We start from the raw sequence: 57,671 nt of genomic DNA on the forward strand, positions 1-57,671 counted from the left end.
AATAATCTTGTTGAACAGCTCTAACAGTACATCTTTCACACCGCCAGCGTTGAATACCAAACCGACAGCAATCAAGGCAACTACTAAGAAGCCGATAAGTTTGGAAAACTCACGCTTGAACCCTAAGTAGATACCGATAACCACAATCGCCATAAGCACTAAGCTCTGTGCGTTTGATAAAAACCATTGATATAAATTTTGTCCGAAATTCATTTAATTGTCCTCACTTTCTTTTAATTGTTTCATTTCACAGTCAGCTTCTTTGCCGACATTCAAAATACACATCAAGACTACGCCGATACCCATTCCCATAGATACCAGCAGGAAGTCTTTTAATAATACCCACATTTTTTATCACTCCTAACTTTCTATCAAATCTTTTGCAGGGGTCGTCTGCTGTTTGATTATCATTTCATGCTTCTCTGTAAGCTTTGCCTGCTGTTCGATTGTTTCCATGTAGTCTGTCCCATTTCCTTTATCAATCTTTTTCAGCATTTTCAAGGTCGGTGCTACCTGCCTTTGTACCCAACGTAATGTACGGTCTAAGGTGTAAGGCTCTGGCTTTGTCGTCAGCTTCAAGCTCTGTCTGTTATCGCCGATAAACCAAGCCCAGCGGTCATTGAGTTTCCAGTCATTTTTTCGCTTGTCGGGTTCTTCATCAACAAACCGCACATACTGGTTGATGATAGAAAAGGCGGTCTGCTCTGCGTCATAATAGGTCAGCAAATCTCGTACTGCATAATAGGCACGTTCATTTCTAAGCCGTATCTCAAAACGGTTGATAATGTCGGCTTCTTCCAGAGGTGTCCCTAACTTGACATACTGCTCATAGTCCTTTTCATAGATACAAAAATACACATCTGATTTCAGCGACCCAAGATAAAGGGTACGTCCCATATATTCTCTGTCGTCCTCTCTGTGCTTGATAAGCTCGCCCGACTGGTAAAACTTATAGCTTCTGGACTTTCCGATATATTCCCGTTTCCTGCATTTTTCCGCAAGCTCTGGAATATCCAAAATGCCCGTATGGTCGTTGATAGCAAGGTCGATACGCTTCATCACGCCACCGTCTACCAATGCGTCCATGAGGAAGTCATACCAGCTTCGTTGCTGTGCCAGCAGGTAACTTTCAAACTGTCGGCAACCACGCCCCTTTAACTCTAAAAGGACACCTTTTTCTTCGTCAGCCGACGTATAGATAAAGATGTCCCCTAAAGAATAATGCTCCGTATAACTGTAATGTCCGTAATCTTCATGGAGCATATAATTGATATTCAGTTTTAATATATCTTTGATGATGTGCTGTATATCCAGCGTGGGAAAACGAATTTTCACATAATCAAACAGCATGGTAAGCGGTGCTTCTGGATTGAACCTTGCCACTTCCTTGTGCAGAGTTTCCAGAAGCTCCTTTGACGGCTTCATTTTTCCGCTTTCTATCTTGTTGAGATATTCTCTTGTGATACCAGAAGCCACCGCCAGCCTGCCTTGTGAGATACCGTAAGCAATCCGTTTCTCCCGTAATTCTTTTATCCATTGTTCTTCATTCAGAACCATACCCCCAATCTGTAAAGTGTGAAGTTTTTTAAGGCGACTTCACAACTGATTTTTGCTAGAAAACCATGCCAGAAGCCTTATGTTTCCTATGTTTTTTGTCTATTGTCTATTTGCAAACGTACCCCTCTGTTAGATACCGAGGGGTTTTACCTGCTGGCGTGGCTAACGCCACACCAGCAACGGCTAGTCCGTGCCGTCGCCTTTCGCTTCGCACGTCGCCGTCCCGTCCTGCCTTGCTTGTGCAAGAGAGCCGATAGTCTGCAAAAAATCATGTCCTTTCGGGACTAAAGGCGTGTAAAACTCACTGATAACGCTTGTTCCCACATCACAATATCCACGCCCCTTGATACGCTTCTGAAAAAACTGCTTTTTCACATCTGAACCAAACAGCATACCGTAACCTAATTCGCTGATACGCCCAAGTCCCACACGGAAATTGAAGTTATCTCTGATACCGTCCGAGAAATACTTTGCGTCTGGACGCTGGCAGGCAACGATAAGGAAATAACCTGCTTGTCGCCCTAACATAACGATTTTCTTTAGCTGGCTAAGTAAGCTCACGCTTTCTTTCGTCCCCAGCATTTCAAAAAACGCCACATATTCATCAAAGATAAGAAAGCAAGGTGGCAGTCCCAGATAGGCGTAGTTTTCGCCTGTCTTATAGTTCGGGTGTCGCTTCATTTCCTCGCTTCGCTGTACCATGCCCTCATAAAAGGCATTGACGCAGTCTATCATTTCTTCTTTGGTATGGTAGACGTTTGGCATGACCGTTCCTAAGTCCGCAAGGTCGCTATTCTTCGGGTCTAATATGTAAAGGACAGCGTTGGTATGCAGTAAGGCTTCAATGAGCGTCAGCAGAAAATAAGTTTTACCGCCACCAGTTCCACCAGCAATCAGAGCGTGGGGGAGTGCGTCATATTCCCAGACAAGATTTTTCATCAATCTAAGACAGCCGTTTTCTGCCCGTACTTCATCAATGGTAATGCGGTTCGCTATCATATCATAAAGCAGGATATATTCGATATAGCCGTCATGCATAGTCTTGTCGGTCAGTTCGCAATATAAGCCACTTTCTAATTTATCCTCTAACCGTAAAAGCTGGTCTTGATATTTTCCTAATGTGATTTCACAGCGGATATGAAGCAGTCCCTTTTCCATTTGATAATAAATCTTCGGAAACCAGACGATTTTTTCCCTTGATCTGCTTTGCAGGTCAGTAAAAAAACCGCTGTCTTGTACGGTATCGGCTTCATACCACTTATTTTCCAGTATCATTCTTGCCAGCTTTTGACGGTGCAGGAGCTTCTTGAAACTGTCGTAACAGAAGCGATAATACAGAAAAGCGACCAATGCACAAACACCAGTCGCTATCAGTATGGTTATGAAGTTGTAAGGGGAGAGCGTCAAGCTGTTCTCTAACAAGCTGAAATGCTCCCAATCGGTACGCATAAGCTGTTTCATATTCAGTAGCAGAAGAACCGCTACAAATACAAACAGAAGCGTTCCTATGGAAAAGTGGTAGACAAGGTGCTTGTCGCTGGCTCTGATACGGTGTCCTTTGTTACAAATCTTACGCATAAATCAATCACTCCTTTCTGGATATGAAAAAAGCAGTCAATCCTAAGACTAACTGCTTTAAACTGTCTTTATTCAAAAATAAATATATCTTCTATCGGAGCTTTTACAGCTCTTGAAATATCTATTGCCAATTTAAGTGACGGATTATATTGTGCTTTTTCTAATCTCATAATAGTTTCACGACGAACACCTACAATGTCAGCGAGTTGTTCTTGTGTTAATTCTTGTGCTACACGATATTTTTTTAAATTACATACAAACTTTGCTTCCATAATTTATTCCCTTTTTTCATAACGATATAATAAATAGTTGCTAAGAAAAAGAACAAGAGCATAGATAAGTGAAACAGAAATCAGCATAAATATTGCACACCACTCAACATTACGGGAAAACATACCTATTGCCATAAGCCAGATAACTACAAATAATAGTTTAAAACCTATCTTGTAGGCTTCTAATTGTGCCTTACGTTTATTTTCTTGAAAAAGCTCATCTTCTAAGATATGAGAAAGTTTACCTTCAAAGAAAAAACTGAAAAAACCAAAAAATATGAAAAAAGCAAAAGGAAATATTTCTCCAAATTTATAGTATGTCCAAAATCCGCCAAACCCCAGAAAACCAAACATTCCACAAAATCCCCAGTAAGGAGAAATTGTTCTTGAATATCGTTTTTCCCTGCTGTTTTTTGAAAAGACATTTTTAAAGCAGATAATTACTATATAGATAGCATATAGTGCTATTAAAGCTCCAATTACTAACATAGGAATATCCTTGTAAGAAAATACATATTCCGACATATCCATATTTTTGACCCAGCGTCCATCATTGTATAATAGGGAGTAGATTGTACCAACAATAAGCAATAAAGCACACCCTACCCCCATAAAAATAATTTTTTTAATTTGTTTCTTTGACATATTTATCTCTCCTTTCAAATGAGATGTTTTTGTATCTTTATGAGATAAATATATCACTCCGCATTGTTCGTGTCAATCAAAATTAAGACAAATACATCACTTTTATTTCTTCGGCTGTCCCTGCGGTGTAGGGTTCTGTGGGCTACCTGCGTTCTGGTTGCCTTTATTCTTCAACACAATATCCTCTGCCTTTACATACCAGTCCACATCTGCACCCGTATAGGTTTTTCTTGATACCGTATCGGCTACTGGATTGACAAGCTCCACAACTGCATTGTAAGGAAATTCCCTTAACGGTACTTCTGGCGGTACAGACACGGGGATAATTCCACCGTGCAGACTGCACTTCAAATCATAGATACGCTTTTTAAGCTGGGTACTCGGTGTCCCGTCCTCATTCTGCAAGAACACATCACGTACCGCTGTAAACTTTAATTCTCCAAATGTTTTCTCTTTGTCAATAACAAACCCGTTTGATAATCTCATAAATTCTTCACTCCTTTACTTTTCTTCAACTGCTACAATATCATCAGCAACTAATACATAATCGGTATGTCCCATATCCCCGATTGCGTAACCTCTGCCGTATAACTTCGGATTGACAAGTTTTACTTTCTGTTCATACTTGAAATGCTTTTCGCCAGCCTGCACAGGAATTTCCACCACAACATTTTCGCCTTTCTGTATGTCAGAATAAAGGTTATAGCTTCGTCTGGCTAAGACCCTGCGGTTATTTTTATCTCTTTCAAAGACTGGCTCGCTTTCGCCTGCAAATTCAAGAGTTCCAAAAGACTGTGTCATATCTGGCACGACATATTTCATTTCCATATTGTTTTACCTCGTTTCTTTCTATATTTGATAAGTTTTTTAATTGTGATTTCTTATTCTGGCGGTTTGGGAAGTACCAGCAATCCCCCAGATAGTAAAGGGTAAAATCAATGCTTACGCACCCTTGACTATCCGTGTTCTTGCAGGTTGTAGGCAGACAAGCCAGAATAAGCAAAAATCTGCCGTTTGACAGCTTCGGCGGAGAGCGTGATTTTTCTTTCCTCATACCGTTACCGCCTTATGATTTCTTCATTTTACGGCGTTTGTAAAGATATGTTCCAGCCAGTCCACCAGCAGACGCAAGCAACATCACGATAAATGCCATTACATTTGTACTGTCGCCCGTTTTGGGACTGTCGCTAGGTCTGCTAGGCTTTTCTGGTGTCGGTGGTGTTTCGGGTTTCTCTGGTTCTTCTGGCTTTTCCTTAAAGGTAATCGTCTGTCCCTTATCCTCAATATTCTTATGTTCGGTAACTTTCTTCGGTTCGTCTGGATTGCTTAAATCGTACAATTCCTCAAAAGTTACAAGCTGTTTGCTGTCAAGAGAAGTAGCGTCAAAGGTAAAGGCAACTTCCACTTTCATAGCTTCGCTGTCAGCGGTAAAGGTATAATCACTTTCCACACGCTTTCCATTGATAAGAAGTTCTGCATTTTCTTCTTTCAACATCTGCCAGCCCACAAGTTTGTACTGTGTACCGATTTCTAAGCCCTCTAAGGTTACGGTATCAATGATTGTTACCTCTTTTTCAGCTTCAAGCTCTTTGTTGCCGTCTTTATCGGTAGCGGTTGTATGTATCTTGATGATACGCTCTGTGATAAGTACGGTCTGCCCGTCGTCCTTAATGTCTTTATGCTCCGCAACTTTTACGGGTTCGTCTGAATTGCTCAAATCGTATAATTCCTCGAATGTTACCAGATTTTTACCGCCAAGCTCGGACGCATTGAATGTATATGTAATTTCTATTTTCATTTCCTCATCATCAGCGACAAAGGTATAGTCATTTTCTACACGCTTTCCGTCAATGACAAGCTCGGCGTTTTCTTCCTTTAACATCTGCCAACCTTTGAGCTGATATTTTGAGCCTTTTGTAAGTCCGTCTAATTTGACCGTATCAACGATTGTTACCTCTTTTCCTGCAAGGATAGTCTTTTCGCCGTCCTTGCTGGTCGCTGTGGTATGGATAGAGATTTCTTTTTCGTATTCATCAGTCAGCGTCCCTAAATCAATCACAAGGTTATTTCTTGATACCACGATTTCAAAAGGTGGGATAAGTTCAAAGCCTTTGTTACTATCACAACGCATTTCTTCAATGATGTAGGTATCATAAGGTAATGCACCCTTGCTGTCGTCTGGTTCAGAAGTTCCAAACCACACACCGTCCTCGCTGGTCTTTCCTGCGTTGGTATTGTGCTTATGAGAAGCCCATTCAGCAGAAGTGGAGAATTGCCCGTTATCATCAGTTACCACGACGTGATTTTCGCCCGTTGTCTTGCTTGTGATCCTAAAAGGAACATCAGCAAGACGCTTGTGTGTGCCTGCACCGATTTTTACACCCTCAATATCTCCACGCTTAATCTGATTATAGATAGAATGGGCTTTTTCGGTTAAGTCCACGATTTTTCCATTTTCTGTGATTGTAAAATCAATCGGCTTTGCACCGTCAGTTAAGTAACCGTTGGGAGCTTCACTCTCAACGATACGGAATTTTCCATAAGGTAAGAGGTCAGAAGAAGTAGAAGCGACACCCTCAATATCTGTACGAATTGTCTTTACCACTTCATTTTTCTTGTATAACTTGCCCTCAACCAATACTGCATTATCATTTAAGGAAATGATGTCAAAGGCAGTATCTTTCAAAGTGGCACTTCCTTGTGGCTTTGTATCGCCCGTTTCTAAATCTCGTTTCTGAATTTTGACACCGCCACGGATAACCTTGTCTGATACGGAAAACTGGTTACTTCCAGATAATACGGCAAGGTCGCCGTCCTCGGTAATCTGTGTTACATATAAGCCTTTTATCTGTTCGGACTTATCGCCAGCCTGCATATATGCACCCTCTAACAAGTAGCCGTTTGGAGCTTTTGTTTCTTCTACGGTTAGTGTTCCAAGTGGAAGAACCGCCTTGCCGTCCTGCATATAGAAGCTGTCGCCAGATACTTTGCATGTGTCCGCTAATTTTGTGATGTAGTGGGTTGTCCCGTCGCTGTCTGTTTCAGCGATTGTCTTTGTAACCCATGTACGAGTAGCTTCGGCAGGGAGATTGTCTTTATTGTAGAAGCCAGCATAATACTTCCATGTAAATTCCGCACCTGCTAAAGAAGCGTTCCCTTGCGGATTGTCTTTCTGTGTTTCCATATCAATCTTGAAAAGCTCAATCAAAGTGTCCGTTACTTTTGGCGTATCTGATACTTTCAAAATTGCTGTCTTTCCAACTTCAACCTTTAAGGAATATACAGTTTTATCCACTTTATATCCTGCTGGTGCGTATAATTCCTTGATATAGACTGTGCCTGCTTTTACCTCTGCAATATCTGTGTTTCCGTTTTCATCAGTCGTAAGGGTGGCAAGCTGTTTTGTGCAGTCTTTATCAGAAAAGACACCGTATGTTGCACCAGCGATTGAGTAATTCCCGTTACCGTCTGTGATGCTGGCATTACTGGAAACCTTTTGCAGTTTCGTATTTCCGACATTCAGTTTCGCCCAGAATTGTCCCAATTCCTGCCCCTCGCCAGAGTAGATATAACCGCCACATTCATAGCGTCCTTTATTTTCTTTGACAAAGGCTTTCGCACCAGAGAAAACTTCGTCCTGCGTAGCCTTTGGAATTTCATCATAAGAAGCTCGCACGTTATCACATTGCCAGCCAAGATGTACGCTCAATCTCTGCCAGACTACAAGCTGTCTTAAAAGATAAGCGTGATTTTTGCTTATTCCGCTGTGGCTGTCTGTGTACTGTTTTACATATTCGATAGATAAGGCAACGTCGCTTATCTGGTCGGCACTCATACGGGTGCTTACGTCAGCTCTGGTCTTGTAACCATTCTTAAAGTCTGTGTTGATGTCAATACAGTAAGCGTCCTCGCCCTCAACGGTCAAATGTCCCTCATTAAAGGTAGAACCAATTGAACCGTCATTCATTACTTTTTCAACGATACCGACACGCTCTTTTGACTCCGTCCAGTATTGCTTACTTTCTGCATGAACGGGTGTAGTCGGCAAAGCAGTAACGACAGTTGCAAGAGCTAAGAAGCCCGTACACAATCGTTTCCATGTCTTTTTCATAAATCTAATGCTCCTTTCATTTTGGGTAATAAAATAGCCGTCCAATAAGAACGGCTGGAAATAGAAAAGGAACGTCATGTTAGGCGTTCCATAGTCTATGAAATATTCAATTTTTTATACTGATGTGTTACTCATCAAAATCTCAAATCAAGGTTATTTGACACCAATTTTGACACCAAATTTTTGTATATTGACGATTTTTGATGAAATGTGATAAATTCATAAAACCCGTGAAAAGCCTGTAAATAGGCACTTTACGGCACTCTATGAACTAAAACAAAAGCTACGCTGTAATAACAAGAGGTGAGTGCTAATTTTTTGTGAAGATTTTGTGAACGCTACGAGCCATGCAAAATGGTGAAAAAAGACGCCCTGCTAGTTTACTTGCAAAGGCGTCTTTTTTTGCTATTTTATAGGGCGACAGCCCTACAGCGAGGGAATTCTTTCCCGAGCTGTGCATGGCGTAACATTCTCTTTCGCACTCGATTTTCTTGATTTGACCACATTTTTACGACAAATTCTTGGAAAAATATATTCGTCTGATTTTCTTACCACATTTTACGACAACGGCTTATGGTTTATACCACAGCAGGTACAGTTTCCGGCAGATTCATTTTAGACATCTCATTTTCCACGTGAGACTTCTCTGCAATATGATTGTAGACATTCATTGTAATCTGTGCATCTGAATGTTCTTCGCTCCGCTACGGTCGGTGCTAAACGGATGTCCACTGGACATCCAGCACCCCATCACATACTGCATAACTTTGGGATTGACATTGTTCTCACCCAATCTGGTACATCCCGTATGACGAAGAGTATGCGATGAAATAGAAGGCATCAGGTTCAGCTCTCTCTGTTTACGGAACGCATCATATACCATCTGTGTCATAGGAATGTCTCTGATTCCTGCATCCGTTTTGGTTTCTGAATCATGGAAACAATATCCTTCATCACCTTCATAATACACAAGCTGTCCACCTACATGGATCTCCCGATTCTTCATATTCTCCACCAGGTAATCTACAATCTCCATATCCCGGACACCTTTCACATTCCCTTTTGCATCAAATAAGTGAAAACGGCTCAGTTCCGGTTCTTCTTTTGGATTTCGCTCAAACCGAAGAATATACTGTTCCAGTAATTTCTCAACTTCTTTCTGATTATCCAGTTTGCCAAGATACTCTTTCTCTTTGAACAACTGCCAGCCTGCTTTTCCATCAAGACCAGCGTCTTTGAAAAATGTCAGTAACTTATCATTTACCCACTTCACTGAACAGGAAGCCACATAATGATAGGCACACTGGCAACTTCCAGTAAACTGAATAGCTCTCATTTCTTCTATAAAGGAATCTGCACTGAAATAATATCCGTCATCTTCCTGCACCAGACAAAGTGCCTGATAACCTGACATCACAATGTTCAGTGCGATATCCTGATTGTCCACCAGAAAGATATAGGTCTGTGCTGTCCCTTCTGGATTGGTTTCCATATAATGCTTCAAAAACTTCTTGTTCAAACTTATCACTTCCTTTCAGGCAAAGAAAAAGACGCAAGCCATATTTCTATGACTCACGCCTTTCTCTACTCATATTTTATAAATCTTTATTTTCTTTGTCTTCTTCTTTCTGTAGATAATAAAATCTCTTCTGAATTTCAATCTCTTCTCGAAGCTGTTCTTCTGATGGAAGGCAAGTTTTATATTTAGATGCAAATAATTGTTCGTGCCCATGCAATATAGAATATTTTGCAATATCTTCGTCTGTATCAGAACATAAAATAATGCCTAATGTTGGATTATCCCCTTCATTTCGCTTCATTTCATCATACATACGAATATACATATCCATCTGTCCCACATCCTGATGTGTGATTTTCGACGTTTTTAAATCAATCAATACAAAACACTTCAAAATGTAATTGTAAAAAACAAGATCAATGTAATAATCTTCTTTTTCAGTTCGAATATGCTGTTGTCTCGCTACAAATGCATATCCTTTCCCCAACTCCATGAGAAATTTTTGAATATGCGTGATAATTCTCTGCTCCAATTCACTTTCTGTAAAGTCTGTATTAGAAGATAGTCCAAGAAATTCTGCTATTACTGGATTTTTGATAAATTCCAGCTTATCAGCCTGATAAGTAGCTGTTAGTTCTTTCATTTCTTTTTCTACAGGTTCTGTATTTTGAGACATGAGCATGCGGTAATAATACTGTGAAGAAATATTCCGTTGCAAAGTCCGAACGGACCATGCTTGCTCCTGTGCCTCTTTTGCATACCATACTCGTGCCTCTGGTGATGTTTCCTGAAGCAAAATTCTATAATGCGTCCATGACAAGGGACGCCCAGACTTTGGACGCAGTGAGTCCAAAATTTGAGGAAATTCCTGATGAAATTTCATATATTTATAAAGACTACTAAAGTCAAAGCCTTTGCCATATTTTTCTTTTAATTCTGATGATAGCTTTTTCATAGTTTTTTTGCCATAGTCCGCTTTTCCATTTTCATTCAGACACTCTATAGCAATTCGTTTTCCCAACAACCAGTTCCTTTGAACCAGAATTGTATCGACAGCCGCATACGCAATACTTTGTGCACTCTCCACGATTTCACATGTATCAGCAAATAAATCTCCTGTTTCATGGTAAGCAATCATACTTTTATTTAATTTTGGACTCGGTGAATCCAAACTTGTTTTTTCTTTTTCAGAATGTTTTTTTTCCATCAAAGCAACCTCCTTTTCGATAATTGTTGCGACACTGTCGCAACTTTTCCATTTTGAAGTTCCAGATTGATACCTCAAAACGATTTCTTTAAATCTCCAAAATCTATGTTCTTATTTTACCCCAACTCTTTCATTCTGCCTACTGCTATTTCATGTTCACATATAATAATGAGGTCGCAATCCACGACCTCATCCCCTTCATTTAAACATAAATTAATTTCCTGAGAATAATCTCTTTCGCAATTGCTCTGTGCTGATTAGCAGCACTTACCCATGCCATTTGATCTGCTTCTTTATCCCGCAGTGGTTCTTTTTCTTCCAACTGTTTCAGAATTACCTCTTCCCGTTCTCTGGCTGCCTTATCTACTTCCAGAAGATGCTCTCCAATGGTGTCCTGCAGAAGCATCACCTGATAAGTTTAATTTCGATGGTTCTTCAGATAATCTCTGCGAAGAAAACCATACTTGCCAAGTTGCTTCGCTGCCTGCGTTCATTTTATTAGCACTCTCCATTTCTCATCATTTTTTGACCACAAATTTACGACATTTACGACAAATCTGACACTGCTTTACAATACCAGACAAAATGACTGATGCCCCGGAAAGCCTGTAAAACAGGCACTTCCGGGATACACAAGACAGGACAAAAATCAACTTCCATTATCAAGTGATGAGTGCTAATTAATTTGCATTGTTCAGTCTACAATCCCCAATAACCAGTCTCTGGCATTAATACGTCGAATTCCCTCATATTGTTCTTCTGGTTCTTCATCCATTGTTAAGATAATCTTTGGATAATGATCTCGTATCGCCTGTAATGGTCTTAATTCTCTCAAAAGTGTATTTTCATCTCGTACAGTCAGTGCCACCTGGAAATATACCGTTCCCTTTTTATTCTGTGCCACAAAATCCACTTCATATGAATCGATTTTTCCAACATACACATCATATCCTCGACGTAACAATTCCAGATAGACTATATTTTCCAGAACATGTCCTGCATCTGCCTGCCTCGAACCTAAAAGCATATACCTCATTCCAATATCAACTATATAATATTTTTCAAGAGTTTTTAAATATTGTTTTCCCTTTATATTATAACGTTTTGCCTGATATATAATATAGCTCTCGCTAAAAGCCTCCAGATATTTTTCCACCGTTTTTGTATCAATTTTTCGCCCTTCTGAGGTCATCGTATCTGCAATTTTTTTTGATGACAATGGATTTCCTATATTATCAAATACAAATCTTAAGACACTCTTAAGCATCATAGTATCTGTGATTTTTTTCCTGTTTATAATATCCTTTACAACAATCGTATTATAGATTCCCTCCAGATAATCTCTGATCTCATCTGGCTGATTTTTTAATTCCAGTGTAAACGGAAATGAACTATTCTGCAAATACTCAGCATATTTGATTCCTCTGTCATTCATACTGCCAGTACTCTTCATATATTCCTTAAAAGACAACGGCAACATTTCAATCTGAATATATCTTCCTGAAATCATAGTTGCAATCTCACTGGACAACATATATGCATTGGAACCAGTCACATAAATATCTATGTTTTTTTTAATATAAAGACTGTCCAGCACTTTCGGAAAATCTGTTACATTCTGAATTTCATCAAGGAAAATATATGTCATTTTTCCATCAATCAGACGTTCCTTTAAATATTTATATAATTTCCTGTAATCTGTCAGTTCTTCATAATCAAGATCTTCAAAATTAATAGAAATAATCTGTTCTTCCTCAATCCCATGCTCTTTTAAATAATTGCGATAAATTTCCAGAAGCATAGATTTTCCACAACGTCGTACACCTGTAACAATTTTAATCAACTGCTTATCTTTCCAGGCTATCAGTTTTTCTAAATATTCTTTTCTTTCTATAATCATAATAATGCTCCCTTCTTTTTTACTAATTATATTCCAAAATAGATATAAAAATAAATAGTTTTAGGATTTCAATCCTAAGACTATTGATTTTTATATTTTTATCGGAACAAGAGTCAACTTACTATCTGTTTCTGCGTGAATCAATATTTTTTTACTGTATGATTCGCCTCCACATAGCTATCATTTTCCCCTGAGATATCGTTTTAATAAGAACGTACAGAAATATGGGAATGTGTAAATCCCGTCTTCTATTCCAACATTGCTGTCTGCAAGTTTTATTCCCCAGTGAATATCTCCATAAGAATCACCGGATATCAATTGCCTCAATGACTTAGATCGGTTCCTGTTCGCCTTCACTTCTACCGGAACCAGCTCATCCTTTGTTCTTACAAAAAAATCTTCTTCCAAGGTAGCATTTTCTTTTTTATAGTAATATAGTCCAAGCCCCTGTTTCACAAACGCCTCTGCTACAAAATTTTCATATAAAGCCCCTTTGTATACTCCAAGATTTTTATTCGCCCGAAGATCTTCTTGTGCTTCCTCATCTAATGAAGCAATCAACAATCCTGTATCTGGATAATAGATTTTGAATTTTGAGTCATCATAGTTTCCCTTTAATGGAAGCTCCGGATACTGCAGACAATAACATACAGAAATCACACCTGCATCTTCGAGCCAGGTTATACATCCCATATATTCCCGACTTCTGGCTTTTTTGTCTATTTTACTTAATTGAAATTTTTTATTTTCTTTTGCAAGCTGTACAGGTACGTTCCGATAGACACTTACAATTTTAGTCTGATCCAGACCTTCAGCGTATTTTCTGATATCCTCTTCATAATCCATCTGGATCTGTCTCTGGATTTCCAGAGTATCTGTAAAAAGATTTTTTTCAATATATACTTTTACTACTGCAGGCATACCGCCAAGTACACAATATTCCAAAAACAATTTTTTATAGACTGATAATTCGGTTTCTGAAAATGGAGTTCCTGTCTGCATATGTTTCAGGATATCTTCAATGTGCTTCTCTGAGTATCCTTTTGCCCACAGAAATTCTTCAAAATCCATCGAAAACATTTCATAATCTGTTTTATATCCCACACTGTTACTATGAATTTTTCTGTAATTGATTCCAAGCAAAGAACCACTGCATATGACATCAAATCTTCCATCTATCCTGAATGACTTCAGAGCAGTTGCAATATCCGGAAACTCCTGTAATTCATCAAAAATAATCACAGTGTCACCTGCTATAAATTTTTTTGATGTATCTATCATAGAAATATTTTTTATAATATCTTCAACAGCATATCCGTCACTTAATATTGTTTTATATTTAGGTTCCAGAACAAAATTAATACTCACAATATTACTGTAATTTTGTTCTGCAAAATGATTAATAGATTCCGTTTTTCCAATCTGCCTTGCACCTTTTATAATTAACGGAAGTCTTTCTTCATTTTTTTTCCACTCTAACAGATACTCATCTATCTTTCTTTTTAAATACATAGAACTGCCCCCTTTCTTCAAAGCTATCACGTTTTATGAGTATTTGTCAATTTATTTTTCACGTTTTATGAGCCTTTATTCATAATATTTTCACGTTTTTAACTCAATTTCTCATCTTCTCACTACATCATAGACATTCCATCTCCACATACAGAAAAATGTCCCAGGTTAGCTACCAAGGACATTTTTCGTGTTTTTATACTTACAATATACAATTTTTTAGTCATACCGTTAGAGTTCACTTGAAACAATACTATTAACTCACCTCACGTAATAGCTTCAAATTCTCTTTATTTATCCTCTGAATGCAATGCTGCAAAATCTCCATTATAAAGTCGACTGTCTTTATACTTATAAAACGGTGCATGGAAAAAATGAACCTTTTCAACTTTTGCCTGTAATTCACCAGATAAAATCATTTCCCCACATGTCAGTGTTTCTTCTGCTTTTTCAATTGGAATCAGACAATGCCCACCGCCACAGATGTCAAATGAATCTTTTCTTGCAAAAATTCTTTTTCCAGCCTCATACCATTCCTTCAGTAAAGCCTCTCGATCCTTGGCCGGAGCACAGATCAGTTCCAAATCATTTACACTGTCACCGGAAAACAAAATTCTATCCTCTTCATCCAGAATACATACAGATCCAGCCGTATGTCCTGTCATCTCATATATAACCAGCTTTTTATCTCCAAGGTCAAAAATGTCCCCTTCTTTCATAAAACGAAACTCTGGTTTCTTATCATTTTTTAGTTCTTCCGCAATACTCAAGCTTCCAGGTGCAACAGCACCGGCACTTTCCATATTCTTTAAATATCTTTCTCGATCTTCTACCTTTATATTCAACGCAGCCTGATAATCTCTTTCATTAATATAAGCCTCTATAAACTGACCACATCCGCCAGCATGGTCTACATGTCCATGAGTAATCAGCACAACATAGGGATTGTCTACCAAAGACTCTACCAGCCCCTTAAAATCACCGATTCCAGTTCCTGCATCAATTACTGCAGACATTTTACTACCCTTTACTACATACATGGCATTCAATCCACTCTCATCAACATGCCAAACACCTTTTTTTATTTCATTTACAGTCCAACACATATTTTCTATCTCCTTTTTCCGTATTAACCGTCACTATTCATCACAGCCAGTAAAACTTAACCTTTCACCGCTCCCTCAGTTACACCTTTAATAATGTGCTTCTGACAAAGAACATAAAAAATAATTACCGGAATAATTGCCATAACAAGCGCCGCAGAACCAAGATTCCATTTCTTTGTGTAAGCACCAAAGAACAGATAAGTCCGAAGAGGAAGAGTTTGCGTTCCACTTCGGTTGATTGTCAACGATGGGAGTAAATAATCATTCCAAAGAGACATAACATTCAAGATTGCAACAGTTACTGCAATTCCCTTAATCAGGGGCAACACAATTGTAAAGAATATTCTTGGCTGGCTGGCACCATCAATTGACGCAGCCTCTTCCAACTCTACCGGAACATTTTTCATAAATCCATGGAACAAAATGATCGACATAGAAGAACCAAATCCAAGATTTACAAGCATCAGTCCTGGCATATTAATCATATTTAATTTTCCCATTTCTGCCAGTAATGGAAGCATAACACACTGAAATGGAACAAGCACTGCAACAGAAAAAATGGTAAATATCAGTTTGCTTGTTTTTGTCTTATATCGTACCAGTACCCACGCTGCCATAGAACAGCAGATCACGTTTGCAACCGTTACCGTACAGGTTATGATCAGGGAATTTTTGATGGCATTCAGGTAATCCAGTTCTTTGAACGCTGAAATATAATTGTCCAAATTCAGTGTCTTAGGAAGCTGGAGAACACTAATATAAATTTCTTTTAAAGATTTAAATGAGTTAATAAACAATAATAAAATCGGGAAGATAAAAAATGCTGCCAGTATAATACAACACAAGATAATCACTGTTTTAGAGATTATTTTTTTCCTCTGCATTACATCTCCACCTCCTTAGATTTGGTAAACATCAGTTGGCTTACTGTAATAAGTGCAACTACAACAAGGAAGATAATTCCTTTTGCCTGTGCCATTCCATACATGTTTCTTGAAAATGCTGTATTACAAATATCCATAGTAAGCATTTCTGTAGATTTCGCCGGGCCACCTCCAGTTAAAGTCAGATTCTGGTCATACAGTTTGAAACAATTTGTAAGAGTAAGGAAAAGTCCAATAGTAAAAGCAGGCATCATCAATGGAAGCTTAATTTTCCAGAAACACTGAAAAGAACTTGCACCATCAATTCTCGCAGACTCCAACAGATTTTCCGGAATATTCTGTATCTGTGCAATGTAGATCAGCATCATATATCCGCTCATCTGCCATACAACAAGAATAACCAAACCCCAAAAACCTGTAGACTTAGTAGAAAGCCAATCACAAAGCCAGTTAATTCCAAGAAGCTCTCCAATACTGTCAAATACATCACAAAAAATAAACTGCCATGCAAATCCTACCAGCACACCACCTACCAGATTAGGCATAAAGAAAATACTTCTAAATAGATTTTTTCCCTTTATATTCTGAGTTACCAACATAGCAGTTGCAAATGCAACCGCATTTACCGCTATCACTGTTATAATTACAAATTTAAAAGTAAAAACAAAAGCATTTTGAAAGTAAATATCATGAAATGCACTGATGTAATTGTCCAGAAAAACAAAATCACAATTTGAATGGAGTCCGTCCCAGTCTGTAAAAGAATAATAAATACCTGTTATTGTAGGAATTACAACAGCAATACAAAAAGTAATCAAACAGGGAGCAAGAAAAAGCCAGAATATTTTTTTCGATTTACGCATATCGTTTCCTCCATAAAAGGACAGCCAGAGTGTTTTCCGGCTGTCCTGAAACTTTTCTTTATCTCATTTCTGCCCAGTTTGCTTTTGCTTCTTCAACAACAGCATCCCACTCTTTTTCCCCGGCAATATAGCTCTGGATTCCAGCGCCTAATAAATCAGACCAACCATCTGGATAACCACCAAATACTAATGAGAACGTATTTCCTTCTTTTGCATATGGTTCACATGCAAGACTGATTACGTTTTCAGATGGAAAATCTGCAAAATTATCAAATGGAAGACTGATATTAGAAGTAATTAATGCTTTTCCTTCATCAGACATAAGCAGCCAATTTACAAAATCTTTTGCAGCAGCTTTTTTTGCATCATCTGAATTCTTGTTGACAACAAAATAGGAAGCAATACCATAACAGATATTATCTTCATCCACTCCCTTTAAAGGCATTGGAAGAACGCCAATGTTCTCACGAAGTTCCGGATCAATTTCATCGATTACAGGAGCAACCCACTGTCCCATCTGAATAACAGCTGTTTTTCCAATACAGAAGGAACCGCCCATTGCACTATCATAATCAACTCCAACCAATGCTTCTGGTTTGTCTGCATCAGGAGAATATTTTACCATCAGATCAATATAGTCCTTTAATGCATCTGCATATTTAAAATCAAGAGACTTCGCTTCATAAGTTTCAAATGCAGTTCCAAACTCTGCCTGAATTGCCGGATTTGCACCATGATTTGCAAGTACCCATGATTCTGCCGCCGGAAGTGAAACAACCGCTTCAAGATCTGGGAACTGATCTGCAAGTTCTCCTGCATCAATAGCATCCTGAACTTTGCCAAAAGCTGCATCAATATCATCGTAACTCTTTAATGTAGAACCATCAATGCCACAGGCCTCAAAAACAGCTTTGTTATACAGCAGACCATAGCACACTACACCTGATGGTGCACCAACTATTGCATCCCCAACTTTACAGTCACTGACATTGTTTTCATATATATGCTCCACCCATGGCTGGTCACTAAGATCTTCAATCATATCGCCAAATGTATCAAAATCTGATGCACCTTCCATAACCACAAGATCCGGTGCCTGACCACTTGAAATTTCAGCCTTTAATGTAGAACGCCAGTCTGTACCGCCGCCAACAAGTTCAAGATTAATTTTCACGTTCGGATGAACTTCATTGTAAGCAGCGATTTCCTTCTCATACAGTTCTTTTCCTTCTACAGAATAATTATAATATGTAATCTCGGCATCCTCAAGCTCTTGATATTCATAATCTCCGGATGACTTTCCTTCTGCGTACACTGCAGATACATTTCCGGCAAATAAACCTGCTGTTGTTGCCATTGCCAACAAGGTACTGATTACTCTCTTTCTCATAAATAAAAACCTCCTGTTCTTTGATGTCTTTATTATATTCTCATTTATAGTGTTTTTCGATTCCAGAATAATGACATCCTATACCAAATTTTTTACCACCTCTTTTTTTCCGAATCTCATATGTTATAATAAAAAAGCAGAATAATTTGATACATTTATAAGAAAGAGGTTTGTATGAAACAAAAAATAACTCGCCCCATCAGTATTCGAATCAAATACACACGTTATGTGATTCCTATCTTACTAATCACATTTCTCTCCATCGGAGCAATTGATACCATATTTTATTTTCATTCTGTGAAGGAATCCTCCGAACATGAACAAACAGCCTACTCTAATACGGCGCTCACATCACTGGAATCCTATTTTTCTCAGTTTACCTCCGATTCCAGTATCTTTTTCTATAAAAATGCAACACAGAACAATCTTATAAATATAACACAGGATGATGGGCTGGAATTCCAACAGCTTTTATTAAACGATGCTCCCTATTATCCTTCTTTAAGCATGAACTATTCAGATAATGTATTTTTTATCACTAACAACGGAAAGCTGATTTCAACAACCAACTACTCATCACAGTTGGTATCCGATCTTTCTCCCTCTTACATTACAGAGATTCTGAAAAAAGGTGATGATTTTCACGGATTACCTTTTCTCTTTGGGAGTACTGATGATTCAGATAAATTGTACATATGTAGAAATATTTATCAATGGACTGGAAAAACTGAAACTACAGGAAAGAATCGTCTTGGTACACTAATCGTAGAACCCAAGGCTACTGTTTTTGACAAAATCTTTTCCCTTAATAGTAACGTGTACCAATTTGTTTTAATTGATAATAATCATCATATTTTTAGAAATACTACTGAACTTTCAGAACAGAACATTTTTGAGCTCGTAGAAAATAAACGTCTGAATACACAGACGTATAAATATACAGCATCTTCTTTTTCCACCAGCATAAATAATCTGCAATTATTGCTGATAACTAATCAGTCATTAGTTTATAAAAATGCCCGGATGTTTGTAATCCTGTTGCTTTTCCCCTCTATTCTTGCTCTGATTGCAATCATCGGAGCAACACGCTTTATCTCCCGGAGCATAGCAGATGAATTTGACTATTTTATGGAAAAACTGAATAAAACAAAAGCGATCAATAATGATGCATTTATCCATATGGAGAGTTCCATTGAATTTTCCCAGTTATCCAATGTATACAATCAGACTCTTTCACGTATCCATACATTATCTGAAAAGATCCATGAACAGGAAATTCTTACAAAAAACATTGAAATTGAGAGCCTCCAGGCACAGATCAATCCTCACTTTCTTTACAATACTTTAAATTGTATTTCCGGCCTGGTAGATATGGATAGAAAAGAAGAATGTCATCATGCTCTGACTGCACTTGCAGATATTGAACGCATGTCCCTGAAAGGCAAGCCATTCAGCACCATAGAAGAGGCTTTGTATTATGTAAAAGAATATACCTATATACAGAAGCTCCGTTTCGGAGATAATCTGTCCATTTTAATTGATATTCCCAAATCACTATACCATTACTATATTCCCAAACTGATCATCCAGCCTCTAATCGAAAATGCAGTGATCCACGGAACATCAAAAATCTCTGACAAAGGTATCATTGCCATTCTTGGAAGTACCGATGGTACCAACCTTCAGATTTGTGTAAAAGATAATGGTCCAGGTTTTTCCCGGGAATTTCTTGAAGATTTTTCCAAAAGTTTTCAGCAAAAGCCAGCCACCTCTTATGGCATTTACAATATTGATAAACGACTAAAGCTCTATTACGGCGAAGATCATGGACTGATCCTACAGAATAATGAAAACAGCGGAGCATGTATCATAGTCCGCCTTCCTTTGAAACTAGTGGAAAAACCAATTGAGAAAGCAGGAAATTTGAAATGAAAATATTACTTGTTGACGATGAATCAATTGCACTTCAGACCATGGAAAATATAATCCGGCAGTCTGACTTTAAATCCCATACCATCCTGACAGCTTCTAATGCAGCAGATGCCTGGACCATCATTCAGACAGAGAATCCAGATATTCTGTTTTCGGACATTCAAATGCCCTGTGAAAACGGAATTAGTCTTCTTCAGAAAATATCCGAATCACAGCTAAAACTGCTGGTCATCTTTGTCTCCGGATACTCTGAATTTTCTTATGCACAGGCAGCTTTGAAATATGATGCTTTTGATTACCTTCTCAAGCCACTGAACAGTGAGGTATTTCTTTCCTGTCTAAAGAAAGCCATAAATGCAATTCAGGAACAGGAAAATATGGAAAAGCAGAAAAAAATGCTTTCCAAATTTTTTAAGGAAAATCAAAGTCTTTTGAAAAAACAGTTTATAGAAACTTTGCTGATTAATCCTGTTACCAGTTTTTCACCAGAACAGCTCCGACAATGTCTCTCACTTGGTCTAAACCCGGATCTATTTTATTTAATTGGGGTTAAGTGTAACACTACGAACAGGATGAACATCCTCCAGAATCAGGAATACTATATTTCTTATTCTCTGTCTAAGAAGATCAATAAAGATTATGAGGGCATTGCATCCTGTTATATTGGAAACATTGTATATATTCTCATGCCTGTTACATCTGCTGATCCTATTGCTGAAGCCAAAAGTCTGGCCCATTCACTTGTCTGCTATACCAGGGAAAAACTTTTTTCTTCTATCACAATCGGAATCAGTGAACTTGGCAATTCTATTCAACAGTTTCCAAAGCTCAATAAACAGATACAGTATTGCTTTTCCTATAAAGCTTCCGATATTGTTTCACTAGAAGACAGCATTTTATTTTTTGCAGAAATAAATGATTACAATTCCAGTATTATTGAGATTAACGAGATCATTTCCAATCTGATCAATGCCATTCAGACACGTAATCTTTGTGATGCGCTGGAAATCGGAGATGCTTTTTTTTCACTGATACAGAATGAAAATCTGCTCAATCAGCAGGATGCTATCAAACTAGTAGAATTAAACCTCCATATCCAGCTTAAAAATTTCCTAGATGACTCTAAAGATAGTAATTACCTTACTACTCCGATCACACGCTATTGTATGGAACAACCTTGCAGCGAACACAGCAGAACTGTTTTTTCCAACTGTATTAAAAACATCATCCAGGAGCTGTCCAGTGTCACCACACGAAACACAGGGATAATCGTCAATGCTGTTATAGAATACATACATAAAAACTACGAAAAACAAATTGGATTAAATGATGCCGCAGAATTTATAAACCGTAATAGCTCCTATATTTCCCGATTACTCAAGAAAGAACTTTCCATGGGCTTTTCACAACTTCTCACAGAACGCCGAATGGAAGCCGCTAAGGATCTTCTTGCCCATACTACCATGAAAGTATCTGATATTTCAGAAAAAGTAGGCTATACTTCTACCAAGTATTTTAACCAGGTTTTTTATGCTAATTTCCAGATGACGCCTACAGACTATCGTTTTATCATGAAACAGTTGTAATATTCTTTCAAAGACCGCCCACCAGAAATATATCCTAAGAGACTGTCTGACAAACAAAAGGTGCTGACCTGGTTCTGATTCCTACTGTCCCCCAGGCAGCACCTTTTAAAATGTTTAATGTTAATGCTTTTACTTTCCACAGCACTCCACAATGGCTTTTTCCACGTCTTCTATCTGGAAAGGTTTTGCCAGATGTGCATTCATGCCGGCTGCAAGACATCTTTTTGCATCTTCCTCAAATGCATTTGCAGTCATTGCAATGATCGGAATTATTTTTGCATCTGCCCTGTCCATGGCACGTATAGCTTTTGTTGCTGCAATACCATCCATAACAGGCATCATAACATCCATCAATATGGCATCAAAGGTTCCCGGAGGATTACTTTCGAAGTGCTCCACTGCCTGTCTGCCATTTTTTACAACTGTAACCTTCGCACCGTCATCTGTCAGCAGTATTTCTACGATTTCTGCATTAAGCTCATTATCCTCGGCTGCCAGCAGATGCAATCCACGAATATCATATTTCTCAGCAATTTCCTTATCCTTTTTCTGTTCCTGGGCAATTTCAAAGGGAATAGTAATGACAAACACAGACCCAACTCCCACCTGACTTGTCACTTCAATACTTCCATTCATCTGCTCAATCAATCCCCTGGCAATCGCCATTCCCAGACCGGTTCCCTGATAAACACTCCGGGCATCTGTTTTTTCCTGTGAAAACGGATCAAAAATATGGCTCAGGAACTCCGGACTCATCCCTATACCTGTATCAGAAATCGTCCATCTGTATGTACAGATTCCATCATGTACATCTGCTGCCTCCATTACCGTAGTAATCTTTCCTCCCGGCCGGTTATACTTAATACAGTTTCCATAGATATTCAGAAAAATCTGACGAAGATGCAGTGAGCTTCCATAGACATACGGATAAGGAATATCCTCCTTATTTTTCTCATAAATCCACTGAATATCCTCACCTGCTGCCCTGTGAGTGATAATACTCTCAATCTCATAGACCAGATCTTTAAGATAGATATATTCATGAGTCAGAACAATATGACCTTCCTCTATTTTACTCATCTGCAAAACATCATTGATAAGGGAAAGCAGGTAATCCGCTGCTATCTTCATCTTTTTATGATTTTCCCGTATCAGTGCCTTATCCTCAAAATGAGTCTCATCAATCTTTAACAGACCAATAATACCATTCAAAGGTGTCCTGATATCATGGCTCATACGGCTGAGGAAATTCGTTTTCGCCCTGCTCTCGGCACGCATCTCATTGAATGCGGCCTGAAGGCGCGCCTGTTCCTGTTCATCCCGTTCATGCCTCTGTGTGGTATCCTGCAACAGAATGATTGCATAGATCATGGGTACCTCAGCAAGGATTTCTGTATCAAACACTACCACTCTGGTCATAAGAACTGTTTTCTGTACCCATCGGATACTTCCATCATCTTCGCGGGCACAATATTCCACAGACATATTTGTTTCTCCGTTTTCAAACCTCTTACGAAGCTTTTCACAATTATCTGTCATGCAGTAACCGGCAATTGTTTCCTGGGTGATTTTTTTCTCATATTCCCAACAGTAATCCTGATAAGAACATGGAAGCGGATAGTCCATAAAAAGCTCCCGACTCTTCTGTTCTTTTCCATTCAGTACGATCCTTCTTTCCAAAACATCCTTTGTCAGATTTACTGTATAGATCACATCTGACAATTCCAGAAGTGCATCCACATAGCTGTCATTTTCCAGGATAGACTGTTTCAGCTGTTCATAATAAAGCTGCAGCTGCTCTTTTGCCCCTGTCTGGCCTTCAGAAGTCTTTCGGATGGTTTCAAATGCCAGAAGAAAATGATGCAGCTTTTTGTCCTCATCCCAGTCCACCGGAATCAGTGTCAGGCGGTTATATGCCCCCTGTTTTCCGATATTATACTCATATTCCAGCACATCTTCCTTCGTATGCATCTTCTTTTGAAGCTCCGAAATCTCCAGCCCTTCACGGATATCTGCCTGACAGGACTTTTCAATCTGTTCCTCTATGATCTGTTCCACAGCACCGGAATATGCACCATCAGAAGCCAGGAAAAAATTCTCGCTGGAACGAATCGCCCGATAGGTATCCATCCTGGCATCACAGTACAGACAGTCTGAGAAATTACTGCCGTGCTGATTAAGCAGCTTTAACAGCTGATATCCCTGATTCTTTTCTGCTGCGGCCTCTTCCCTTTTTACATGATTCTTATTAATATACATGTTTTTGTCTGCGCAATTAAACAGCTCTCTCATTGTACTTCCGGGAAAATCGCCGGCCAGTGCAAATCCCACCGCATAGCTTAAAGGAGTATCCGGATACACTCTGGATTCCTCTGTCATATCCCTGCGCACCTTTTCAAGACACTGTGTCATCTGTTCTCTGTCCAGTCCGTGGGTAACTGCAAGAAATTCATCTCCACCTGCTCTTCCCACAAACTGCTCAGCCGGCATGGAATCCCGCAGGCAGATAGCAAATCTACGGATATAGGCATCACCGGCTTCATGTCCTCTGCTGTCATTAATACGCCGGAGATTATTAAGATCAAAACTACAGACACCGATATCTGCATCCGGTTCTTCCTCATTCAGCAATTCTTCACATTTATTTTTGTTCGGAAGTCCCGTCGCATCATCCAGATATACCTTTCGCTGCAGTAAACGGTTCATTGCCGCATATTGTATTGCTTTTATAAATTCATATCCAATCAGCAGCATCAGCACAACAATATCTGCTGTGATATATTTTTCAAGCAATGATAAGGATGTGGCTTTTTTCTGTGAATATTTTTCGGCCAGACCTGTTGCTTCATCACAGATCACAAAAAACTCTTCACTTTCCGGAATAATATCTGTGTTCTTGGCCCCTTTGAACCTCACAAGATGAATTTTCTTATACAGGTCAGAGAATTTATCATCCAGTTCCTGCATTTTATTCTGAAAATCAACATCATCAAGACGCACAAGATTTAATTCATCATTTCCATTTCGCAAACCATCAATAAAAGTTCTTATCTCATGGATCATCTCATTTTCCTGCTGCGTGGAAAGCTCCAGTTTTATGAGTCTCTGTGTCTCTCCCCTGACTAAACCGGTATAATTTACAATACGGGCCGTTCCCTGAATATCTGAGACAATTCCCATCATTATGATAATAAGGATAGCCAGAATAACTGCCAGAACACCGATACTGATCTGAATAATACTTGATTTCTTTTTCTTATTCTTTATTTCGGACATGGCCCTCCCCCTTCTTATTTTATTCTGGAAAAGTACTTTCTGTACTCTATCTATTTTACCGTACTTTTTTCATTATGCCTACTCAAATTTGAATGTATTTATTTATAAACAGGCAAAAACACCCGGCAAAATTACTTTTCGTAATCTGCCGGGTGTTCTCTTTCTCAGGTTTTTTATTTGACTGCTCCGGTAATACCTTCTGCAAACTGTTTCTGTAATACAAAGAATACGATCATTGTAGGAATGGAACAGAACAATACACCGCACATCAGCATACCATAATCTGTCACATAACCTGTGATCAGATTGGCGATCAGCATTGGCATGGTCATTGCCTTGTTGTCTGTCATGATTACCTTTGGCCACAGATAAGAGTTCCATGCATTCATAAAGGTAATAACAGCAGCTGCCGCATATGTAGATTTCATTGTAGGAATGAACATCTGGAAGAAAATCCTCACTTCGCTGAGTCCGTCAATACGTGCAGCTTCAATAATATCAACCGGGAATGATCTGGCATTCTGACGGAACATCATGATCATAAACGGTGTGGAAATAATCGGAAGGATAAAACCTACTGCTGTATTCAGAAGTCCCGCCTTGGAGAACATTTTGAATAACGGAACCATAGTTGCAACCTGCGGAACCATCATAGCCAGAAGCAGGATTGAAAATACTCTGTCTTTCCACTTATCATGGTAAACTTCAAATCCGTAACCTGCAATAGAGCAGACCAGAAGACAGATCACTGTAGTAAGGATTGCATAAAAGAAAGAGTTTCCAAGTGCTCTCCACAGTGGCTGCTGGGCTGTAAGATTACGGAAGTTTTCCATAAAATGGCTTCCCGGAATGATTCGTCCACGTGACACATCTGTGGATGTATTAGTTGCGGCTGAGATCATCCAGTATAACGGGAATACTGAAATAAATGACACGATGATCAGAAAAATATAGGTTGGGATCAATCTTCTCTGAATGGCTGATTTGTTTTTCTTAGTCACGTGTATCACCTACTTTCAAATTAATAAATGCAAGTACAGCTACCATAATGAATATGATAAATGACATTGCTGCTGCATATCCAAAGTTTGGTACGTTAATAAAACATGTATTGTAAATATAGTGGGACATTGTGATTGTTGAGTTTGCCGGTCCACCCTTTGTCAGGTTGACAGACTCATCGAACAACTGCAGTGTACCATTAATTGACATGATGAATGTCATGATAATTGTCGGTTTCAGAAGCGGAACTGTAATCTTCCAGAAAGTCTTCCAGCCATTGGCACCGTCAATCTTGGCTGCTTCATATACAGAATATTCGATATTCTGAAGTCCTGCCAGATAGAACACCATATTATATCCGGTCCATCTCCAGATCAGCGCAAGGATAATTACAATCTTGGCACTGGCGGAATTTCCCAGGAAGTTATAGCCGGTAGATAAGATTCCAAGTTTGATCAGAATACTGTTGATCAGACCATCTGTAGCAAACATGGAACGGAAGATCAATGAATAGGATACCAGAGATGTCGCACATGGAAGAAATACACAGGTACGGAAAAATCCCTTAAATTTCAAATCTTTGTTATTCAGAAGCTGTGCCAGAAGAATTGCCAGTATCAGCATGATTGGCACCTGAATGATCAGATACAGGAATGTATTTGCAATAGACTGCTGAAATACCTTGTCTGCCAGAATACGTTTATAGTTGCTGAAGATCGGATCTGCAAATCTCATATTTGCTCCGGCTCCGGTCTGCAGGGAAATGATAAATGCACGTATCATTGGATAAAAGCTCATGATCGCGATCATGATAGTTGCAGGGGCCAGAAACATCCATCCTGCAGCTCTCTGCTTGCCAAGCAGAGACATACCTTTTTTCTTGGAATTCACGTGAACTCCTCCTTTCAAAAAACTCTGTAACTGTTCAGCATTTTGCCGGACAATTACCAACTCTTTGCAGTAAAAGGGGGACTGCTGGCAGTCCCCCGCACTTACCTGTTTTCATTCACTTAATTACTGTCTACAGATTGCTTCACAGTTTCACTGTTCCCGCAATCCTGACATCATCTGATCCTACGATCAGAATTTATTCAGTCATCTTGAATGCCAGAGTATCCTGAGCTTCCTGAAGAGCATCTTCTACAGATGTACCGTTTACAATATTTACAACTGCTGTGTTGACACATTCTCTTGCTTCATAGTGATACGGTGTTTTTGTGAACTCCGGAATATGAGAAGAGTATTCTACAATTGTTGAGAAGATTGACTGTCCACCGAAAAATTCATTTGGCTCGTTGTAAACCTCAGATTCACCTGCCGGCAGATAACAGGAGATTGCACCTGCTTCCGGAAGGATTGCATCATAGAACTCTGTACTGGAACCAAATGTGCTTGCAAGGAAATCTTCTGCGAGTTCTACATTCTGGCAGTTGGATGTAATATACCAGGAAGATCCACCATTGTTTGCATAGTTTGTGGCTGTATCAACATCATCTACTTTAGGCATTGTTGTAATCTGCCACAGACCCTTCTGGTCTTCTGTAGACATCAGAGTAGCTGTGATCCAGTTACCATTTACGATACCTGCTGCCTCACCGCCTGTAATAGTAGCGATATATTCATCCCAGTTATTTACAAGTTTAACAACGTCATTCTTAACCAGATCTACATAAAGATTGATACATTTCTCTGCCACTTCATTGCCTACGATGTAAGCTTCGCCATCTTCGTTTACGAAGTTAGCTCCGCAGGACTGCATCATCATCATCAGAGTATCGCCGCCTGTAGCTTCACTTGTAAGAAGATATTTGCCTGTTTTTTCATGAACATCTTTACCGATTTCCATGAATTTGGACCATGTGATATCTGTCAGATCATCAATTGTATATCCTGCTTCATCAAGGATATCTGTACGATAGCATGCAATAACAGCACCGTTATCAAACGGAACACCATAGTGTGTATCATCTACCATGGAATAGGACTGTTTCAGTTTACCAAAATCATCCCAGTTAATGTTGATATCTTTCAGATCTGTGAACGCATCCGGATAGCTCTTCAGATATTTCTGATAGCTGTTGTCCTGCATAAGAACGATATCAGGAAGTGTGCTGTAATCGCCTGCATTTGCTGCTGTTGTCAGTTTAGTCTGGCAGTCATCAGAAGATGTCTCTATAATATCTACAGAAAATCCCTCATGATCTTTTGCATACTGATCTGCTGCGATCTGCATGGATTTGATATTGAAGTTCTGATCCCATGCCCATACGGTTAACTTGTTGTCATCATCAGATTTCGCTGAAACAACTGTAGCTGATCCTGCAAAGGATGCTACCATAGCACCGGTCATTAATACTGCGAGTAATTTTTTTCTCATATTTATGTCCTCCTTTATTAAGCTTATTCTTTCTTCCGAATCGCTTGTAAGCTAATTATAGCATCCGATTTTCAGGTATAGTTTGCATAACCGTACACATAATGTGCAATTTCGACCATTTTATGTATTTTGCACTATTTGAAATGCCAAAAAATCCGTTTTTTGTTCACTTTCTCATTTGCACCGCTTTTGCCATGTCATTTTAATGATAAAAGCCACTTTCATGGACAAAAAATTATATTTTTTTGTCTTTGAAAATGACCTTTGTTCTTATTTCATAAATTTTTTATTAAATTTTTGTACATATTTTACAATTTTTAATTCATTTTATGCAAAATAGACTTTACCAGGACATTGTGTCTTCATCGCATGAAGCAGTTCCTCATTAAGATCAAGAAGCAGTTTTATCTTGTGCCCGTCTTCCCGGATAATCATTGTGTAGTAAGGAGTATCATCATCATAAGAGGTATAATCGTACTTTTTCAGTTTCTCCGTTCCGCCATTCCTTTTGTACCTTGCAACACTTTCATGCCAGTGCGGTGCCACTGTCTCCAGACTGCTCAACTCCAATATATGAGCTGTTTTGCGATACTTCTTGCCATAGATCACATCTATTTCAAACTGACCGTTTTCCATCGTGTATTCATAATCCTTCTGACTGAATATATCAAAGACAAAATACAGCCCTGCAAGCAGAAATCCCGGAAGCATAAATGCCTGGGAAATCGTGATTCCCATAACCACAAAAAGCACTGCAAAAACAATCATTACCACACGCAGGACTCCGGACATACTCTTTTTCTTTCTTGATACCTGCTCCACAATCTTATAGTTCATAACTTTTTACCATCCTTCCTCTGAATGAATATCGAAATCCAAAAGCTGCTGTTCATAATTCTCCGGCCGCTTTCTCCATTCAACCGGCGTCACTCCCATTATCTGTCTGAAGTTCCGGTTAAACGTTGAATTGGTCGTGAAACCACATTTGTGCGCAATATCTGCCACCGGTATATCTGTTGTCTGCAAAAATTCACAGGCAGTATGAATCCGCACAGAATTAATATACTCCAGAGGACTTACCTTCATATGCGATGTAAATACTCTTCTGAAATGAGTTTCACTGATGTGACAGATCTTCGCCAGATCCTCAATCCGAATGTCTTCCATATAGTGATAAGAAACAAAATCCAGTACGCGGGTGATCATATTTGTAAGTTTTCCTGTTTCCTCTTCCACCTTGTCTTCCGATGAGGCCCGGTTCAGTCTGGCAATTTCTACAAGTAATGCCGCAAGAACTCCACTGGATTCTTCAATATAAAATTCTTCTCCTTCACGCATAATATTCATGATCTTAAGAATTTTTTCAGCTATGGAGGGAGACTCATTCTCTTTCAGAAATAAAGCCTTAGAATATATTCTCTGGATCATTTTTTCAGCCTTTACCGGATTGTTCAGAAATTTTTTCATAAAACCTTCCACATCTATGAAAAGATACTCCCATTTACTAACCGTACCCAGATCACTGTTAGTCGTATGAGCATAATTGGGTGGAATCACCGTAAATTCTCTTCCCGAAAACCGCATTTCAGCCTCACCAAACGCCATAAATCCATCCCCTTCATAGCAGAAACCAATCTCCAGGTAATTGTGAAAATGAAGATAATCCACATCATTTCCATAATTCTGAACCCACTTCTGCCCCAGAAGAGCCAGAATCGGACTTCCGGCAGGCATCTGGTAATAGCGGAATTCCATCTTCGGTTTTCTTCTCTTCTTTGCCATACAGTCACCTCATTTTCTGTTCTGCATTTTCACAATATGATTTTACCAGTTTTTTATATATTTTTCGATATTTTTATACATTTTCCAACAAAAATATACAAAAACACCTGACAGACTACTTTTATAATCTGTCAGGTGTCCCTTTTCCATATCTGTTATTATCAATCTTTTTATTCATAGTCTCATGGCTGAACCCGAATAATTTTGACTGATGACAGTTCTATACATGCCTCTGATATCATTTTATTTTCTTCATGATTGTGGTTTTCTCTTGATTCCACACTGGATTGCATTTGTCGGACAGGCTTTGCGGCATCTTCCACAGCGGATACATTCCGGACTGTTGGAGTTTTCCACAGGGTCTACGATCATCTGGCATGCTTTTGCACATTTTCCGCATTTTATACACTTATCTTTATCCACTCTGTATTTATACAGAGAGACAGGATTAAAGACAGAATAAAGTGCTCCCAGGGGACAGATATATTTGCAGAACGGACGGTAGATCATAATGGAGAGAATGATCGTTATGACAAGGATCACATTCTTCCATATGTACAGCCAGCCCAGTGCACTGCGCATGGATTTATTCAAAAGCACCAGTGGCAGTCCGCCCTCCAGTGTTCCTGCCGGGCAGATCAGTTTGCAGAAATAGGGTGCCCCCTGTCCCATAATATCCACAAGGAACAATGGAAGCAGGATCACAAACACTGCAAAAATCACATATTTCAGCTTACGAAGCAGTTGATCTCCCTTGAATGTACGGATTTTCTTAGGAAATGGGATCTTATTCAGCAGATCCTGGATCAGTCCAAAAGGACAGAGAAAACCGCAGATCAGCCTTCCTACCATAGCCCCGATGAAGATGAGAAATCCTACCACATAATAAGCCATCTTGAAATTCCAGCTCCCTATCACTGCCTGAAGGGAACCGATAGGACAGGCACCAACAGCACCTGGACAGGAATAACAGTTCAGGCCCGGAACACAGGCATTTTTCAATTTGCCTGTGTAAATTTTGCCTGTGACAAAACCGGTAACATGACTGTTTGTAATGAACGCCCACAGTGCCTGAATTCCGTGGCGTGGCCACTCATTAATCTTCATATTTTTTGTATTTTGTTTCTTATTACTTTTGTTATCGCTGTTCTTTTTGTTACTCATGATAATTTATTTTCTTTCCATTCATATCTTATACACAGACTTATCTTATGACAATGTTTCAGTCAGGCGGATATTTGCAGCCTCCGAAGAGGAACCTGCCTGATTCGGTTAAATCATCCAATTCCCACACATTCCATACAGATGTTAATGGCTTTTGTAAACACCACCGCCAGCTCTCCGCGGGAAATTCCATATCCCATAAAGCAGGCTCCCACAAGCATAAGAATCACAGCCGGCCATTTACTGTTCCATATTTTGCTGGTTTTTAATTTATTCATTTATTTTTCCTCTGTTACATTCGCCAGCTCTTTTTCCACAATTTCTTTCCACTCGTCCAGGCTGTGGCTTCCGGAGTAAGTCTCGCCTACAATATTTCCATTTTTGTCAACAAAGAATGTTTCCGGGAAAGCGGAGATTCCATTGAGACGTCCGTTCATCATTCCGGAATCCGGGATCAGGAATGGATAGGATGCCTTTGTTTTCTCCTGAATTACCTGAGCCTTTTTCACTGCTTCCTCATCCTGTTTTCCACCACTGCCTATTGTATCCCGTGTAACGCCTACTACTCCCACACCTTTATCCTTCATCTCCTGATAAAGCTTCTCCAGATCAGGAATCTCATTAATACATGGAGAACACCAGGTAGTAAAAACATTTACCATAGTCAGATCGTATTTGCTGAAGATATCCTGTGTATAGGTTTTTCCGTCAACTCCTGTTGTTTCAAATTTGCCTACATTTGTTCCTTCAGCTGCATCTGTACTGTCAGAAGTATCCTGCGGCTGGTCAAATGCAGAAAGCATCTGGAACGGGGTCATTTCTGTAAGTGTTACTTCAATCCCCTCCACATCCTTTAGCAGGTCTGCATCTGCATCCTTGTTTGTGCTGAGATAATATTTATATTTGCCGTCACTGCTGGTGCCCAGTTCTTTATGCTCTGTGCATCCGGTAATCGTATCCAGATCTTTCTGGGATTCCTCGTCATACATTCCGATCACACCTACTCTGCTGAGACTTTTCAGCCAGTCGTCATATCCGGTGCCCATCTTGTCCACCTCTGCATCCTTCTGCTCGTCTGTCAGGGTACACCAGCTGGCTGTGGCATATGTGACTGCCTCTGCATTGTCATCCCATCTCTCATCTGTAAACATGGAAATATTCTTCTTCTCCATCTGCTCTTTCAGGTCTTTGGAAATCCCTAATTTCATTCCAAGGAATGGATATTCATAAGTATCCTGTGCAGGCTGAGCAATCTCTGAGGGTTTGAAGGATTCAGCAATCAGACCCTCGGAAGCTGCCACACTGCCATCTTCTGCTGCCTGAACATCCTTACCATCCGTCTGGACTACACCTGCTTCATCTGCTGGCACTGCAAGAGCCTCCCCTGCATGTACAGTTACAATACCTCCCATAGATGTCACACTTAATACACTTGCTGCAAAAATCGCCATTAATCTCATTCTTCTGTTTTTCATTGTAAGTAAACTCCCTTCATTTTTTACTGTTATGATTTTTATATTACCTTTAATTACTTCTCTGTATCTGTCCGCAAATCTGGATTTCATCCCCACATGACAGACACTTTTTTATTGATATGCACACATTATAGCATCTGAGAAATAAAATCTGTGTTAAGAAAATAACTTTTTTTCGAATTTTATTTTGTAATCAATCCCAAACAAATCTGAAACGTAGTCAGGCAGATATTTTAATATGAAATCGTTTTCTTTTTTACACGAATTTTATGCTTAATGTGCTATGATAAAATTGATAATATATCAGAGTCAAAAATTTTATCGTACAAACACTGACAATCTTCTGGCTTTTGGACTTTGGACTTTGATATTATAAAACTATGAAACCGGAAATTCAAAAAGGAGACTATCATGCACATTTTAATTATAGAAGACGAAGAACAGCTTTGCCGTTCCATGGCAGAGGGGCTCCGCATGGACGGATATGAAACAGATACCTGCTTTGACGGGGAAGAGGGACTGGAATTATGTATGACAGAGAATTACGATCTGATTCTTTTGGATCTGAACCTGCCTGGAATTGACGGTCTGGACATTCTGCGTCAGTTCCGTACTTTCAATACCAACACTCCTGTTCTCATACTCTCCGCAAGAGTACAGATCCAGGATAAGGTGGAGGGTCTGGATCTGGGAGCCAACGATTACCTCACCAAACCATTTCATTTCGAGGAACTGGAAGCCCGTATCCGCAGCCTTACCCGCCGTAAATTTATCCAGGAGGATGTCTGCCTGAGATGCAGCCGCATTACCTTTGACACACGCACAAGAGAAGCCAGTGTAGATGGTACACCACTGGCTCTCACCAGGAAAGAAAGCGCACTTCTGGAATACTTTCTGCTTCACCGCAACCGGATCATCAGCCCTGAGGAAATGATTGAGCATCTCTGGGATGGCAGCGTAAACAGCTTCAGCAATTCCATCCGGGTACACATTTCTTCCTTGAGAAAAAAACTGAGAACTGCCCTTGGATATGATCCTATACAAAATAAAATCGGACAGGGATATATTCTGGAAGAATAAAAATCATTCATATCTGTACAATAAATATTTTCAGATGTAAAGCGGACATTCGCAATCCGCTTCGCTACTTGCTCATGAACGCAGTCGCTTCGCGATCTGCGTCCAAATACTACTATGTCATTATAACGAAAGGATTTATCTATGAAATTTTATTCAGAAAAACTTTCCCCTCGCAGGCTCTCCCTCCAGTGGCGGCTCACATTGCTGATTTCCGGACTGGTTATCACAGCCTGTGCACTGATGTATTTCTTTATCAGCCGTTCTGCTGTGACCGGTCTGGAAGGGATTTCCGACTATGTGGTTCTGGTCACCCCTGACAATTCAAACCCGATCTCTATCAATGTAGATCCCAAAATCCTCATCCCTGATCTGGAAAACCAGATCCAGAATACCAAAAATAAATTTCTGTTCCAGAGCATGATTGCCACAGGTATCATTATTCTTCTCAGCAGTATCTGTACCTGGTTTGTCACCAGAAGAGCCCTGACCCCCCTGCGCAGATTCAGCGACAGGATCAGCCAGGTACAGGCTCAGAATCTGTCTGAACCGCTGGAAGTCCCACTCTCAGAGGATGAGATCTCACGTCTGACCAGATCCTTTAATGACATGCTTACCCGCCTGGACAATGCATTCTCTGCACAGAAGCAGTTTGTGGCAAGTGCAGCACATGAGCTTCGCACACCCTTAGCTGTAATGCAGACAAATCTGGAAGTTTTTTACAAGAAGCCGGAACACACACACCAGGAATACGACAGGCTTTTCACCATGCTTCAGGAACAGACCGGACGGCTTTCCCACCTTGCGGAAATCCTGCTGGACATGACAGGCCTTCAGACTGTAGAGCGTTCTGATACCATTTCCCTTGCAGCACTCACAGAAGAAGTTTTCTGCGATCTGGACCCGGTTGCAGAAAAGCATCAGATCCGGCTTATTCAGACAGAAGGTGACTGTACTGTTACAGGCAGCTATATCCTTCTGTACCGGGCAGTCTATAATCTGGTTGAAAATGCAATCAAATATAACCGTCCTTCTGGTTCCGTCACTGTAAGCATTCACACTGCAGAGTCTGCAGTCCTGGAGGTAACCGACACAGGCATCGGTATCTCCCCTGAAAATCAGGAAAAAATCTTTGATCCTTTCTACCGTGTGGACAAATCCCGCAGCCGTGCCATGGGCGGTGCAGGTCTGGGGCTTGCTCTTGTAAGCGAGATTGCCAGACAGCACAACGGCCAGGTAAAAGTAACCCAGAGCAGCAAAAAAGGCAGCACCATTGCTCTGATACTGCCTGTAACAATCCTTTAAATCAACTGACCACTGATTTTGAATAACTGCGCGTCACATTCCCGTTACTTCAATGATGAGTTAGACGCGCAGTTATTCAAGTTCCATTCCATTATGAATTTTCCAATCCATTTTTTAACAAATGAGTCATCGTTCTACATATTTTGTGATGACAGATGTTATAATCTCCATATCAACCGGCTTCGCCACATGATCATCCATTCCGGCATTCAAAGCAGCCTGCACATCCTCTGCAAATGCATTTGCCGTCATTGCAATAATAGGTATTTTCTTTCCATCCGGACGGTCCGACAGATTTCTGATGGCTTTTGTCTGCCAGCATATCCAGACACTCTTTAAATGAGCCATAGACATATTCATACTTCCAGCCGGTTATATAAGAAATCTTCTGGAGATACTCATAGCCTGCTCCCTGCTTGTGTTCCCCATAGCCGCCTTCCTGAAAATTGGCATATGGGAAATACCCAACTCTCACTGTTTTATTCTCTTCCTCTATTACCTGAGTTGTTTTCCCATCACTTTTAATTTCTGACGCATAAGCAGAAAGCGGCACCAAAAGTAACACGATAAGTATTAAAATGCTCAAACATAATCTTTTTTTCTTGCCTTTTTTTCTTATCCGTTTTTCTATCTTTCTGTTCATTCATTTCCTCTTTATTATCCATTCATGCCGACTGTCAGAAAACAAATCTGTTTTTCACCGGGCTGTGTAATAAAATCGTATCGCATCTATCACTTTCTCCATCTGAAGCGGTTTTGAAAAATGTTCGTTCATTCCTGCTGCTTTACTCTGTGCAATATCATCAAGAAAGGCATTAGCTGTCATAGCAAAGATGGGGATGGTTTTCGCATCCCTTCGATCCAGCTTTCTGATTCTGCGGGTAGCTTCCAGACCTCCCATTTGTGGCATCATCAGATCCATCAGAATCACATCAAAGTATCCGGGCTCTGAATTCTCAAATATTTCTACAGCTTCCCGTCCATTCCATGCCTTTGTCACTATCATTTTTTCTTCTTTCAGCAGGAACTCAGCAATTTCCATATTCAGCTCATTGTCTTCCACCAGCAGAACCTGAATTCCTTCCACTGAACAGTTCTGATACATCTGGGATCTCTTTTCCGATTCCTCAGCAGAGATTTCAAAAGAAATATGAAGAATAAATTTAGTTCCCTTTCCCTGTATACTCTCAAAGGAAAGGGTTCCACCCTGCAGCTCTATCAGCTTTCTGGCAATGGCAAGTCCCAGACCGGTACCTGCATAATTTGTTCTGGCTGACTGCCCTTCCTGGGCAAAAGGCTCAAATGCCTTTTTCTGAAATTCCTCACTCATGCCGATTCCGGTATCTGTACAGGTCAGTTCATATTCCGCAGTGGTATCCGTATAGGAAACCTCACGACAGGTAACTGTCACAGAACCACCATCATAATTATATTTTACTGCATTGCTGCCGATATTCATCAATATCTGCTGGAAATGCACCGGACTTCCTATCAGCTGTGTATGGATGATTTCTCCATCTTCTACATAATAATTAATGCCGGATTCATTTGCCTGCATCCTGGTGATTTCATTCGTGTTATGCAAAAGTTCCAGCAGATTAAAGTGCTTTCTCTCCAGCTGTATATTGCCGGATTCCAGCTTATTCATATCCAGCACATCATTGACAAGGTTTAAAAGATAACCGGAAGCAGTCCTGATTTTGGTACGTGCTTCCTGCTGAAGCTCCAGATCATCGGGATAACGGTCTGCAATATCCACACATCCCTGAATCCCGTTGATCGGTGTGCGGATATCATGACTCATTCTCCTAAGGAAATCTATCTTTGCCAGATTGGCTTTCTCAGCCTCCTGGGCAGTTCTTCTCAGTTCTTCCCGGCTCTCCAGCTCAGATATTTTCTGGTCATTAATATCTCTCGTCACATAGAGAACATTGGTCACTTCCCCTGCTTCGTTTCGCAGTTTCACAATAAATCTGGCCTGGTGCCAGACTCCGGTTATGGCTCTGTATTCTGTGGAAATCTCCTCTCTGTTCTTCAGACGTTCTGCCAGCGTGGAAACATCCAGGAATTCTCTCATTCTTTCCTGAAATTCGGGAGCTACGATTTTCTCTCTGGCTTTTGTAAACTGAACAGAAATCTTTCCACTTCTGCCGGTCAGACGGTGCATGGATTCCTTGCTGGAAATCTCCTCATAGGTATCATGGATCAGATCCATCCGGTAGATGATCCAGTACATTTTGCTGATTGCAGAGATAATCTCATTATTCATTTTCAGATCAGCCATAGTCTCTTCCATCTGCTGCTTCTTTTTCATATCCTCCTGCACAATATCATCAATATAGCGAAATCCCATAATGATCTTATAATCATCTCTGTTGCCTGTCTCCAGACGGATCACCTGCAATTCAAAATACTCATGCCCGGCATGGTTTTTCACTGACTGATAACGATATGCAAAACGTTTGTGATTCCGCAGATACTCTATGAGAGCGTGACGTTCCATCTTCCGGAGAAAATCCGGTGCTGATTCCCGGATTACATAATGATCATAATAATATCTGATTCCAGAGGTATAACTGGATTTCAGCTCCGGCATCTCATCAATCTCTGCCCAATTGGAATGTATGCTCTGTTTGATCATTTCCAGAGTATCATTTGCCAGATCACATAAATAAAATGAGGTATAATCTACGCAGAGAGCTTCCAGGATATGCTTCTCCTTCTGAAGTTCCTCCAGATTGCTCTCCAGTGTTTTCTGTTTTTCCTCAAGCATCCTGAACATACGCAGATTATTCAGTGTACTGGCAAGATGTCCGCCTGCATTGGAAAGAAGCGATATGTAAACACCGGGATTAACCAGCTCCGGATTATCCAGACCGATAAAACCGCTCAACTGCGTATTTGCAAACAAAGGTAAAACCAGCAGAGAATGAATGTCCTGAACCTTCAGGATATCATATTCCGAAGGCATGGTTTCGCGTATTTTCTCCAGATCATGAATAATTATGGTTTCTCCACGAAGAAATTTCTCATGCCACACCGGCATACTATCTACAGAAATACGAATCAGATTGTCAATCTGTGGGATGATCCCTTCTCTGCACCATTCGAAGGTATTGCTGTAATAATCCTGCTTTTCAGACATCAGTTCAAAAATATATACTCTGTCTGCATCTGTATATTCACCGGTGTATTGAAGCAATGCAGGAATACAGTCCTTCACTTCTTTCTCATCCGACGCCTGATTGATGTCTGATATCAGAGACAGAATCTGATTCAGCAGTTCCAGCTTTTTGTTAAATTGTCTGTAGTTAATCTCATGTTCTTCACTCTTATTATCATTTGCCTTAAACTTTTTCATATAATCTCCCAACATCATCATATAGAAAATATCACCTATCATATCACATTTGCCGTCATTGCAATGATAGGTATGCATGTTTTATCCTTATCTGGCAGATACCTGTTTGCCTGCGTTGCTTTATAACTGTTCATTTTGGACATCGGGAGGATTCTGATGAAGCATTCTACGTTTTCCTGTATCCTCAAAACAAGCTGATTCATTTTTCTTACTTGAAAGAACAATGTTTATCACTTTAACACAAAACTCACTTTAGGTTATTCTGTAATGTATTGATCAATTCTTCAATAACTATCGGCTTGGATAAAAATCCATTCATACCACATGCCAGTGCTTTCTTTCTGTCTTCGTCAAAAGCATTGGCAGTCATGGCAAGGATCGTGATTCCCGCCAGTGAAGGATCATCCAGTGAACGGATCTGCTCAGTAGCCTCATATCCATTCATTACAGGCATCTGCACATCCATAAGCACCAGGTCATAATCACCTTGTGTTGAATTCTTAACTTTCTCCACAGCCTCTGCTCCATCTTCCGCTGTATCAACCCGAAAACCATATTCACTAAGGAGCGCTACTGCAATTTCACTGTTCAGTTCATTATCTTCCACAAGCAGTATGCGCCTGCCTCTGAAATCTGAATCTGCTGCCGGAAGGATATTATCCTCTGCCTCAGCCTGCTTCTGGCCGATAGCAGCCATCAGAGTCTCTCTGATATCTGACATAAACATAGGTTTGGCACAGAATGCAGTCACCCCTGCTGCCCTGGCTTCCACTTCAATATCTGACCAGTCATAAGCAGTCAGGATAATGATCGGCGTATCGTCACCAAGACTGCGGATCTGACGGGTAACTTCAATGCCGTTCATATCCGGAAGACGCCAGTCAATGATATAAGCATGGAATGCATCACCCATTTCCACAGACTGTCGTGCGCGGAGAACAGCCTCCTTACCGGAAAGTGTCCATTCCGAACGCATTCCAACCTTCACAAGCATCTTAGTCACACTGTCACAGGTATTGAAATCATCGTCTACGACCAATGCCTTCAGACCTTCCAGCTCTGCGATTTTCTCTATACGGTGGTTCTCAGGCTGAATCCGCAATGGCAGACGGATAATAAATTCAGTACCTTTGCCCTGTTCTGTCTGAACCTCAATGGTTCCGCCCATCATATCCACGATGTTCTTGGTAATGGCCATGCCCAGTCCTGTACCCTGAGTCCTGCTTACAGTGGAAGTCCGCTCTCTCTCAAAAGGAGAAAAGATCTTCTGTACAAATTTCTGACTCATGCCGATTCCGTTATCCTTTACCCGGATTTCGTACAATTCACAGCCTCTCTGTGTACCCGGATACTCTCTCAGCCGGACAGAAACGGTTCCGCCTGCAGGAGTAAACTTGATCGCATTGGACAAAAGATTCAGGAGCACCTGATTCAGCCTCGTCTTGTCACAATAAACATCCTCATTGGTAACATCCATGACATCCATGTAAAGCTCCAGCTGTTTCGCATAGATCTGTCCGCTGATAATGGTTTTCAGATCATGAAGAACCTCTGACAGACTGACTTCCGTTTCTTCCAGATGAATCTTTCCGCTCTCAATACGGCTCATATCCAGGATATCATTGATCAGTGAGAGCAGATGATTACTGGAGGAAAGAATCTTACCCAGATAATCCCGTACCCTTTCTTTATCATCAATGTTGCTTACAGCCAGTGTGGTAAAACCAATGATCGCATTCATTGGTGTCCGGATATCGTGAGACATATTGGAAAGGAAGGTGCTCTTTGCCTTGTTTGCAGTCTCCGCAGCGCGGACCGCCTCAGAAAGCGCCTGATTCATTTTTCTGTCAGAGGTACGATCTGACATAACCAGGATATATTTCTTTTTCCCGTTTACCTCGCTGCCCATTGCAACATTATGAAACCAGCGGTGTTCTCCTGTTTTCTGATGAACATATTCAAAATCCCATTCCTGCTGCTCATGAACCTGGATTTCTTCCAGATAATTCTTCTCCGGATCTTCAACATCCCCGGGATGCAGTTTTCCCAGGACACAAATATCTTTACGGATCTGTTCTACTGTAATACCCAGCATTTTTTCCACATTGGGACTGACGTAATCTGCTTTATATGTTTTGGCATCCAGCATCAGGAAAACATCATCCACACTCATTGACAGCTTTTGAAACAGCTCGTCCCTGTAAAGGATCTCCGTATCCTTTCTCTTCAGGTTTACCCTGTTTTTCCAGAGAATAATTCCAATAAAAAGACCGGCAATACACACTGCTACTGCACTTACAAGCAGCATAGTGCTACGCTGCAGAACATTCATACTGGCATTAACGATATCAGCCTGGACAAGTCCCAGAAAGATCCAGTCCTGAGGTTTGGATTTCTCATAGACCAGATAGTAATCCTTTCCATCCAGATTTATCAGCATTGCATCTGTATGTCCTTCCTTAAACTCTTCTGAAAGTTTAAGGATCTCTTTTTCAGACATATTGGAATGCTCTCTCAGAATCCCAAAGAAATTATACACCTCTCCCCATGACTCAGAGGAATGATCCACAACAACACGACCATCCGGATGAACCACATAACTCTGGGCATTTCCATTAAAAGCAGAAATATTCAGCACATTTACGATATCGGAGTTTTCATAGGCAATGGCAATTGCATCATATTCAAAGCCCTGATAACTTCCATGAGGCTTGGGAGTGGCAAAAACAAGGAGCTGGGATTTTCCGGGAACTGTTGCATTGGTTATCACATCATTTCCCTGCCGGATCTCATCTTCAATATTTTCCTGTAATCCCAGATAGCCGGTTTCACCTGTTACCATCTTATAGTTCCCGTCCGCTGACAGGAAATAAAAATCTAAAAAGCCTGCATCTTCCTGTGCTTTCTCTATATACTCACGAATTTCACTTTCATCGGAAGTATTCTGCAGATATTCCCCCCATATATGGAGATAAGTCAGATTCTTATTTGTCAGCTCACTTAGCATATTATCAGACTGATGAAAAATTTCTGTCAGGTGAGAAACACTTTCCTCATAAACAGTCTTCGATACAAACTCCAAATATCGGAAAACAGTCAAAAGGATTCCAATGAATAGAACAATAAGAACTGCTGTATTCCATCGTTTTCTCACAACCCGTTTCTTTCTGTTTGTATTATGATTCTTAACATCCATTCTTCTCACCTCAGAGTAATATAGTCTTCAGGCTCTGCAAGAATGGCATTACCATCTGAAACATATGTTGTCCAGGTATCTTCCACAGAGGTATCCCCTCCATCAAATGCAATATTTTCCTCTGCCGCATAAGCTTCCATATATTGTGGTTCTGCAAGGCAGGTCACAGTAAAAGTATCCTTGTCCTGAATCTGTTTTCCATTCTTTGTAACTTTACTCAATGTATAACCATCATCCGTTTCCTTAATTTCTACAGAAATACCACTGAACACAGGCAGAGAGCCTCGATTAAAGGGGATAAAGCCTCCCTGGCAGCCTTCTACGAAGTTTCTGACCGTTTCCTTCAGTTCTGCCCCACTTATTTCGCTGCTATAAGCGGAAAGCTCGTTTGGCATGATCATGTCGCCCGCCATTTTTTCTGTATAACCGGCCTTCAGTACATTTCCTGTAAAGCTGTTTCCTGTTGCAATCAGCACATCCGTCCCATAAATACCGCGCAAAGTGTTTGCCATAACAGAATAGGCTTCATTGCCTCCGCTGGTATGGAAGCGATTGGAATAAGTTTTCTTTGAATCCAGCACAATATCCTCAGAAGTGGATTTTTCCTCAAGAAGCTGGGTGTTAAATGACTGATAAGCCTGCTCTGCATTATATTCTCCTGAAATCATCTTAGACACCACATCCCTGGAAATGGAGAAAAAGTCATTTGACGCAATACGGATATACATATGGTTTTCTTCAATCACAGGTTTCACATCCTTCAGATATTCTGTAAGCTTGAGACCCACATCCTGGCTGTAGCTTAACAGATCCTGTCCATCATAAATGATCCGGTTCTGCGCATCCTCTGAAAGCATTGTGTTCAGTACCTTCATTGCTTTCTGCCGGCGTGTTTCATCCTTTGTCAGGTCACGGTTTAAAGCTATCTGGAAATATGGTGTAGTCATCAGCCACTTTTCGCCGTTCTGCTGAAAGAATGGCAGGAATGTTGTGTTAATCCCCTGATCCTGGAACATTTTTACGCCGGAAGAACTGCCGAAGTACATGGCAAGCTTACCACTTTTGTACATCTCAACCACATCATCATAATTCATATCCAGATCATCCTGGCTCAGCCCTGTATCCTGAATAAACTGCTCCATACGTTCAAAAGCCTCCGGCCAGACGGTACTGTCCAGACCTTCTCTCTTTGTATTATCCGGGTCACTGTAGGTGGTACGCCACTTACGTCCATCCACAGAAGACAGCTCTGATGCAGACAGACCCTGCAGTGTTTCCATACAGGTATAATCATAGTAATAGTCTGCAGTAAACCCACGGATACCCACCTCATCAAATGCCTGGCAGGCAGAAACGAAGCTTTCATAATCCGTTGGAAGAGGAATATCATACTTTTCAAAAAGGTCTTTGTTCACTACAAAGCCATGGGTATCTGCACACACAGGAAGCCAGTTTACGCTGCCATCCTGATTTCTGAAACTGTTAAGGTATGTATCATAGACAGCACCTGCCTCATTGGTTGTGGAAAGATCCATCAGGCTGTCCTTCAGGGGACTTGCATCATGGAGGGAAAACCTGCAGCAGGTTATAATATCCGGTAATCCGCCGTTTTCATCCAGAAAACGATAGAAATCCAGATTATTATTGCCTACTACAAATTCAATGTTGATATCCGGGAGCTGTTCCTGGATGTATGATGCATATTTTTCATACAGACTTGTGGTCCATAAATACACTGTGATGGTTTCTGCGTCTTCTTTTTCCGCACTTTTCCCGCCACAGCCAGACAGAAGTGACATAACCGTCACCATCACCAAAAGTACAGAAACTAACTTGTTCCATTTTTTCTTTTTCATTATAACTGCTCCCTCTGATTGTGTTTTACTAACTCATTGATTACTTTTACTAATAATTTCCTATCAACAGGCTTGGCAATATGTTCATCCATTCCCGCTTCCTTTGCTCTCATTCTGTCCTCAATGAACGCATTTGCTGTCATTGCAATGATCGGTATCACTTTTGCATCCTCTCTGTCCAGAGAGCGGATCATCTTTGCTGCTTCATATCCATTCATGACAGGCATCATAATATCCATAAGAATGACATCAAATTCTCCAGGACTGCTTTTTCTGAATATGTCAACAGCCTCCTGCCCATTCCATGCTTTGGTCACCACAGTGCCTTCATTCTGAAGCACAAATTCTGCAATCTCCATATTCAGCTCATTATCCTCTGTCAGAAGAACATGGAGCCCCTGGATAGATGTTTCCGTTTTTTCTTCCGTTTCAGTCCTGTCCTTCCTATCTGTGTCAATCCGGAATGGAATCCGGATCACAAATGTAGTCCCTGTGCCTTCTTTACTTTCAAAGGAAATGGTTCCGCCCATTTTCTCTACCAGTTTTTTTGTGATTGGCATTCCCAGTCCTGTTCCGGCGAATTTTGTGCGGCTTCCTGCATGTTCCTGTGCAAATGGTTCAAAAATGCGTTTCTGGAATGCCTCTGTCATTCCGATCCCGGTATCTCTACAGACAAATTCCAATGTGGTCATTGCTGTCTGTTTCGATGGGATTTCCCGACAGCTGATATAGACATATCCGTTTTCTTTGTTATATTTCACCGCATTGGACAGAATATTCATCAGGATCCGTTTCACATGCACCGGACTTCCAATAAGATTCCAGTGTGTAACTTCTTTTTCTTCCCAAAGGATCCGGATATTCTGCTCTGCAGCCATCTGTTCGATCACACCCAGTATTTCCTCAGAAATACTGTTCAGATTAAATGGGATTTCTTCCAGAATCACTTCATCTGACTCCAGTTTGCTCATGTCCAGAACCTCGTTTATCAGTTCCAGCAACAGATGGGATGCCTCTTTGATCTTTGCCCTGCATTCCGTCTGTTTCTTCATATCCTCTGCATAATGGTCTGCCACATCGATCATGCCGCAGATTCCATTGATCGGTGTCCGGATATCATGGCTCATTCGCTGTAGAAACTCGGTTTTTGCCTCATTGGCTGCTTCTGCTTTTTTTGCTGCTCTCAGAAGTTCTGCTTTATATTTTTCATCTTTTTCCTGTTCATGTTTCCGGTGTACCAGATCCGCTCTGTATCCCCAGAAGCAGAATATACCGAATATGAGTAAATAAAGAAAAACGACAGCTGTTACACTTAGCGGCAGGTTACGGAATACTTCTGTATCCGGAAGATATGCGTAGATATAATAATCACGCTGCTTCAGCATGATTCCATAACATCCGGTTCCTTCCTTCCTCAAATGATAGATATGCTGACTGTCTGTATGCTTTTTCATTGCCTGAACAACTTCGTTGTCGGCTGTATTCTGCCCCAGCAGACTCTCATCATTGCTGGCAACAACAATCCCATCGTCTGCAACAATAACCGTTCCATCTTTCTGGATACTATAACCATTTAAAAGCCCTTGTATCGTCAGTGTATAGTTTCTGGCAAATTCAGGAGGTGTGTAATAGTAGATTGCCACAATACCCGGTGCATCTTTTCTGGCACAGGCTGCAATATCAATATAGGATCCGTCTTCCCTGGTAAACCGTTCCGAATAAGATCTTTCTTCATATCCGGCAAAATCCATGATAATGTCCTTTTGCAGATATGCCGTAATCTCACCGGTCAGAGACTCATCCATGCTGTATTCGCAGTCCGTCTTTCCAACTGCATCCAGCACAAGGATACCATCCACCCAGAGAGTCTGAAGATTTTCTTTTAGGAACTCCTGGCTCAGATGACCGCCGTTTTCTATTTCCATATCGATATTCGTACTCATCTGTCTGGCACTTTCAATCGCACGGAGGAGACTTTTGGATTCCGAAGATTCATTATAATGGGTGTAGGTGGAACACTGCACTTTGACATAATTTACAATCTCTACCATTCTTTTCTCTGCTTCCGCTTTCTCCGCATGAAAGAAATAAAACAGAGAAACTAATGCCACACAGATTCCAATCAGACCACCGAACAGCTGGATTCGTTTTTCTTTTTTCTTTCTCTTAATATCCAAGATCATCCACCTCCAGATACTTCTGGGGATCATCCAGATATTTTTTAATAATTTTCAGGGAGGTGCCATCCTGACGCATTTCTTCCAGCGTCTGATCCATCTGCTCACAGATTCCCCTGTCATCATCTTTTGCAAAAGCGACACCTATTCCGGTGATCATCAGAGGCTCTTCCAGGATACGGAAACTTGCATCATAATCCTTCATATACTGAACGATAGATTCCTCGTGTGCTGCAACTGCATCTACATATCCTTTCCCAAGAAACGTATAGATCAGCTCCCTGTGTCCAAGACTGATCAGATTGCCCAGTTTGGGGATTCTCTCATCCGTCCGGTTCAGAAAGATGCCTTCCGGTTTGGTTGTGGACTGAACAGCCAGGTTCTTTTCCTCCAGATCACTCAGTTTATAGATATCACTGTTCTCATTTACAGCAACCACCTGACGGCTTGCTATGTACGGTCCCGCCCAGCGGTAATCATCAAGACGCCCTTCCATGGAAAAACAGCCCATGATACAGTCAATCTCTCCGCTCTCCACCAGTTCTTTTTTCTTCTCCCAGTTGATCTGGACAACCTCCAACTGATATCCCATTCTTTTGAAAGCTTCCGTAGCCAGTTCTACATCGATTCCCGTCGATACACCATCCTCATTCAGATAATTGTATGGTGGATAGTTGTCGCTGCCGAGGGTAATAACAGGCTTTTCGTTTTCTTCTTTCGTGTTATCTGTGTTTTTACACCCTGCCAGGGTGACCGCTAAAATTCCCGCAAGCAGAATGCCTGCAATCATTCTTTTTCCTTTCATTTTCTATCTATCCCTAACTATCCTTTTCGATTCTTTTATGTCTGGTTACTTTCCATTTGTCACTGTACAGTGACCTGCGGTTCGATACCCCCCCCCACCAGATTTTATGCTTCTGATCGTCTTTTCCAGCACCTTCATCTCAACCGGTTTTGAAACATGTGCATTCATACCGGCTGCCAGGGAATGCTGAATGTCTTCTGAGAATGCATTGGCAGTCATGGCAATAATCGGAATCGTCTTTGCCAGTTTATGGGAACTTCTGCGGATTGCCTTCGTTGCCTCATAGCCATTCATAACAGGCATCTGCACATCCATCAGAATCATGTCATAATCACCTGGAGCAGACTGTTCAAATGCTTTCAAAATCTCTTCGCCATTTTCACAGATGGTACATTCCGCACCTTCAATCTTTAACAGTTCCGTCAGGATCTCAGCGTTCAACTCATTATCTTCTGCACACAGGAATTTCATTCCCTGCAGGATATTACCATCCTGCTCATCTGTTTCTTCTTGTGCCGCCAGAGCAACTGTTCTATCCTCTGCAATTTTCAAATCTATGAGAACCTCAAAGCAGCTTCCCTGCCCCAGTTCACTCTCCACGTCAATGGTTCCTCCCATTGCCTCAACCAGATTTCTGGTAATCGCCATTCCAAGTCCGGTTCCCTGTATTTTATTTGTAAGGGAACTTTCCGCACGGGTAAACGCATCAAAAATTGTATCCATGAAATCTGCCGACATTCCCATACCATTGTCACTGACTAAAAAGCGGTACTTTGCATAGACAGATGACTTTGTCTCGCATTCTTCTACCAGAAGCTGAATTTTTCCACCTTCCTGCGTATATTTTATGGCATTAGACAGCAGGTTGCTGAAAATCTGCATCAAATGAACCTGATCACCATTCACCCACTCATGCTTGATATTTTCTTTTATAATTGTAAAAGTCTGCTGCTTTTCATATATTTGAGAATGAACTATAGTGTCAAGCTCCTGTACAAAATCCAGAATAGAAAAGTCAGAATACTTGAAGACTGTTTTTCCTGCCTCAATCTTACTCATATCCAAAACATCATTAATAATTCCTAACAGATGCTGTGATGAAATATCTATTTTATCTGCATACTCTATAACTTTTGCTTTATTACCTGCATCATGTCTGATCAAAGATGTGATACCAATGATTGCATTCATAGGTGTACGAATATCATGTGACATATTAGACAGGAAATCCGTTTTCGCCTTATTTGCATTTTCCGCTGTCTGTAAAGCCTCTGTTGCAGCGTTCTTTGCCTTTTTCAGTTTTTGATTGACTACTTCCATTTCCTTCATTGTTTGTAAATGAAGTTCATTATTTCTTTTTTCATATTCTGCTTTTTGATCTGCAAGACTAAGTCTGGAAATACTGTAGAATAATCCGACAAAAAGTAAAAGTATAAAACCTGCCATAAGTATTGTTGTAAACAGCACCGTTTTCTGGTAATCCATCAGCACATTGTCAACAACTCCCTTTGCCACAATGCATACCAAAATGGTGTTGTTGCTTTCTATCGGACAATACCCCAGATAATAGGGGTTCTGTTTTCCCAAAAGTGCAACTCCGGATTCTCTGTTATCAAACTTCTTTTTGAACCAATCAGCCTCTTCTTCTGTAATGGCCTGTTCCCCTTTTAAATGTTTTAACAAAGAATAATTACGCAGGTATTTATCTCCACTCTGGTTCGTATACGTAATATTTCCGTCATTATCCAGCATGAACAAATATGCTTTCCCGTCATAACCTTTCAGTTTTAACATGGAATCCAGTTTCGAATGATCATACACAGTTCCAATTGCCGTATAAGTTTCCCCATTGATCGTATATTCCTGACATGGAATTGCAACCAGATAACCGTCTTTTTTCTTCTGATCATAATCAAGACGCACCAGTTTTCCAATATTATATCCATTCTTTAAGTCCAGCAGAAGTTTACTTGGCATATCAATCCGCATTTTTGTTCCACCTGCTGATATTGCCTGACCATTCTCCTGAATGAATATAAGGGTACTTTCCGATTCTTTTTCCCATGCTTCAAAGAAACTTTTGTTCACATCCGTTTCAAGAGACAGCTCCCTCTCATAAAGTAAAAATTCCTCAACCAACTGCAGCTGGCTGTAGTATCCACTCACCTGAAGATCATAGGTCTGCTGTATCTGTTCAACAACAGCTCCCATACTGCTTTTTCCGTTTTCGCTGATATACTTGCTAGACTTACTTATAAGATACTTTATACAACCTAAGCTTAAAAGAATAATAAGTAGTATAAGCAACAGCCTTGTTATTTTTTTTCTTTTATTTACCGTTTGTTCTATCTCCACTTTTACTGTTCAACCTCTATATAGTCTTCCGGTGCTGACGGCTGCTGTCCTTTTGACATTGCTTCGATCCATGCACTTGATAATGTTGTCTCTTTAAGCTGCTCAATTTCACATTTCGGATTTATTTTTTTCAATACAGACATTGTGGTGTCTGTAAGAAGAATAGAGTATTCCTTTTCTTTGTCTATTTTCTTATCATTAACTGTTAAGTCCTTTAACGAAAATCCACTTTCCTCTTGATTGACGATCATTTTCATACCGGATGCAATTGGTAATTCGTATTTATTGGTTACGTAAAAATTCTCATCCGCATCGGCGAGATAATTTTCCACGAGTTCACAAACCTGTTTACCATTGATTTTTGCAACATATAATGCTGTATCTGAACTCTTCGCTGTCATCATGCCAACCCGGCTGCTGGTGCATTCTCCTTTGTACATAGAGGAAGTGAAATAATAATATGGTGTCAGAGCCAGCTGTGCATCATTTTCTTCTCTGATCGTAGTTAAAATGGAAGATGCTGCATCACGGCCATTTCTATCGTTCAGTGAAATGGAATATTCATTTTCAAAATTCACCGTTGCTTTTTCTTCTGGATCTTTACGATTCATTACACTGCGAAAAGTATCATAAGCCTGTGTTTCATCCATTTCCCCTGACAGTAATCCGTGAACAGCCTCAAGACTTGCATCAAATGATTTTTGAGCGGAATATCGGATATAAACAGCATTATTATTAATTTCCTCTTCCAGTCCAGGCACATCCTGCATCATGGTTGGAACATCTGTATTCAATGAAATAACACCGATTCCATCTGCAATCAGCTTTTGCCCCTCTTCTGAAATCATACAATCCAGCACATCCAGTGCAGTATCCAGTTTCTCCCGGTCTTTTTCCAGGTTTTTGTTAAATGCAATGTTTAAGGACGGAGTCATGTACACATAGGATTCATCCGATGTCTGTGAAAAGTAAGGAATACGGATCAGATCCGCATCCATCTGTTTCTGCAGCTGCTGCATAACCGTCGGATGTCCATGAAACATTGCTGATTTTCCCTCGACAAACATCTGGATTCCTGTATCGACGTCAATATTGATATCTTCTTTACCAAAGTGCGAATCCTTAAGAAACTGACTGGTTTCTGAAAAAATACGTTTCCATAATGTATCATCAAACTTTGTTTCATCCGCTGCAGTCTCTGCACCGTTTCGCCATTCAATACCATCCAGGCTTGTAAACTCACCGATTGCTGCAGCCTGGATGATTTCATTATTAGACCAGTCTTCACCAAGATCCATGGAATACGGTTTTATGCCATTATCATAAAACTGCTGACAAGCCTGTACATATTCCTCATAATTTTCTGGAATCTTTACGCCATACTGATCAAACAGTGTTTTGTTGGCAATGATCGTCTGCGGAATACCACAGATTGGCAGCCACTGGATTTCATCCTCCTCATTCTTATAATATTGCACCGCATAAGAATAGTACTTGGAAACAACATCATAAGAAGCAAAATCCATAAGATAAGGCTGTAAGTCCTGTGCATCTGTTCCGGAGAATCGACGTACTGTTATGATATCCGGTAATTCATCATGTTCTTTAAAATAACTGTATAAATCGGTATCATTGTTACCAATAATAAATTCAATATCCTGATCAGGAAACTGTTCATGGATATAGGGTGCAATATTTTTCATCAAACGATTTTCCCACAGATAAACTGTAAGATGATCATCATTTTTAGATACTTCTTTCTTTGACTGTCCACATCCAGACAAGACAGCAGATGCTACAAGTACACCTGACACCAATGCCATCAGACAATATTTAGCCTTTTTCATACGCTCATTTTCCTCATTCTTTCCTGATAAAATCATTTATTGTTACGTCTATGAGATAGCACCGTAAAAAAGCACTGTCAGACAGACAGTGCACCTCATTTTATGCAACTGGCTGCCATTTTACAGGCCCTGTAGCTTTGCGTCCCAGACTTTCATCTGGTTTGCCGATTTCCTTATTATAGCTTTAATCTTATTCAAAAAACTGATTTTATTATACTTTAATGCTCTGCTATACACAAGAAAATAATTACCGTTTTAACGTTTATTATCTTTCCCCTGGCGATTTCCGGTTACCGTCCTGTCATCATTAAGTCTGTCTGCAAGTCGTTTACCGGTTACAGATCTGCTTATTTTATATCTGCCGGAAATGAAATTCCGCATTGCTTCCGCATCTCATCCATCAGCTCCAACGCATTCAGAGAACGCTGTGTATGTCTTACTGCTGATTCCTTCCCATGAAGCATTTTCAGGAAATGTTCCAGTTCATACTTCATGGCATTTTCTGTTTCTCTATGGTAAAGGATTTCTTCTCTTCCGTCTCTGAAAACAATCTTCACGTTCTCAGGACTGTTGCTATTTCCCCAGAACTGCAGCACTCCGTCCTCACCCTGAATTTCATTTGGCAATAGAGAATCTGTGATTTTGGAATAAGACACTTCCGCTATTTTATCGGGATATTTTGCAAGGATTGTTCCTGCTCCGTCGATTTCTCCCCTGAGCATTACAGAAAATCCACAGATAGTATCTGGCTTTCCAAGCAGATCCAACAGTGTATGTATACTGTAAACACCGATATCCATCAAAGCTCCTGCTGAACATTCCCTGCTGAAGATATTATGCTCTGTTCCTTCTTTAAAGCTGTCATATCTGCTGGAATACTGACAATATATAAATGTCGCTTTTCGAATCTCACCAATTCTGTTCAAACTCTTTTTTATAACTTCCATACCTGGATCAAAAGCTGTGCGCATAGCCTCCAAAAGAACGAGTTTCTTTTCATATGCGAGTTGAAACATCTCTTCTGCTTCCCTGTGATTTGATGCAAGAGATTTCTCACAGAGAACATGTTTCCCTGCATTCAGAAGCTTCATTACCTGCTCATAATGCATATGATTGGGCGTTGCCACATAAACAGCTTCCACCTCCGGATCTGCCGACAACATATCCAGACTGTTATAAGCTTTTTCTGCTCCATGTATGCCGGCAAATTCCTCTGCTTTTTTTATGTCTCTGGAATAAGCAGCTACATACTGAAACTCCGGATATTCTTTTGCCGCCTGCAAAAATTTCTCTGTAATCTCACTTGTGCCGATCGTGGCAAATCCTGTTTTTCTCATGTACAGCCTCCTTGTTTAATTTCTTGATTAACCAGGTATATCCCGTTTATTTATGCAACTTTCCACGAAGCTTCGGTCCTGCTGCCTGTAAATTAATCATTTTTTATTCTCTAATATCATCCAGCAATCGAATCAACTTCTGCGTATCTTCCATCGTTGTAGCCCAGCTTGTGGCAAATCGGATCACGGAATGTGTCTCATCATATTTCTCCCAGAATCCAAATTCCACATCCTGGGCTATTTTTTTCATTACCTCATTGGACACAATACAAAAAATCTGATTTGTCGGTGTATCCAGAGCAAGCTTATATCCAAACTTCTTCAATGCTTCTTTAATCTGCTCTGCGGCATCGATTGCCGGTTTACCAATTCGCTCATAAAGTCCATCTGTAAAAAGCTCATCAAACTGAATCCCCGCAATCCTGCCTTTCGCAAGCAATGCACCATGCTGCTTGATAATCGTAAAGAAATGCGGAATCAATCCTTTCTGCGGAATCACAACCGCTTCGCCGAATAATGCCCCACATTTCGTACCACCAATATAAAATGCATCACAAAGCTCTGCCAGATCCGATAACGTCACATCATTCTCCGGACTTGCCAGTGCATAGGCAAGACGTGCTCCATCCACATAAAGCGGCAGATGATTTGCCCGACATACTTTACTGATTTCGGTTAACTCCTCTTTTGAATACAAAGTTCCATACTCTGTCGGCTGAGAAATATATACCATTCCAGGCATTACCATATGCTCATAATTGGCATCATCATAAAAATCCTTAACCATTTTTTCAATCTGTGCCGCTCTGACTTTCCCATCCTTCTGTGGTAATGTCAGTACTTTATGACCGCCAAATTCAATCGCTCCTGATTCATGTGTCGCAATATGTCCTGTCTCTGCCGCTACAACTCCCTGATAAGATTTCAGCAGCGCATCAATCACCGTTGCATTCGTCTGCGTTCCACCCACCAGCAGAAATACATCTGCATCTGGTGCATTACAAGCTGTTCTGATCTTCTCTTTCGCACTCTCTGTATAAGGATCCAACCCATATCCCACAGTCTTCTCCAGGTTTGTCTCCACCAGTTTCTGCATAATTGCAGGATGTGCGCCTTCCATATAATCACTGGCGAAATATAAACGTGATACAATATTGTTCATTTTCCTGTTTCATCCTTTCTGTACTTCCATCTTTTACACTTTCCTGTTTCATATAGATCTTCCATTTTTCCAATCCAGAAAAATCAGCAATTATAAACTCATCCAAGTTATGCTTATCCTACTCCCACAGGAGTATAGCTTATATCTTTTGTTATTCCCGAATCTCTTTATAAACACTCGTACGCACCAGCATAATTGCCACAACTGCCGTAATGAAATCCGCCACCGGCTGTGCAGACAATACGCCATAATATCCCACAGTCTTTGACAAAATAAAAATCACTACCGCAAAGATCACGCCCTGTCTGCTCACTGAGAGGATAAACGCATTCAATGCTTTTCCCGCAGACTGAAATGTACAGGTACTTACCAGTGTTACTGCTGTAAACACAGCTCCCAGAAGCTGTAAGCGTAGCATCGGAACACCTGCACTGACAATTCCACTGTCATCCATGAATGCAGAGATTAATGGACGTGCAGCCAGACATAAAACTGCTACAAATACTACACCTGCCGCACATTCAAATTTATAGCTGAATGCCAGAATCTCCCGCAGTCTCTTCTTATTTCCCGCTCCATAATTGTATCCAATCAATGGCTGAGAGCCAAATGCGAATCCAACCAAAATCAACATAGCAATCATATTGATTTTCATGACGATTCCCATTGCTGCCACTTTTTCATTTCCATAAGTCAGAAGAAATCTGTTCATCAAAGCAATTCCAAAACTCTGCATGAAATTCGTAACTGACGCCGGAATTCCGATGGCAAAAATATCTCCCAATTCTTTCCCGCTGATATGAAATCCTTTCAGATTCACTGATAGTCTTTTACTCTTTGTCAGCAGGAATATAATATAGAAGATATCTGTACATATATTTCCGATAACAGTAGCGATTGCGGCTCCTGCCGCACCCATACCAAGTACAGAAATAAAAATCGGATCCAGAATAATGTTAACTACTGCACCCAGTACTGTTCCTGTCATAGAACCAACTGCAAATCCTTCTGTTCGTAACAGATTAGACGGTGTATACACCAGAATAATAAATGGTGCTCCAAGTACCAGCCATGTATAATACTGAGACGCATATACAATTGTATCACTATCTGCTCCCAGAACCTGTAAAATCGGTGCTCTGAAAATCATCATAACAGCAGCTACGATCACACCGCAGACAATCGCTCCATAAAAGCAGAAAACGCTGAGTCTCTTCCCATCTTCATCTTTCTTCTGTCCAAATAATCTGGAAATCACCGAGCTTCCGCCCAGTCCGAAAATATCACCCAGAGCAATCATCAATGTAAAGATTGGTGCACCAAGTGATACACCCGCTACCAGATTTGTGTTTCCGGTTCCTGCAATAAAGTATGTGTCTGCCATGTTATAAATCAGCGAGATCACCATACTGAAAACAACCGGCAACGCAAAGCTGAAATACGCTTTATGCACAGGAGCCTTTTCAAATAAATCGTTTTGCATTTTCTTTCCTCATCTTTCCTTTCTAGTTATTAACCTATTTCCACAGATTTCTTTTCTCTTTCCGGATGAGAGAATCTCCTTCTGCACTTTTGCAGTAAATGCATCGAAATCCATAACCTGTTCCTTCTTCAGACCACAAAGATCAAGAACTGCTATATCATATTTCTCTACCAGTGAACAACAACTATAATTTATCATTCCTGCAACTTTCTGGCAATGTTTTATTCTCTCAAATATACCCTTGACATTCCCATTTTATATTGTTATAATTCTAATCGTTTCAATTCTAACAGTTTGAAACATAACAATATATTTAAGGAGATTCCCCCATGGAAGAATCATTTCACTATCTGTCAATGGCAAATCAGATGCTGATTCAAAAAAAGCTAATGGAAAATGTCAAATCAACTGGTCTCACCTTAGGTCAGCCAAAGGTGCTCGATTATCTGAAACATCACGATGGTGCAAACCAGAAAGAAATCGCCGCCGGATGTCATATTGAAGCCGGATCCCTCACTTCTATCCTTAACCGCATGGAAGAAAAAAATCTGATTAAGAGAAAAACACTGAATGGAAATCGGAGAAGCTATCACATTTTTCTTACCGATCAGGGAAAAGAATCCATCAAAATAATATCTGACGAATTTAAAAAAATCGAAGAACAGGCATTTGACGGAATTGCCGAGGCAGATAGAGAGGCATTCATGAAAATGTTTACCCAAATCTATAACAATCTAAAACGAAAAGAGGAGAAAAATATTGAATAAAGTAAAACGTTATCTTATATTTTTTATTGGATTATTTGTAAACTCACTTGGAGTCAGCCTGATTACAAAAGCTAATCTGGGAACATCTCCAATCTCATCCATCCCTTATGTATTGAGTCTGAATTTTTCATTTACTCTTGGAAACTTCACTATATTTTTCAGTATCTTTTTAATTTTTCTTCAGCTTTGTATCCTTCGTAAAAACTTTAAGCTGGAGCACCTTCTGCAGATACCAATTTCCATCTTATTTGGATATTTCATTGACTTTACCATGGTTCTTCTGAAATCTGTAAATCCTGAAACCTATGTCATGAAATTTGTATATCTTCTGATTGGATGTCTTATTTTAGGATTTGGTGTATATCTGGAAGTTCTGGCAAACGTTGCAATGCTTCCTGGCGAATCCTTCGTACGTGCAATTGTGAATACATGGAACCGCGAATTTGGCAGCACCAAGGTTATGTTTGATGTTTCCATGGCAGTAATCGCAGCGGTTCTGTCATTTGTTTTCGCATACCATCTGGATGGCGTACGAGAAGGAACAATCATCGCAGCACTTCTTGTTGGTTTCATCGCAAGATTCTTTGGTAAAAAACTTGAATTCGTAAAACCGATTCTGTTCGCAGAAGAATATACTATGTAATTTATTCAGGAAGGAATCCTGCTTGCAGGATTCTCCGCCTGCAGTGAATTGCTTTAACAACATAAAAATTGCGTGTCAACCTCATTTAAAATAATGAGAATATGACACGCAATTTTTATGTTTATCATTACATTTCAAACTGTCTTGTTGGGTTCAGCTTATAGCTTCTCCCCATTACTGGAAATCACATCTTTATACCAGTAGAAGCTCTTTTTCTTATATCTTTCCAGAGTTCCACACCGTCCTCGATTGCCTCTCCCATCTCGCGGATATAGTCACGCAGATATGCAATACGATAATCATCATTTACAGTCTTTCCACCATGTCCGTCATCGACTAACTGATCCACTGCGCCCAGACTTAACGGTCCTGCAAAATAATACTTCTTTCCCGATTTCACGCAGATAAAATAAATACTGTCTTCCTCTTTATGAAGAAGAGGCAGATTCTGTCCATCTGCCTCTTTCATTAATTTCTGTCTAAGTTGTTTACTGCTGAAAATGGGATTTAATTTAGAATTTCTCTGACAGCCCACCAGAGTTCCCTCTGACTGACAGAAAATGTCAATTCGCAACAGTTCCGCTAGACGGCTTAATATATATTTCTTCTGTTCATTCATAATTAATCCTAAACCCATATGGTTATTTACTTCTCTCTACTTCCATATTATAAAGGAATATTCTCAAAGACACTAGAGCGCAAAATCCCCCTACTCATTTTGTTCCCATGTCATGCGGAATCATTCGCTTTCGCAACGTAGCTCTTACACTACTTTATACCACCAAAATAGCATCAACCATTTTCTTTCGCCATCTTCATATTGTAAATAAATGTTCCCAAAGATGCGAGAATGATCAACGCATATCCCGTAAAACTGTATTTATCCGGAATTTCCCCAAACAGAAAGAATCCCAGCAACGTTGCAAAAATAATCTGTGAATAATCAAAGATAGAAATTTTTCCGGCCGGCGCATAAGTATAAGCCGCCGTAATTGTAAACTGCCCACCTGCAGCAAACAGCCCAGCCATCAGTAATGTGACAAGCTGTTTCATACTCATCGGAGTAAAATGAAATACCATCCATGGAACCACCGACAAGCAGGAAAAGAAGGAAAAATAAAACACAATGACCGGGCCTTTCACCCCATGGGTCCCAAGCACA

The 57,671-nt window shown here is 40.2% G+C and carries 47 protein-coding genes, 1 pseudogene and 1 riboswitch (1 of these 49 running past the window's edge); of the genes and pseudogenes, 6 read left to right on the forward strand and 42 right to left on the reverse strand.

Going from position 1 to position 57,671, the window contains the following annotated elements; genetic code table 11:
• The 18 genes and pseudogenes from WKT11_RS14815 to WKT11_RS14900 form a co-directional block, all read right to left on the reverse strand.
• Window positions 1-213 (reverse strand): hypothetical protein (locus WKT11_RS14815; protein ID WP_340285175.1); only part of this gene is annotated, 213 nt, incomplete at its 3' end.
• Entirely contained in the window at window positions 214-348 is a 135-nt protein-coding gene (locus WKT11_RS14820; RefSeq protein ID WP_002322987.1) for a DUF3789 domain-containing protein, read from the reverse strand. It abuts the gene before it with no gap.
• A gap of 12 nt (window positions 349-360) precedes the next feature.
• Window positions 361-1,557 carry a MobT family relaxase gene (gene mobT / locus WKT11_RS14825; protein ID WP_101880313.1) on the reverse strand — a complete coding sequence of 399 codons (1,197 nt, stop codon included), beginning with the start codon at window positions 1,555-1,557 and terminating at the stop codon, window positions 361-363.
• A 183-nt stretch (window positions 1,558-1,740) separates the two neighbouring features.
• Window positions 1,741-3,135, reverse strand: coding sequence for an FtsK/SpoIIIE domain-containing protein (locus tag WKT11_RS14830; RefSeq protein ID WP_340285176.1), 1,395 nt, complete (start codon window positions 3,133-3,135; stop codon window positions 1,741-1,743).
• Between the two features lie 68 nt (window positions 3,136-3,203).
• Window positions 3,204-3,407, reverse strand: a complete 204-nt coding sequence (locus WKT11_RS14835; RefSeq protein ID WP_008787613.1) for a helix-turn-helix transcriptional regulator — start codon at window positions 3,405-3,407, stop codon at window positions 3,204-3,206.
• A 3-nt stretch (window positions 3,408-3,410) separates the two neighbouring features.
• A complete protein-coding gene (locus WKT11_RS14840; RefSeq protein ID WP_025579173.1) occupies window positions 3,411-4,052 on the reverse strand; it encodes a DUF3796 domain-containing protein in 642 nt (213 codons plus the stop codon).
• Between the two features lie 102 nt (window positions 4,053-4,154).
• Window positions 4,155-4,538: a YdcP family protein gene (locus WKT11_RS14845; RefSeq protein WP_027089108.1), complete on the reverse strand. Its 384-nt coding sequence runs from the start codon at window positions 4,536-4,538 to the stop codon at window positions 4,155-4,157.
• Window positions 4,539-4,553: 15 nt separating this feature from the next.
• Window positions 4,554-4,880 carry a YdcP family protein gene (locus WKT11_RS14850; RefSeq protein ID WP_027089109.1) on the reverse strand — a complete coding sequence of 109 codons (327 nt, stop codon included), beginning with the start codon at window positions 4,878-4,880 and terminating at the stop codon, window positions 4,554-4,556.
• 238 nt (window positions 4,881-5,118) lie between these two features.
• On the reverse strand, window positions 5,119-8,163 hold the full coding sequence (locus WKT11_RS14855; RefSeq protein ID WP_340285177.1) for an SrtB-anchored collagen-binding adhesin: 3,045 nt from the start codon (window positions 8,161-8,163) through the stop codon (window positions 5,119-5,121).
• A 667-nt stretch (window positions 8,164-8,830) separates the two neighbouring features.
• Complete coding sequence (locus tag WKT11_RS14860; RefSeq protein WP_055057923.1) at window positions 8,831-9,682, reverse strand: tyrosine-type recombinase/integrase; 852 nt, start codon at window positions 9,680-9,682, stop codon at window positions 8,831-8,833.
• Window positions 9,683-9,758: 76 nt separating this feature from the next.
• Window positions 9,759-10,889 carry a PDDEXK nuclease domain-containing protein gene (locus tag WKT11_RS14865; RefSeq protein WP_081026437.1) on the reverse strand — a complete coding sequence of 377 codons (1,131 nt, stop codon included), beginning with the start codon at window positions 10,887-10,889 and terminating at the stop codon, window positions 9,759-9,761.
• Between the two features lie 202 nt (window positions 10,890-11,091).
• Window positions 11,092-11,367, reverse strand: a pseudogene (locus tag WKT11_RS14870) (TnpV protein); the annotation flags it as partial.
• Window positions 11,368-11,583: 216 nt separating this feature from the next.
• Window positions 11,584-12,789 (reverse strand): ATP-binding protein, encoded by a 1,206-nt coding sequence (locus tag WKT11_RS14875; protein WP_055057922.1) that lies wholly within the window; start codon window positions 12,787-12,789, stop codon window positions 11,584-11,586.
• A gap of 180 nt (window positions 12,790-12,969) precedes the next feature.
• A complete protein-coding gene (locus WKT11_RS14880) occupies window positions 12,970-14,301 on the reverse strand; it encodes an ATP-binding protein (protein ID WP_287642854.1) in 1,332 nt (443 codons plus the stop codon).
• 290 nt (window positions 14,302-14,591) lie between these two features.
• On the reverse strand, window positions 14,592-15,407 hold the full coding sequence (locus WKT11_RS14885; protein ID WP_118247770.1) for an MBL fold metallo-hydrolase: 816 nt from the start codon (window positions 15,405-15,407) through the stop codon (window positions 14,592-14,594).
• A 56-nt stretch (window positions 15,408-15,463) separates the two neighbouring features.
• Window positions 15,464-16,291: a carbohydrate ABC transporter permease gene (locus WKT11_RS14890; RefSeq protein ID WP_118247769.1), complete on the reverse strand. Its 828-nt coding sequence runs from the start codon at window positions 16,289-16,291 to the stop codon at window positions 15,464-15,466.
• Complete coding sequence (locus tag WKT11_RS14895) at window positions 16,291-17,154, reverse strand: carbohydrate ABC transporter permease (protein WP_118341622.1); 864 nt, start codon at window positions 17,152-17,154, stop codon at window positions 16,291-16,293. Before WKT11_RS14895 ends, WKT11_RS14890 begins: the two co-directional genes overlap by 1 nt.
• A 58-nt stretch (window positions 17,155-17,212) precedes the next feature.
• Window positions 17,213-18,544 carry an ABC transporter substrate-binding protein gene (locus WKT11_RS14900; RefSeq protein ID WP_118341621.1) on the reverse strand — a complete coding sequence of 444 codons (1,332 nt, stop codon included), beginning with the start codon at window positions 18,542-18,544 and terminating at the stop codon, window positions 17,213-17,215.
• A gap of 174 nt (window positions 18,545-18,718) precedes the next feature.
• Between WKT11_RS14900 and WKT11_RS14905 the strand changes: the two genes are divergently transcribed.
• Window positions 18,719-20,476: a sensor histidine kinase gene (locus tag WKT11_RS14905; RefSeq protein WP_119243858.1), complete on the forward strand. Its 1,758-nt coding sequence runs from the start codon at window positions 18,719-18,721 to the stop codon at window positions 20,474-20,476.
• Window positions 20,473-22,062 (forward strand): response regulator transcription factor, encoded by a 1,590-nt coding sequence (locus tag WKT11_RS14910; protein ID WP_118247765.1) that lies wholly within the window; start codon window positions 20,473-20,475, stop codon window positions 22,060-22,062. The genes WKT11_RS14905 and WKT11_RS14910 overlap by 4 nt, the downstream gene beginning before the upstream one ends.
• Window positions 22,063-22,191: 129 nt before the next feature.
• Here the strand turns inward: WKT11_RS14910 and WKT11_RS14915 are convergent, their stop codons facing one another.
• The 9 genes from WKT11_RS14915 to WKT11_RS14955 all read right to left on the reverse strand — a co-directional run bounded on the left by WKT11_RS14915 (window position 22,192) and on the right by WKT11_RS14955 (window position 33,138).
• Complete coding sequence (locus WKT11_RS14915; protein ID WP_340285178.1) at window positions 22,192-25,338, reverse strand: ATP-binding protein; 3,147 nt, start codon at window positions 25,336-25,338, stop codon at window positions 22,192-22,194.
• 173 nt (window positions 25,339-25,511) lie between these two features.
• On the reverse strand, window positions 25,512-26,339 hold the full coding sequence (locus WKT11_RS14920; protein ID WP_178762164.1) for a carbohydrate ABC transporter permease: 828 nt from the start codon (window positions 26,337-26,339) through the stop codon (window positions 25,512-25,514).
• Window positions 26,332-27,231, reverse strand: a complete 900-nt coding sequence (locus WKT11_RS14925; protein ID WP_117675981.1) for a carbohydrate ABC transporter permease — start codon at window positions 27,229-27,231, stop codon at window positions 26,332-26,334. The genes WKT11_RS14920 and WKT11_RS14925 overlap by 8 nt, the downstream gene beginning before the upstream one ends.
• Before the next feature lie 196 nt (window positions 27,232-27,427).
• A complete protein-coding gene (locus tag WKT11_RS14930; protein WP_117675979.1) occupies window positions 27,428-28,717 on the reverse strand; it encodes an ABC transporter substrate-binding protein in 1,290 nt (429 codons plus the stop codon).
• A 327-nt stretch (window positions 28,718-29,044) separates the two neighbouring features.
• Window positions 29,045-29,554: a hypothetical protein gene (locus tag WKT11_RS14935; protein ID WP_173684579.1), complete on the reverse strand. Its 510-nt coding sequence runs from the start codon at window positions 29,552-29,554 to the stop codon at window positions 29,045-29,047.
• 6 nt (window positions 29,555-29,560) lie between these two features.
• Entirely contained in the window at window positions 29,561-30,499 is a 939-nt protein-coding gene (locus WKT11_RS14940; RefSeq protein WP_243009942.1) for a helix-turn-helix domain-containing protein, read from the reverse strand.
• Window positions 30,500-30,751: 252 nt separating this feature from the next.
• Window positions 30,752-31,663 (reverse strand): 4Fe-4S binding protein, encoded by a 912-nt coding sequence (locus WKT11_RS14945; protein WP_330489872.1) that lies wholly within the window; start codon window positions 31,661-31,663, stop codon window positions 30,752-30,754.
• 113 nt (window positions 31,664-31,776) lie between these two features.
• Window positions 31,777-31,941, reverse strand: a complete 165-nt coding sequence (locus WKT11_RS14950) for a CD1871A family CXXC motif-containing protein (protein ID WP_019160354.1) — start codon at window positions 31,939-31,941, stop codon at window positions 31,777-31,779.
• Window positions 31,942-33,138 carry a TlpA family protein disulfide reductase gene (locus WKT11_RS14955; RefSeq protein ID WP_118137283.1) on the reverse strand — a complete coding sequence of 399 codons (1,197 nt, stop codon included), beginning with the start codon at window positions 33,136-33,138 and terminating at the stop codon, window positions 31,942-31,944.
• Window positions 33,139-33,549: 411 nt separating this feature from the next.
• Here WKT11_RS14955 and WKT11_RS14960 point away from each other — a divergent pair, with 411 nt between their 5' ends.
• Window positions 33,550-34,218, forward strand: coding sequence for a response regulator transcription factor (locus tag WKT11_RS14960; protein WP_117845892.1), 669 nt, complete (start codon window positions 33,550-33,552; stop codon window positions 34,216-34,218).
• A 141-nt stretch (window positions 34,219-34,359) separates the two neighbouring features.
• A complete protein-coding gene (locus tag WKT11_RS14965) occupies window positions 34,360-35,520 on the forward strand; it encodes a sensor histidine kinase (RefSeq protein WP_340285179.1) in 1,161 nt (386 codons plus the stop codon).
• Between the two features lie 126 nt (window positions 35,521-35,646).
• On the opposite strand, the gene WKT11_RS14970 is transcribed toward WKT11_RS14965, so the two are convergent.
• The 13 genes from WKT11_RS14970 to WKT11_RS15030 form a co-directional block, all read right to left on the reverse strand.
• On the reverse strand, window positions 35,647-35,772 hold the full coding sequence (locus WKT11_RS14970) for a hypothetical protein (RefSeq protein WP_242986773.1): 126 nt from the start codon (window positions 35,770-35,772) through the stop codon (window positions 35,647-35,649).
• A complete protein-coding gene (locus tag WKT11_RS14975) occupies window positions 35,714-36,163 on the reverse strand; it encodes a hypothetical protein (RefSeq protein WP_243118125.1) in 450 nt (149 codons plus the stop codon). Before WKT11_RS14975 ends, WKT11_RS14970 begins: the two co-directional genes overlap by 59 nt.
• 54 nt (window positions 36,164-36,217) lie before the next feature.
• Entirely contained in the window at window positions 36,218-38,923 is a 2,706-nt protein-coding gene (locus WKT11_RS14980) for a hybrid sensor histidine kinase/response regulator (RefSeq protein ID WP_340285180.1), read from the reverse strand.
• A gap of 205 nt (window positions 38,924-39,128) precedes the next feature.
• Window positions 39,129-42,077 carry a hybrid sensor histidine kinase/response regulator gene (locus WKT11_RS14985; protein ID WP_117845896.1) on the reverse strand — a complete coding sequence of 983 codons (2,949 nt, stop codon included), beginning with the start codon at window positions 42,075-42,077 and terminating at the stop codon, window positions 39,129-39,131.
• Window positions 42,078-42,082: 5 nt separating this feature from the next.
• Complete coding sequence (locus WKT11_RS14990; RefSeq protein WP_117675969.1) at window positions 42,083-43,933, reverse strand: ABC transporter substrate-binding protein; 1,851 nt, start codon at window positions 43,931-43,933, stop codon at window positions 42,083-42,085.
• Window positions 43,933-46,116 carry an ATP-binding protein gene (locus WKT11_RS14995; RefSeq protein WP_178760971.1) on the reverse strand — a complete coding sequence of 728 codons (2,184 nt, stop codon included), beginning with the start codon at window positions 46,114-46,116 and terminating at the stop codon, window positions 43,933-43,935. Before WKT11_RS14995 ends, WKT11_RS14990 begins: the two co-directional genes overlap by 1 nt.
• Window positions 46,100-46,915, reverse strand: coding sequence for a substrate-binding periplasmic protein (locus WKT11_RS15000; protein ID WP_117845902.1), 816 nt, complete (start codon window positions 46,913-46,915; stop codon window positions 46,100-46,102). The genes WKT11_RS14995 and WKT11_RS15000 overlap by 17 nt, the downstream gene beginning before the upstream one ends.
• A 45-nt stretch (window positions 46,916-46,960) precedes the next feature.
• Window positions 46,961-49,126 (reverse strand): ATP-binding protein, encoded by a 2,166-nt coding sequence (locus WKT11_RS15005; protein ID WP_340285181.1) that lies wholly within the window; start codon window positions 49,124-49,126, stop codon window positions 46,961-46,963.
• A 146-nt stretch (window positions 49,127-49,272) separates the two neighbouring features.
• Complete coding sequence (locus WKT11_RS15010; RefSeq protein ID WP_118137257.1) at window positions 49,273-51,117, reverse strand: ABC transporter substrate-binding protein; 1,845 nt, start codon at window positions 51,115-51,117, stop codon at window positions 49,273-49,275.
• A 100-nt stretch (window positions 51,118-51,217) separates the two neighbouring features.
• A riboswitch (cyclic di-GMP riboswitch) is annotated at window positions 51,218-51,293 on the reverse strand.
• A gap of 171 nt (window positions 51,294-51,464) precedes the next feature.
• Complete coding sequence (locus WKT11_RS15015; RefSeq protein ID WP_118137259.1) at window positions 51,465-52,454, reverse strand: Gfo/Idh/MocA family protein; 990 nt, start codon at window positions 52,452-52,454, stop codon at window positions 51,465-51,467.
• 103 nt (window positions 52,455-52,557) lie between these two features.
• On the reverse strand, window positions 52,558-53,616 hold the full coding sequence (locus WKT11_RS15020; protein WP_118137261.1) for a threonine aldolase family protein: 1,059 nt from the start codon (window positions 53,614-53,616) through the stop codon (window positions 52,558-52,560).
• 151 nt (window positions 53,617-53,767) lie between these two features.
• Window positions 53,768-55,099, reverse strand: coding sequence for an MATE family efflux transporter (locus WKT11_RS15025; protein ID WP_118137263.1), 1,332 nt, complete (start codon window positions 55,097-55,099; stop codon window positions 53,768-53,770).
• 9 nt (window positions 55,100-55,108) lie between these two features.
• Entirely contained in the window at window positions 55,109-55,336 is a 228-nt protein-coding gene (locus tag WKT11_RS15030; protein ID WP_340285184.1) for a DUF1284 domain-containing protein, read from the reverse strand.
• Window positions 55,337-55,428: 92 nt separating this feature from the next.
• Here WKT11_RS15030 and WKT11_RS15035 point away from each other — a divergent pair, with 92 nt between their 5' ends.
• Both WKT11_RS15035 and WKT11_RS15040 read left to right on the forward strand, forming a co-directional pair.
• Window positions 55,429-55,866, forward strand: coding sequence for a MarR family winged helix-turn-helix transcriptional regulator (locus WKT11_RS15035; protein ID WP_118630568.1), 438 nt, complete (start codon window positions 55,429-55,431; stop codon window positions 55,864-55,866).
• Entirely contained in the window at window positions 55,859-56,509 is a 651-nt protein-coding gene (locus WKT11_RS15040) for a YczE/YyaS/YitT family protein (protein WP_118137265.1), read from the forward strand. The genes WKT11_RS15035 and WKT11_RS15040 overlap by 8 nt, the downstream gene beginning before the upstream one ends.
• A gap of 184 nt (window positions 56,510-56,693) precedes the next feature.
• On the opposite strand, the gene WKT11_RS20085 is transcribed toward WKT11_RS15040, so the two are convergent.
• The gene (locus tag WKT11_RS20085) at window positions 56,694-57,146 is read right to left on the reverse strand and encodes a family 1 glycosylhydrolase (RefSeq protein ID WP_445291950.1); all 453 of its coding nucleotides are present in this window, start codon (window positions 57,144-57,146) and stop codon (window positions 56,694-56,696) included.
• Between the two features lie 155 nt (window positions 57,147-57,301).
• A protein-coding gene (locus WKT11_RS15050) for a DMT family transporter (protein WP_117675947.1) crosses the window boundary here: on the reverse strand, window positions 57,302-57,671 show its 3' end. It continues 506 nt past the right edge of the window; the window shows 370 of its 876 coding nt (coding positions 507-876); the start codon falls outside the window, past its right edge; its stop codon occupies window positions 57,302-57,304.

This window comes from Blautia sp. HCN-1074 (genome assembly GCF_037890165.1).
In the GTDB taxonomy this organism is placed as follows: Bacteria; Bacillota; Clostridia; order Lachnospirales; family Lachnospiraceae; genus Blautia_A.

Excerpts from the sequence above, each read along its gene's own strand:
- WKT11_RS14820 (WP_002322987.1), bottom strand. The coding sequence starts at position 348 with ATGTGGGTATTATTAAAAGACTTCCTGCTGGTATCTATGGGAATGGGT.
- mobT (WP_101880313.1), bottom strand. The coding sequence starts at position 1,557 with ATGGTTCTGAATGAAGAACAATGGATAAAAGAATTACGGGAGAAACGG.
- WKT11_RS14830 (WP_340285176.1), bottom strand. The coding sequence starts at position 3,135 with ATGCGTAAGATTTGTAACAAAGGACACCGTATCAGAGCCAGCGACAAG.
- WKT11_RS14835 (WP_008787613.1), bottom strand. The coding sequence starts at position 3,407 with ATGGAAGCAAAGTTTGTATGTAATTTAAAAAAATATCGTGTAGCACAA.
- WKT11_RS14840 (WP_025579173.1), bottom strand. The coding sequence starts at position 4,052 with ATGTCAAAGAAACAAATTAAAAAAATTATTTTTATGGGGGTAGGGTGT.
- WKT11_RS14845 (WP_027089108.1), bottom strand. The coding sequence starts at position 4,538 with ATGAGATTATCAAACGGGTTTGTTATTGACAAAGAGAAAACATTTGGA.
- WKT11_RS14850 (WP_027089109.1), bottom strand. The coding sequence starts at position 4,880 with ATGGAAATGAAATATGTCGTGCCAGATATGACACAGTCTTTTGGAACT.
- WKT11_RS14855 (WP_340285177.1), bottom strand. The coding sequence starts at position 8,163 with ATGAAAAAGACATGGAAACGATTGTGTACGGGCTTCTTAGCTCTTGCA.
- WKT11_RS14865 (WP_081026437.1), bottom strand. The coding sequence starts at position 10,889 with ATGGAAAAAAAACATTCTGAAAAAGAAAAAACAAGTTTGGATTCACCG.
- WKT11_RS14875 (WP_055057922.1), bottom strand. The coding sequence starts at position 12,789 with ATGATTATAGAAAGAAAAGAATATTTAGAAAAACTGATAGCCTGGAAA.
- WKT11_RS14880 (WP_287642854.1), bottom strand. The coding sequence starts at position 14,301 with ATGTATTTAAAAAGAAAGATAGATGAGTATCTGTTAGAGTGGAAAAAA.
- WKT11_RS14885 (WP_118247770.1), bottom strand. The coding sequence starts at position 15,407 with ATGTGTTGGACTGTAAATGAAATAAAAAAAGGTGTTTGGCATGTTGAT.
- WKT11_RS14890 (WP_118247769.1), bottom strand. The coding sequence starts at position 16,291 with ATGCAGAGGAAAAAAATAATCTCTAAAACAGTGATTATCTTGTGTTGT.
- WKT11_RS14895 (WP_118341622.1), bottom strand. The coding sequence starts at position 17,154 with ATGCGTAAATCGAAAAAAATATTCTGGCTTTTTCTTGCTCCCTGTTTG.
- WKT11_RS14900 (WP_118341621.1), bottom strand. The coding sequence starts at position 18,544 with ATGAGAAAGAGAGTAATCAGTACCTTGTTGGCAATGGCAACAACAGCA.
- WKT11_RS14905 (WP_119243858.1), top strand. The coding sequence starts at position 18,719 with ATGAAACAAAAAATAACTCGCCCCATCAGTATTCGAATCAAATACACA.
- WKT11_RS14910 (WP_118247765.1), top strand. The coding sequence starts at position 20,473 with ATGAAAATATTACTTGTTGACGATGAATCAATTGCACTTCAGACCATG.
- WKT11_RS14915 (WP_340285178.1), bottom strand. The coding sequence starts at position 25,338 with ATGTCCGAAATAAAGAATAAGAAAAAGAAATCAAGTATTATTCAGATC.
- WKT11_RS14930 (WP_117675979.1), bottom strand. The coding sequence starts at position 28,717 with ATGAGAAAAAAATTACTCGCAGTATTAATGACCGGTGCTATGGTAGCA.
- WKT11_RS14935 (WP_173684579.1), bottom strand. The coding sequence starts at position 29,554 with ATGAACTATAAGATTGTGGAGCAGGTATCAAGAAAGAAAAAGAGTATG.
- WKT11_RS14940 (WP_243009942.1), bottom strand. The coding sequence starts at position 30,499 with ATGGCAAAGAAGAGAAGAAAACCGAAGATGGAATTCCGCTATTACCAG.
- WKT11_RS14945 (WP_330489872.1), bottom strand. The coding sequence starts at position 31,663 with ATGAGTAACAAAAAGAACAGCGATAACAAAAGTAATAAGAAACAAAAT.
- WKT11_RS14950 (WP_019160354.1), bottom strand. The coding sequence starts at position 31,941 with ATGAATAAATTAAAAACCAGCAAAATATGGAACAGTAAATGGCCGGCT.
- WKT11_RS14955 (WP_118137283.1), bottom strand. The coding sequence starts at position 33,138 with ATGAAAAACAGAAGAATGAGATTAATGGCGATTTTTGCAGCAAGTGTA.
- WKT11_RS14960 (WP_117845892.1), top strand. The coding sequence starts at position 33,550 with ATGCACATTTTAATTATAGAAGACGAAGAACAGCTTTGCCGTTCCATG.
- WKT11_RS14965 (WP_340285179.1), top strand. The coding sequence starts at position 34,360 with ATGAAATTTTATTCAGAAAAACTTTCCCCTCGCAGGCTCTCCCTCCAG.
- WKT11_RS14970 (WP_242986773.1), bottom strand. The coding sequence starts at position 35,772 with ATGACGGCAAATGCATTTGCAGAGGATGTGCAGGCTGCTTTGAATGCC.
- WKT11_RS14975 (WP_243118125.1), bottom strand. The coding sequence starts at position 36,163 with ATGAACAGAAAGATAGAAAAACGGATAAGAAAAAAAGGCAAGAAAAAA.
- WKT11_RS14980 (WP_340285180.1), bottom strand. The coding sequence starts at position 38,923 with ATGATAGGTGATATTTTCTATATGATGATGTTGGGAGATTATATGAAA.
- WKT11_RS14985 (WP_117845896.1), bottom strand. The coding sequence starts at position 42,077 with ATGGATGTTAAGAATCATAATACAAACAGAAAGAAACGGGTTGTGAGA.
- WKT11_RS14990 (WP_117675969.1), bottom strand. The coding sequence starts at position 43,933 with ATGAAAAAGAAAAAATGGAACAAGTTAGTTTCTGTACTTTTGGTGATG.
- WKT11_RS14995 (WP_178760971.1), bottom strand. The coding sequence starts at position 46,116 with ATGATCTTGGATATTAAGAGAAAGAAAAAAGAAAAACGAATCCAGCTG.
- WKT11_RS15000 (WP_117845902.1), bottom strand. The coding sequence starts at position 46,915 with ATGAAAGGAAAAAGAATGATTGCAGGCATTCTGCTTGCGGGAATTTTA.
- WKT11_RS15005 (WP_340285181.1), bottom strand. The coding sequence starts at position 49,126 with ATGGGAGCTGTTGTTGAACAGATACAGCAGACCTATGATCTTCAGGTG.
- WKT11_RS15010 (WP_118137257.1), bottom strand. The coding sequence starts at position 51,117 with ATGAAAAAGGCTAAATATTGTCTGATGGCATTGGTGTCAGGTGTACTT.
- WKT11_RS15015 (WP_118137259.1), bottom strand. The coding sequence starts at position 52,454 with ATGAGAAAAACAGGATTTGCCACGATCGGCACAAGTGAGATTACAGAG.
- WKT11_RS15020 (WP_118137261.1), bottom strand. The coding sequence starts at position 53,616 with ATGAACAATATTGTATCACGTTTATATTTCGCCAGTGATTATATGGAA.
- WKT11_RS15025 (WP_118137263.1), bottom strand. The coding sequence starts at position 55,099 with ATGCAAAACGATTTATTTGAAAAGGCTCCTGTGCATAAAGCGTATTTC.
- WKT11_RS15035 (WP_118630568.1), top strand. The coding sequence starts at position 55,429 with ATGGAAGAATCATTTCACTATCTGTCAATGGCAAATCAGATGCTGATT.
- WKT11_RS20085 (WP_445291950.1), bottom strand. The coding sequence starts at position 57,146 with ATGGGTTTAGGATTAATTATGAATGAACAGAAGAAATATATATTAAGC.